The sequence below is a fragment of the Streptomyces sp. WMMB 714 genome, assembly GCF_900090125.1.
Taxonomy (GTDB): domain Bacteria; phylum Actinomycetota; class Actinomycetes; order Streptomycetales; family Streptomycetaceae; genus Streptomyces; species Streptomyces daqingensis.
Genome location: NZ_FMHJ01000021.1, coordinates 1 through 56,968 on the forward strand (window position 1 = coordinate 1; position 56,968 = coordinate 56,968).

45 protein-coding genes and 2 pseudogenes (1 of these 47 cut by a window edge) are annotated in these 56,968 nt (G+C 69.7%); 23 read left to right on the plus strand and 24 right to left on the minus strand.

Annotated elements, in window-relative coordinates:
• A partial coding sequence (locus tag H181DRAFT_RS27420; protein WP_045867151.1) for an integrase core domain-containing protein occupies nucleotides 1–322 on the plus strand: 322 nt, incomplete at its 5' end.
• Nucleotides 323–410: 88 nt separating this feature from the next.
• Here H181DRAFT_RS27420 and H181DRAFT_RS27425 read toward each other — a convergent pair.
• Nucleotides 411–2,087, minus strand: coding sequence for an NsdA family TPR-like regulatory protein (locus H181DRAFT_RS27425; protein ID WP_045867152.1), 1,677 nt, complete (start codon nucleotides 2,085–2,087; stop codon nucleotides 411–413).
• 282 nt (nucleotides 2,088–2,369) lie between these two features.
• Here H181DRAFT_RS27425 and lipB point away from each other — a divergent pair, with 282 nt between their 5' ends.
• From lipB to H181DRAFT_RS27445, 4 genes are all read left to right on the plus strand, one after another.
• Entirely contained in the window at nucleotides 2,370–3,152 is a 783-nt protein-coding gene (lipB, locus tag H181DRAFT_RS27430; RefSeq protein WP_045867153.1) for a lipoyl(octanoyl) transferase LipB, read from the plus strand.
• Between the two features lie 125 nt (nucleotides 3,153–3,277).
• On the plus strand, nucleotides 3,278–4,216 hold the full coding sequence (lipA, locus tag H181DRAFT_RS27435; RefSeq protein ID WP_045867154.1) for a lipoyl synthase: 939 nt from the start codon (nucleotides 3,278–3,280) through the stop codon (nucleotides 4,214–4,216).
• A gap of 195 nt (nucleotides 4,217–4,411) precedes the next feature.
• Complete coding sequence (locus H181DRAFT_RS27440; protein ID WP_229712066.1) at nucleotides 4,412–4,642, plus strand: SCO2195 family GlnR-regulated protein; 231 nt, start codon at nucleotides 4,412–4,414, stop codon at nucleotides 4,640–4,642.
• A gap of 10 nt (nucleotides 4,643–4,652) precedes the next feature.
• Nucleotides 4,653–5,339 carry a DUF4191 domain-containing protein gene (locus H181DRAFT_RS27445; protein ID WP_045867156.1) on the plus strand — a complete coding sequence of 229 codons (687 nt, stop codon included), beginning with the start codon at nucleotides 4,653–4,655 and terminating at the stop codon, nucleotides 5,337–5,339.
• Nucleotides 5,340–5,630: 291 nt separating this feature from the next.
• Here H181DRAFT_RS27445 and H181DRAFT_RS27450 read toward each other — a convergent pair whose 3' ends face one another.
• On the minus strand, nucleotides 5,631–6,101 hold the full coding sequence (locus tag H181DRAFT_RS27450) for an RDD family protein (RefSeq protein ID WP_074468076.1): 471 nt from the start codon (nucleotides 6,099–6,101) through the stop codon (nucleotides 5,631–5,633).
• A gap of 200 nt (nucleotides 6,102–6,301) precedes the next feature.
• Between H181DRAFT_RS27450 and glnA the strand changes: the two genes are divergently transcribed.
• On the plus strand, nucleotides 6,302–7,717 hold the full coding sequence (gene glnA, locus H181DRAFT_RS27455; RefSeq protein ID WP_045867158.1) for a type I glutamate--ammonia ligase: 1,416 nt from the start codon (nucleotides 6,302–6,304) through the stop codon (nucleotides 7,715–7,717).
• 1,142 nt (nucleotides 7,718–8,859) lie between these two features.
• Here glnA and H181DRAFT_RS27465 read toward each other — a convergent pair.
• Nucleotides 8,860–9,756 carry a 5'-methylthioadenosine/S-adenosylhomocysteine nucleosidase family protein gene (locus H181DRAFT_RS27465; protein WP_045867159.1) on the minus strand — a complete coding sequence of 299 codons (897 nt, stop codon included), beginning with the start codon at nucleotides 9,754–9,756 and terminating at the stop codon, nucleotides 8,860–8,862.
• 2 nt (nucleotides 9,757–9,758) lie between these two features.
• Complete coding sequence (locus H181DRAFT_RS27470; RefSeq protein WP_052708783.1) at nucleotides 9,759–11,516, minus strand: hypothetical protein; 1,758 nt, start codon at nucleotides 11,514–11,516, stop codon at nucleotides 9,759–9,761.
• A gap of 85 nt (nucleotides 11,517–11,601) precedes the next feature.
• Here H181DRAFT_RS27470 and H181DRAFT_RS27475 point away from each other — a divergent pair, with 85 nt between their 5' ends.
• Nucleotides 11,602–12,324 (plus strand): NUDIX hydrolase, encoded by a 723-nt coding sequence (locus tag H181DRAFT_RS27475; protein ID WP_045867160.1) that lies wholly within the window; start codon nucleotides 11,602–11,604, stop codon nucleotides 12,322–12,324.
• 152 nt (nucleotides 12,325–12,476) lie between these two features.
• Here the strand turns inward: H181DRAFT_RS27475 and H181DRAFT_RS29075 are convergent.
• Both H181DRAFT_RS29075 and H181DRAFT_RS27485 read right to left on the minus strand, forming a co-directional pair.
• Nucleotides 12,477–12,572: pseudogene (locus H181DRAFT_RS29075) on the minus strand (IS5/IS1182 family transposase); the annotation flags it as partial.
• 516 nt (nucleotides 12,573–13,088) lie between these two features.
• Nucleotides 13,089–13,946 carry a hypothetical protein gene (locus H181DRAFT_RS27485; protein WP_254666989.1) on the minus strand — a complete coding sequence of 286 codons (858 nt, stop codon included), beginning with the start codon at nucleotides 13,944–13,946 and terminating at the stop codon, nucleotides 13,089–13,091.
• A 469-nt stretch (nucleotides 13,947–14,415) separates the two neighbouring features.
• Here H181DRAFT_RS27485 and H181DRAFT_RS27490 point away from each other — a divergent pair, with 469 nt between their 5' ends.
• The 3 genes from H181DRAFT_RS27490 (at nucleotide 14,416) to H181DRAFT_RS27505 (ending at nucleotide 17,905) form a co-directional block, all read left to right on the plus strand.
• Nucleotides 14,416–15,657, plus strand: coding sequence for a hypothetical protein (locus H181DRAFT_RS27490; protein WP_254666990.1), 1,242 nt, complete (start codon nucleotides 14,416–14,418; stop codon nucleotides 15,655–15,657).
• A 737-nt stretch (nucleotides 15,658–16,394) separates the two neighbouring features.
• Entirely contained in the window at nucleotides 16,395–17,006 is a 612-nt protein-coding gene (locus H181DRAFT_RS27500) for a type IV toxin-antitoxin system AbiEi family antitoxin domain-containing protein (protein WP_052708785.1), read from the plus strand.
• The gene (locus tag H181DRAFT_RS27505) at nucleotides 17,006–17,905 is read left to right on the plus strand and encodes a nucleotidyl transferase AbiEii/AbiGii toxin family protein (RefSeq protein WP_045867163.1); all 900 of its coding nucleotides are present in this window, start codon (nucleotides 17,006–17,008) and stop codon (nucleotides 17,903–17,905) included. Before H181DRAFT_RS27500 ends, H181DRAFT_RS27505 begins: the two co-directional genes overlap by 1 nt.
• 225 nt (nucleotides 17,906–18,130) lie before the next feature.
• Here H181DRAFT_RS27505 and H181DRAFT_RS27510 read toward each other — a convergent pair whose 3' ends face one another.
• Complete coding sequence (locus H181DRAFT_RS27510) at nucleotides 18,131–18,385, minus strand: hypothetical protein (protein ID WP_139131767.1); 255 nt, start codon at nucleotides 18,383–18,385, stop codon at nucleotides 18,131–18,133.
• A 119-nt stretch (nucleotides 18,386–18,504) separates the two neighbouring features.
• A complete protein-coding gene (locus H181DRAFT_RS27515; protein WP_045867165.1) occupies nucleotides 18,505–19,473 on the minus strand; it encodes a zinc-binding dehydrogenase in 969 nt (322 codons plus the stop codon).
• Between the two features lie 527 nt (nucleotides 19,474–20,000).
• On the opposite strand from H181DRAFT_RS27515, the gene H181DRAFT_RS27520 reads away from it, so the two are divergent.
• From H181DRAFT_RS27520 to H181DRAFT_RS27540, 5 genes are read left to right on the plus strand one after another with little or no spacing between them, the layout of a single operon-like run.
• Nucleotides 20,001–21,263 carry a phenylacetate--CoA ligase family protein gene (locus H181DRAFT_RS27520; protein WP_045867166.1) on the plus strand — a complete coding sequence of 421 codons (1,263 nt, stop codon included), beginning with the start codon at nucleotides 20,001–20,003 and terminating at the stop codon, nucleotides 21,261–21,263.
• Complete coding sequence (locus tag H181DRAFT_RS27525; RefSeq protein WP_254666991.1) at nucleotides 21,260–22,714, plus strand: MFS transporter; 1,455 nt, start codon at nucleotides 21,260–21,262, stop codon at nucleotides 22,712–22,714. The genes H181DRAFT_RS27520 and H181DRAFT_RS27525 overlap by 4 nt, the downstream gene beginning before the upstream one ends.
• Entirely contained in the window at nucleotides 22,711–23,862 is a 1,152-nt protein-coding gene (locus H181DRAFT_RS27530) for a GNAT family N-acetyltransferase (RefSeq protein ID WP_045867167.1), read from the plus strand. Before H181DRAFT_RS27525 ends, H181DRAFT_RS27530 begins: the two co-directional genes overlap by 4 nt.
• A complete protein-coding gene (locus tag H181DRAFT_RS27535; RefSeq protein WP_045867168.1) occupies nucleotides 23,859–25,025 on the plus strand; it encodes a LuxE/PaaK family acyltransferase in 1,167 nt (388 codons plus the stop codon). The genes H181DRAFT_RS27530 and H181DRAFT_RS27535 overlap by 4 nt, the downstream gene beginning before the upstream one ends.
• Nucleotides 25,022–27,571: an acyl-CoA reductase gene (locus H181DRAFT_RS27540; RefSeq protein WP_045867169.1), complete on the plus strand. Its 2,550-nt coding sequence runs from the start codon at nucleotides 25,022–25,024 to the stop codon at nucleotides 27,569–27,571. The genes H181DRAFT_RS27535 and H181DRAFT_RS27540 overlap by 4 nt, the downstream gene beginning before the upstream one ends.
• 250 nt (nucleotides 27,572–27,821) lie before the next feature.
• On the opposite strand, the gene H181DRAFT_RS27545 is transcribed toward H181DRAFT_RS27540, so the two are convergent.
• Both H181DRAFT_RS27545 and H181DRAFT_RS28615 read right to left on the minus strand, forming a co-directional pair.
• A complete protein-coding gene (locus H181DRAFT_RS27545; RefSeq protein ID WP_045867170.1) occupies nucleotides 27,822–29,057 on the minus strand; it encodes a right-handed parallel beta-helix repeat-containing protein in 1,236 nt (411 codons plus the stop codon).
• Nucleotides 29,058–29,312: 255 nt separating this feature from the next.
• Nucleotides 29,313–30,491, minus strand: a complete 1,179-nt coding sequence (locus H181DRAFT_RS28615; RefSeq protein WP_175439840.1) for a hypothetical protein — start codon at nucleotides 30,489–30,491, stop codon at nucleotides 29,313–29,315.
• A gap of 135 nt (nucleotides 30,492–30,626) precedes the next feature.
• Between H181DRAFT_RS28615 and H181DRAFT_RS27560 the strand changes: the two genes are divergently transcribed.
• Nucleotides 30,627–31,316: a TetR/AcrR family transcriptional regulator gene (locus tag H181DRAFT_RS27560; protein ID WP_045867171.1), complete on the plus strand. Its 690-nt coding sequence runs from the start codon at nucleotides 30,627–30,629 to the stop codon at nucleotides 31,314–31,316.
• A gap of 45 nt (nucleotides 31,317–31,361) precedes the next feature.
• Here H181DRAFT_RS27560 and H181DRAFT_RS27565 read toward each other — a convergent pair whose 3' ends face one another.
• Nucleotides 31,362–32,639 (minus strand): MFS transporter, encoded by a 1,278-nt coding sequence (locus H181DRAFT_RS27565; RefSeq protein ID WP_045867194.1) that lies wholly within the window; start codon nucleotides 32,637–32,639, stop codon nucleotides 31,362–31,364.
• A gap of 56 nt (nucleotides 32,640–32,695) precedes the next feature.
• On the opposite strand from H181DRAFT_RS27565, the gene H181DRAFT_RS27570 reads away from it, so the two are divergent.
• Nucleotides 32,696–33,682, plus strand: a complete 987-nt coding sequence (locus tag H181DRAFT_RS27570; protein WP_045867172.1) for an ArsR/SmtB family transcription factor — start codon at nucleotides 32,696–32,698, stop codon at nucleotides 33,680–33,682.
• A 183-nt stretch (nucleotides 33,683–33,865) separates the two neighbouring features.
• Here the strand turns inward: H181DRAFT_RS27570 and H181DRAFT_RS27575 are convergent, their stop codons facing one another.
• The 3 genes from H181DRAFT_RS27575 to H181DRAFT_RS27585 all read right to left on the minus strand — a co-directional run bounded on the left by H181DRAFT_RS27575 (nucleotide 33,866) and on the right by H181DRAFT_RS27585 (nucleotide 36,351).
• Nucleotides 33,866–34,666: an amino acid ABC transporter ATP-binding protein gene (locus tag H181DRAFT_RS27575; RefSeq protein ID WP_045867195.1), complete on the minus strand. Its 801-nt coding sequence runs from the start codon at nucleotides 34,664–34,666 to the stop codon at nucleotides 33,866–33,868.
• Nucleotides 34,667–34,708: 42 nt separating this feature from the next.
• Nucleotides 34,709–35,494, minus strand: a complete 786-nt coding sequence (locus tag H181DRAFT_RS27580; protein WP_045867173.1) for an amino acid ABC transporter permease — start codon at nucleotides 35,492–35,494, stop codon at nucleotides 34,709–34,711.
• A gap of 65 nt (nucleotides 35,495–35,559) precedes the next feature.
• Nucleotides 35,560–36,351 (minus strand): basic amino acid ABC transporter substrate-binding protein, encoded by a 792-nt coding sequence (locus H181DRAFT_RS27585; RefSeq protein WP_254666992.1) that lies wholly within the window; start codon nucleotides 36,349–36,351, stop codon nucleotides 35,560–35,562.
• Nucleotides 36,352–37,138: 787 nt separating this feature from the next.
• Between H181DRAFT_RS27585 and H181DRAFT_RS27590 the strand changes: the two genes are divergently transcribed.
• Both H181DRAFT_RS27590 and H181DRAFT_RS27595 read left to right on the plus strand, forming a co-directional pair.
• A complete protein-coding gene (locus H181DRAFT_RS27590; protein ID WP_139131768.1) occupies nucleotides 37,139–38,011 on the plus strand; it encodes a hypothetical protein in 873 nt (290 codons plus the stop codon).
• A gap of 165 nt (nucleotides 38,012–38,176) precedes the next feature.
• Entirely contained in the window at nucleotides 38,177–39,394 is a 1,218-nt protein-coding gene (locus H181DRAFT_RS27595; protein ID WP_045867176.1) for an FAD-dependent monooxygenase, read from the plus strand.
• A 243-nt stretch (nucleotides 39,395–39,637) separates the two neighbouring features.
• Here H181DRAFT_RS27595 and H181DRAFT_RS27600 read toward each other — a convergent pair.
• The 6 genes and pseudogenes from H181DRAFT_RS27600 to H181DRAFT_RS27625 form a co-directional block, all read right to left on the minus strand.
• Nucleotides 39,638–40,369: pseudogene (locus tag H181DRAFT_RS27600) on the minus strand (ABC transporter ATP-binding protein); the annotation flags it as partial.
• Between the two features lie 5 nt (nucleotides 40,370–40,374).
• Nucleotides 40,375–41,229, minus strand: a complete 855-nt coding sequence (locus H181DRAFT_RS27605; protein ID WP_045867177.1) for an ABC transporter ATP-binding protein — start codon at nucleotides 41,227–41,229, stop codon at nucleotides 40,375–40,377.
• A gap of 73 nt (nucleotides 41,230–41,302) precedes the next feature.
• Complete coding sequence (locus H181DRAFT_RS27610; protein ID WP_045867178.1) at nucleotides 41,303–43,360, minus strand: ABC transporter permease subunit; 2,058 nt, start codon at nucleotides 43,358–43,360, stop codon at nucleotides 41,303–41,305.
• Nucleotide 43,361: 1 nt separating this feature from the next.
• Nucleotides 43,362–44,567 carry an ABC transporter substrate-binding protein gene (locus H181DRAFT_RS27615; RefSeq protein WP_045867179.1) on the minus strand — a complete coding sequence of 402 codons (1,206 nt, stop codon included), beginning with the start codon at nucleotides 44,565–44,567 and terminating at the stop codon, nucleotides 43,362–43,364.
• A 58-nt stretch (nucleotides 44,568–44,625) separates the two neighbouring features.
• Entirely contained in the window at nucleotides 44,626–45,033 is a 408-nt protein-coding gene (locus H181DRAFT_RS27620; RefSeq protein WP_045867180.1) for a roadblock/LC7 domain-containing protein, read from the minus strand.
• Entirely contained in the window at nucleotides 45,033–47,651 is a 2,619-nt protein-coding gene (locus H181DRAFT_RS27625) for a sensor histidine kinase (RefSeq protein WP_045867181.1), read from the minus strand. The genes H181DRAFT_RS27620 and H181DRAFT_RS27625 overlap by 1 nt, the downstream gene beginning before the upstream one ends.
• Before the next feature lie 581 nt (nucleotides 47,652–48,232).
• Between H181DRAFT_RS27625 and H181DRAFT_RS27630 the strand changes: the two genes are divergently transcribed.
• The 3 genes from H181DRAFT_RS27630 to H181DRAFT_RS27640 all read left to right on the plus strand — a co-directional run bounded on the left by H181DRAFT_RS27630 (nucleotide 48,233) and on the right by H181DRAFT_RS27640 (nucleotide 51,435).
• Nucleotides 48,233–49,150: a phage baseplate protein gene (locus tag H181DRAFT_RS27630; protein ID WP_199810849.1), complete on the plus strand. Its 918-nt coding sequence runs from the start codon at nucleotides 48,233–48,235 to the stop codon at nucleotides 49,148–49,150.
• Nucleotides 49,151–49,375: 225 nt separating this feature from the next.
• Complete coding sequence (locus tag H181DRAFT_RS27635; protein ID WP_139131769.1) at nucleotides 49,376–50,158, plus strand: exonuclease/endonuclease/phosphatase family protein; 783 nt, start codon at nucleotides 49,376–49,378, stop codon at nucleotides 50,156–50,158.
• A gap of 722 nt (nucleotides 50,159–50,880) precedes the next feature.
• Complete coding sequence (locus H181DRAFT_RS27640; RefSeq protein WP_045867183.1) at nucleotides 50,881–51,435, plus strand: hypothetical protein; 555 nt, start codon at nucleotides 50,881–50,883, stop codon at nucleotides 51,433–51,435.
• A gap of 441 nt (nucleotides 51,436–51,876) precedes the next feature.
• On the opposite strand, the gene dacB is transcribed toward H181DRAFT_RS27640, so the two are convergent.
• The 4 genes from dacB to H181DRAFT_RS27660 all read right to left on the minus strand — a co-directional run bounded on the left by dacB (nucleotide 51,877) and on the right by H181DRAFT_RS27660 (nucleotide 55,857).
• On the minus strand, nucleotides 51,877–53,565 hold the full coding sequence (dacB, locus tag H181DRAFT_RS27645) for a D-alanyl-D-alanine carboxypeptidase/D-alanyl-D-alanine endopeptidase (RefSeq protein WP_078896022.1): 1,689 nt from the start codon (nucleotides 53,563–53,565) through the stop codon (nucleotides 51,877–51,879).
• Nucleotides 53,566–53,716: 151 nt separating this feature from the next.
• Nucleotides 53,717–54,673 carry a sulfite exporter TauE/SafE family protein gene (locus tag H181DRAFT_RS27650; RefSeq protein ID WP_045867199.1) on the minus strand — a complete coding sequence of 319 codons (957 nt, stop codon included), beginning with the start codon at nucleotides 54,671–54,673 and terminating at the stop codon, nucleotides 53,717–53,719.
• Nucleotides 54,674–54,894: 221 nt separating this feature from the next.
• Nucleotides 54,895–55,353, minus strand: coding sequence for an RrF2 family transcriptional regulator (locus tag H181DRAFT_RS27655; protein WP_045867200.1), 459 nt, complete (start codon nucleotides 55,351–55,353; stop codon nucleotides 54,895–54,897).
• Between the two features lie 75 nt (nucleotides 55,354–55,428).
• Entirely contained in the window at nucleotides 55,429–55,857 is a 429-nt protein-coding gene (locus tag H181DRAFT_RS27660; RefSeq protein ID WP_052708789.1) for an ATP-binding protein, read from the minus strand.
• Nucleotides 55,858–56,095: 238 nt separating this feature from the next.
• Between H181DRAFT_RS27660 and H181DRAFT_RS27665 the strand changes: the two genes are divergently transcribed.
• Nucleotides 56,096–56,968 carry the 5' portion of a helix-turn-helix domain-containing protein gene (locus tag H181DRAFT_RS27665; protein ID WP_045867201.1) on the plus strand. The gene runs 42 nt beyond the window's last position, so only the first 873 of its 915 coding nucleotides appear in the window; it begins with the start codon at nucleotides 56,096–56,098; its stop codon lies off the right edge, out of view.

Consider the following 56,968-nt stretch of genomic DNA (forward strand, 5'->3'; position numbering starts at 1 on the left):
GTGCGGGATCACTGTCGAGCGCGTCCTCACCGACAACGGCGCTTGCTACAAGTCCTACGCCTGGCGCAACACGCTGGCCGCGGCCGGCATCTCGCACAAACGCACCCGCGCCTACCGGCCGCAAACCAACGGGAAGGTCGAACGCCTCAACCGCACCCTGCTGGAAGAGTGGGCATACGCCCGCCCTTACCACTCAGAAAGCCAACGACGCGAAGCGTTCCCCAACTGGCTGCACACCTACAATCACCACCGCGCGCACACCGCGCTCGGCGGCCTACCACCCGCCAGCCGCGTTCCTAACCTCACGGGTCAGTACACCTAGGGCATGTCGGTGCGGCACGATCGGCGGCCTGCGGCGACACGGCCCCCGTCCGCGAGCTGCACGGGACGCGCAGGAACGGGCCCCGCCTTCAGCCCAGCGCCGCGACCCGCTCGCGGTAGCCCCGCACCGGTGCGGCATCCCGGTACGGCTCCAGCCGCCGCTCGAAGTCCCGTACGTACTCGTGCGCGCGCACCGAACGCATCTCGGCCGCCTGCTGCGCCGCCTCCGCCGCCAGGGCGCACGCCTGCTCCACCTCGCCCAGCCCGAGCCGCGCCGTCGCCAGCACCACCCGGCACAGCAGACGGCTGCGGGCGAAGCCCGCGCCCCGCAGCTGCAGCGAGCGCTCCGCGTGCAGCGCCGCGGCCCGGTACTGCTGCAGATCGCGGTGGCAGTGCCCCGTCTCGTCGGCGAGCTGCGCCTCGTCGAAGAGACGCGCCCACGGCGGCACGTCCTCGCCCGACTTCGCCGCCTCCAGCGCCCGTTCGGCACGGGACAGGGACGAGGTGCACGCCCGCACCTCCCCGAGCACGCCGTGCCCGCGCGCCTCCGCCGCGTGCAGCAGCGCCTGCACGACGGGCGGCGCCGCCGCCCCCGCGCCCTGCTGCGCGACGCGCGCCAGCTGCACCGCCTCCCGGCCGTGCCCGAGGTAGACGGCCTGCCTGCTCATCGTCACCAGCACGTAGCTGCCGTAGGCCCGGTCGCCCGCCGCCTGCGACAGCCGCAGTGCCTGCACGAAGTAGCGCTGCGCCAGCCCGTGTGCCGCGATGTCGTAGGACGTCCACCCCGCGAGCCGCGTCAGGTCCGCTGCCGCACCGAACAGCCGCCGCCCCAGCTGCTCCCCGTAGACGCCCCGCAGCATGGGCTCGACCTCGTGCTCCAGGTACCGCACCAGCGCCTGCCGTGCGTGGCCCCCGCCGTACGCGTGGTCCAGGGCGCGGAAGAGCTCGCCCACGGAGCGCAGCGCGTTGACGTCCCCGACGGTGACGCGCTGGCCCGGGCCCCTCTCCGTGCGGTCGGGCCGCTCCGTACGCACCGCCTGCGCGGAGACCCGTGCCGCGCCTGCCGAATGGGGACCCTGGCCCCCCGGCGCCGGAGCCGTACCCCGCATCTGCGGGGGCACCCGCGCGGGCACCCCGGGGACGCCCCTGCTTCCCGGACCGCCCGCGCGTACCGCCCCGGGGCGCAGGCCGAGGCCCCCGCCGGGGGGACCTCCGCGGCCTGCCGCCCCTTGCGCGCCCGGGCCGCCCTCGCCCGCGGGCCCGTGGCCGGGCTCCGGGTCGCCGCCGCGGGCCACGCGCTCGTCCGCGCGGCCGATCAGCCAGTCCCTGCTGGGGACGACCAGCCCGGCCGGGGTGAACGCGATCTTCCGCAGCTCGGCGTGGCTGCCGGAGTCCTTGCGCCACAGGCCGCTGACGATGTCGACGGCCTCCAGCGGCGTCGAGGCGAACTCCAGCCCCGCGTACACCGGGGCGCAGGCGTCCAGGCCGAGGTCCTGCGCGGTCAGCCGCCGGCCGAGGCGCCGGGTGAAGACCTCCGCGATCAGGGCGGGCGTCGTACCCCGTGGCTGCTGACCGCGCAGCCAACGCGTCACCGAAGTCTTGTCGTAGCGCAGGTCCAGACCGTGTTCGAGGCCCAGCTGGTCCACACGGCGGGCCAGTCCGGCGTTCGAGAAGCCGGCCTCGGCGATGAGCGCGGCGAGCTGGCGATTGGGAATGCGCTGCGGGGATGACTGGGTGGCGGAGTCCCCAGATCGTTCCATCGTCATCAGCTTTACGGTCTCCTGCCCAGCGGCTTGCAGCAGGGCGCCGGGGCGCCCTCGGAACGGCGCGAACTTAACCGCCCACCTGTGACGACTCGCCCGCTTTGCCGCGCTTTCATCCGTACGTGTGAGAAGGTGACCGGCTGCCGGAGCCGCGGCCTCCGGCCGTACAGTTGCCTCTGGGCGGCTCCGGCGGACACGTCCGTGCGAGCCGGCCCGCGCCCGGCCCGGCGACGCCGCCCTTGGACCGCCCCGGGCGCGTCCGTACGGCGCGACTTTGGAGGAGCCGTGAGCGAGCTGCGCTTTGTCCGTCTGGGATTCGGCGCCGACGCCGTCGAGTACCAGGAGGCGTGGCAGGAGCAGCGCCGGGTGCACGCCGACCGGGTCGCCGGCGCGATCCCCGACACCTGCCTGCTGCTCGAGCACCAGCCCGTCTTCACGGCGGGGCGCCGCACCGAGCCCTCGGAGCGGCCGATCGACGGGACGCCCGTCATCGACGTCGACCGCGGCGGGAAGATCACGTGGCACGGTCCGGGCCAGCTCATCGGCTATCCGATCGTGGAGCTGCCGCAGCCCGTCGACGTGATCGAGCACGTCCGCCGTCTCGAAGAGGCCATGATCCGCACCTGCGCGGACTTCGGGCTGGAGAGCACGCGCATCGAGGGCCGCAGCGGGGCCTGGGTGCTGGGCGATCCCGTGGAGAAGCGGGCGGCCCTGGGCGGGCTCTCGCTCGACTTCGACCCGAGGATCGAGGACGACGAGTTCGACGCCCGGCTCAGCGGCCCCGAGTACGCCCCCTCCAACGCCGGGCAGCGCGGGGAGGACCGCAAACTCGGTGCCATCGGGGTGCGCGTGGCCAGGGGCGTCACCATGCACGGCTTCGCTCTCAACTGCGACCCCGACAACACCTGGTTCGACCGGATCGTGCCGTGCGGCATCCGCGACGCGGGCGTCACCTCCCTCTCGAACGAGCTGGGCCGCCCCGTGACCGTCGCCGAGGTACTGCCCGTCGCCGAGAAGCATCTGCGCGAGGTGCTGGAGACGCAGAAGCCGCTGCCCCGCGCGGTCTGAAAGCCGCACGCCCCCCTTCCCGTCGCCGCCCTGTCTCTGTGAGGCCACCGGGGGGTGATGGCATCGGGAGGGGTGGGCGTACCCTGATATTCGCCGAGGAATCGAAAGTACGTAGGGAGCCGGACGTGTCCGCTGTCGCACCCGACGGTCGCAAAATGCTCCGCCTTGAAGTCCGCAACAGCCAGACCCCCATCGAGCGCAAGCCCGAATGGATCAAGACCCGGGCCAAGATGGGCCCCGAGTACAACGCGCTGCAGGACCTGGTGAAGCGTGAAGGGCTGCACACGGTCTGCCAGGAGGCCGGCTGCCCGAACATCTTCGAATGCTGGGAGGACCGCGAGGCCACCTTCCTCATCGGCGGTGAACAGTGCACGCGGCGCTGCGACTTCTGCCAGATCGACACCGGGAAGCCCGCGGAGCTCGACCGCGACGAACCCCGCCGCGTCGCCGAGTCCGTCCAGCAGATGGAGCTGCGGTACGCGACGATCACCGGCGTCGCCCGTGACGACCTGGACGACGGCGGCGCGTGGCTCTACGCCGAAACCGTCCGCCAGATCCACGAAGCGATGCCCGACACCGGCGTCGAGCTGCTGATCCCGGACTTCAACGCGGTGCCCGAGCAGCTCGCCGAGGTCTTCTCCTCCCGGCCGGAGGTCCTGGCGCACAACGTCGAGACAGTGCCGCGCATCTTCAAGCGCATCCGTCCCGCGTTCCGCTACGACCGCTCGCTGGAGGTGATCACCCGTGCCCGCGAGGACGGCCTGGTCACCAAGTCCAACCTCATCCTCGGCATGGGCGAGACGCGCGAGGAGGTCAGCGAGGCCCTGCGCGACCTGCACGGGGCCGGCTGCGAGCTGATCACCATCACGCAGTACCTGCGTCCGTCCGCACGGCACCACCCCGTGGAGCGCTGGGTGAAGCCGCAGGAGTTCGTCGAGCTGCAGCAGGAGGCCGAGGAGATCGGCTTCGCCGGCGTCATGTCCGGTCCGCTGGTCCGCTCCTCGTACCGGGCCGGCCGTCTCTACAAGCAGGCAGTGGAGGCCCGCGACGCCAAGGCGGCGTGAGCCGCCGGGCCGCCGGGAGGCGGCGGCGCCCCGCGGGCGGGTGCGGGGCCTCCTCCCCGCCGCCGGCCGCTGCCGCCCCCGCTGCCGGACGCCCGCCGGCCGGTCCCTGCCCCGCTCCTCGACGTGACGTTGGCCGCACCGGCTTTCGAAGCCTTTGACCCCCTGGTCATCCGCTGGTAACACCTAACGGTGACGATGGCTGCACACACCGTTCACGCGAGCCACGCGACCACGGAGGGGACCGTCTTGCAGACCACGCTGCGTGCGCTGGAGAGCTTCGAGAGCCTGCTGCTGGGCAGGGGCCGGGAGACCGCCCTGCGCAACGCCTGGACAGCGGTGCTCGAGGACCGCCGCCGAGCTGCGGAACGCACCGAGGCCCAGCGGGTACTGGAGGCCGCGGCCACCAGCAGGCCGGCCGCCACGTAAACTTCCCCGCATGGCGAAGGAAGACTCCGAGAACCCAGGGCGGCTCAAACAGATCGCCCTGACGTACAAGATGACCCGGCGTGCAGACCGGAAGATCGGCTGGATCCTGGCCGGCGTGGGGCTTGTCACCTTGGGTGTCCTCCTCGCCGTCGGTTTCCTGATCGGGCACCCCGTCTACGCGGGCATCCTGGGCGCCGTCCTGGCGCTGCTCGCGATGGCGATCGTCTTCGGGCGCCGTGCCGAGCGGGCCGCCTTCGGCCAGATGGAGGGCCAGCCCGGCGCCGCGGCGGCCGTGCTGGAGAACATCGGCCGCGGCTGGACCGTCACGCCGGCCGTGGCGATGAACCGCAGTCAGGACGTCGTGCACCGGGCCGTTGGCCGTGCGGGCATCGTCCTGGTGGGCGAGGGCAATCCGAACCGGCTGCGGTCGCTGCTGTCGTCGGAGAAGAAGAAGATGGCCCGCGTCGTCGCGGACGTACCGGTGCACGACTTCATCGTCGGCGACGACGAAGGCCAGGTTCCGCTGAAGAAGCTGCGCACCACGCTGCTGAAGCTGCCGCGCGTGCTGCAGGGCGGCCAGGTCACGCAGGTCAACGACCGGCTGCGGGCGATGGGCGACCTGATGAGCAACATGCCGATCCCGAAGGGCCCGATGCCCAAGGGGATGCGGATGCCGCGGGGCCAGGGCGGGCGCTGAGCCGCCGGGCACGCCGCAGAACGCGACGAGGGCCGGTGCGGGAGCAGAGCCTCCCGCACCGGCCCTCGTCGCGTGTGCCCGGGGAGCCGCCGCGTGCTGTGAGCGGTGTGCCGGTGTGCCGGTGTGAGCGGTGTGAGCGGTGTTCTTCGCTTCGGAGTCGCGTCTGCCGGGCGCCCCGCTGACGGGTCACGGCGGCGCCGCGGTCACGCCGCCGCGGTCACGTCCACGTCCGGAGCATCCGAGGGGGTCGCGTCCGGCGGGGTCGCGTCCGGCGGGGTCGCGTCCGTCAGGTCACATCCTGACCTGCACGGCTCCCGACAGCCGGTCGTGCAGGCCCCGCCCGTCGCGGTCCCACACCAGCGCGGGAACGGCGAGGCCGAGCAGCACCGTACGCACGGCCACCTGCCACAGGGGCAGCCTGGTCAGGCCGTCCAGCGCGACGACGCGCAGCCCGAGGAGGCGCTTACCGGGAGTGCAGCCCACCGTTCCCACGGTCAGCAGGCTCATCAGGAGGAACACCGCCAGAGCCCAGTTGTTCGCGGTGCGCAGCTCGCCGTTCGAGAGCAGCCCGTAGCCGATCAGTGCGGCGATCGCCCAGTCGATGAAGAGCGCGCCCAGACGCCGTCCGAAAGAGGCGATGGACCCCGGGCCGTCCTGCGGAAGGCCCAGGCGCTCGCCCCGGTGACCGAAGTCCGCACCCATGCTCTCCGCTGCGGCGCGCGGGCCCGAGAGCCACGAGCCGAAAGCTTCCCTGTTGTCCACCCGACCACGGTAGCGCGCAGGGGGAGCGGCCTGGTTTGCAGGTCGGCGGAGGACGGGCGTTCACTGGTTAACATCGGCGAAACAGTCGGGTCACGCTTGAGAAATCGCCCCTGCCTAGGCTCGCCGTCAGCGCGCGCCACCGCACTGGCCTGCGTCCCGAGCAATTCCCGTCCCTCCACGGCGGGACTAGGAGGAGTTGGATGTTCCAGAACGCCGCCGAGGCCAAGCAGTACATCGAGAAGAACGACGTCAAGTTCGTCGACGTCCGCTTCTGCGACCTGCCCGGCATCATGCAGCACTTCACGGTCCCGGCCGCCACCTTCGACCCGGCCGAGAACCTGATGTTCGACGGCTCGTCGATCCGCGGCTTCCAGGCCATCCACGAGTCGGACATGGCGCTGGTCCCCGACCTCTCCACCGCCCGCCTGGACCCGTTCCGGGACGAGAAGCACCTCAACATCAACTTCTTCATCCACGACCCGATCACCGGCGAGCAGTACAGCCGCGACCCGCGGAACGTGGCGAAGAAGGCCGAGGCGTACCTCGCCTCCTCCGGCATCGCCGACACCGCCTTCTTCGGTCCCGAAGCGGAGTTCTACGTCTTCGACGACGTGCGCTTCGAGACCAAGGCCAACGCCGGCTACTACCACATCGACTCCGAAGCGGGCGCCTGGAACACCGGCGCCGTCGAGATCGGCGGAAACCGCGGCTACAAGGTGCGCTACAAGGGCGGCTACTTCCCCGCACCGCCCGTCGACCACTTCGCCGACCTGCGCGCCGAGATCTCCCTGGAGCTGGGCAAGGCCGGACTCGAGGTCGAGCGCCAGCACCACGAGGTGGGCACCGCTGGACAGGCCGAGATCAACTACAAGTTCAACACGCTGCTCGCCGCCGCCGACGACCTGATGCTCTTCAAGTACATCGTGAAGAACACCGCGTGGCGCAACGGCAAGACCGCGACGTTCATGCCCAAGCCGATCTTCGGCGACAACGGCTCCGGCATGCACGTCCACCAGTCCCTGTGGAGCGGCGGCAACCCGCTCTTCTACGACGAGCAGGGCTACGCGGGCCTGTCGGACACCGCCCGCTACTACATCGGCGGCATCCTGAAGCACGCCCCGTCGCTGCTGGCCTTCACCAACCCGACGGTGAACTCCTACCACCGCCTGGTCCCGGGCTTCGAGGCGCCGGTCAACCTCGTCTACTCGCAGCGCAACCGCTCGGCCGCCATGCGCATCCCGATCACGGGGTCCAACCCGAAGGCCAAGCGCGTCGAGTTCCGGGCGCCGGACCCGTCCTCGAACCCGTACCTGGCCTTCTCGGCGCTGCTGATGGCGGGCCTCGACGGCGTCAAGAACAAGATCGAGCCGGCCGAGCCGATCGACAAGGACCTCTACGAACTCGCCCCGGAGGAGCACGCGGACGTCGCGCAGGTCCCCACCTCCCTCCCGGCGGTGCTCGACGCCCTGGAGGCGGACAACGAGTACCTGCAGGCGGGCGGCGTCTTCACGTCCGACCTGATCGAGACGTGGATCGAGTACAAGCGCGAGAACGAGATCGCCCCGATGCAGCTGCGGCCCCACCCGCACGAGTTCGAGCTGTACTTCGACATTTAGAATCATTGCAGGTCAGAGCGTTCGTTCGCTCTCCTGGACCGGACACGGGCCGTGGGCCGTGTCATCCACACTCGGAGGACACGGCCCACGGCCTGTTCCAGGGAAATGGCGACGAAGTCCTCTGATGGGCCGAGTGTCCGCTGTGCCCGTCAGGGAATCCTCGGGAGTCCTCAACTGGCTGCTGACGCAAGCCCGGAGGTACACGCTTTTCTGATAGAGGCTGGTGCTGGTGGGGCTACCCAAGTCGGCGAACAGCACCATGGCGGTTGCTCATATTGGAAGAGCGCGAGAATCCCTCTGCATCCTTGGCCCGCTGGGTGCGCGCTCGGCGTCGTCATGACCTCTTCAATGGCCATGACTCGATGTTGCCCACGAGCCGGCTGCGGAGCTGCGGATTATGGTTCACGATCGATCCGTTCGGAAGCGCATTGCTATGGCGCCGAATGCACTGGTGAACTATCGACCCAAGCTGAGTCGAACTGCTGTAGTGCGATGCTGTAGAGAAGCCCTGGGGATCGTGCATATAGGCAGGGCGAGTTCCTGCCGTGAGCGGAGCTGCTGTAGAAGGTGATGTAAGCGGCTCGGTCCGTTGCGATCACTCGGCAACTGTTGGGCAGGTTGAAACTGTGGAGTTCGAAGTGCCGTTGTGATCTTGATATTCGGGCGAGATAGTCGATGTTCGTCCGCACTTGGTTTCTGAGCAGGTTCGGGGTGAAGCCTGGGTCGAATCGGCAGACGTCTTGGGATCGTCGGTCCAGCCAAGAGTCGGCGCGAGGGCTGGGGTCGGGCAGGAGGATCTGCAGTGACTCCAGGGGGCGTTCACCGGACCAGAGAGGGGAGAACACCTCGCGGGTGAGTACGTTTCCACGCCCTGCCAGGACCTTGACCCAGCGGGCTCGGTCCAAGTCCCTTGCGATGTCCGGTTCGGCCGAAGACTGGTTGCGGTAGACCCGGCCGAGTCCGGTGCCTGTGCACCAGGAGAACGCGGAGACCAACCACCATAGCGCGCGCGATCCGCGTAACAGACCGAGGAGGAGGAGGATTCCGCTGGCCACCAGAGAGCTGAGAACCCCGAACAGAAATGCAGTCATGAGCCACTTCTCCCTGTGCCTGAGCGATCACGAGGTCGTTGGCGCTTCCGGTCAGCAGAGGTAGGGCAGAAGTCGTCGCAGGACGTGTGCGGCATTGCGTGCCGCGAGGTCGTGGTATCCGTGACTCTTCTTCTTGTCGGCGTTGTCCGATACGCCACGGACGACGACCCAACCTGGGTTGTGTCCGCCGTGGATGGAGTTCTCCTGCCAGTACTGACTAAGCCCGCCAGCTTCCATATCCACTGCCAGTACCTTCTCGTTGTAGTCCGTGAGGTAGCTCCGGATCTCGCTGTCTCGGTCCGCGATCACTGCTTCGCCTGATCCGATCACCCCCGGATGGACGGCGAACTCTTCTGAAGCGTGCGATGAGAGCTGACCGTGGATGTGTGCCGGGTTGCCGTTGTCCGTGAAGTAGGCGTTCACCGCGTGGACGACGGGCGCCGGTGCTTGTCGATGCTCCCCGCGATGCCGGACATCGCCATGGGGATTAATCTTGCGGTTCTCGTAGTAGACGACGTCAGTGGAGATGATGACGTTTCCGATATCGGCATGCTCGTCATGGATCCCACCTCCGACGCCAACCAGCGCCCACAGGCGCGGGTTGTAGTGACGGCGCAGGTTCTCGAGGGCGCTCATGGCCGACCGCTGGCCCTGACTCTGGCTCTGGGTGGCCACGACACGAACAGTCGCTTCCGGCGTCGCGTAATGTCCCCGGTAGAAGTAGAGACCGCTGGGCTCCCTGAGGCGTTCCAGCTTCAATTCGCTGACCACTGCGCGGAGTTCCTCGCTGAGGATCGTCACCACGCCGACGTCCCAGGTGTCGGTCTCATCCCCGAAGGGAACGTCAGGATCGGGCGAAGGGTTGCCGACCGAGACGTGGGCGTGCTCCCCGATAGCGTTGTTGCTGAAACTGTTGTTGCTGCCGTGGCTGATGATGCCGCGATTCATGGTCACTGAGTTCCTCCGCTGCCTTGGGCGTTCGGGCCTACCGGCTGGTTCCCGGAGCCCCCAACCTGTGATCCGTCGCCTACTGCGTTGTTATTGAAATTGTTGTTGTCCCCGAAGGCGATGATGCCGCTGTTGATGATTTTGAGTGCGCGGTCGTCGAACTCGGAGACGTCTATGTCTTTATCTCGTAGGAAATCGCTTGCCGCCCCTAGTATCCGCTGTTCGATTATCTTCATCCGGCCCAGGAGTTCAGTCTTCTCCAATTGGATTTTGGACCATGCTTGCGATGTCTTCTCCCGTGCGCTGACGCGAGTGCCGATGAGGACACTGCGGATCGGTGCTGACGTGAGGTCACGGGGGAGGAACGCAGCCTTGCTCAACGCGAAGAGGTATCGAGTGATCCGCCACGAGCGTTGGATCTCTTCCGGCAGTGTGGACAGTTGACGGAACGCTTCCCAGGTGACCGCTACGGCGCCGTTCTGGCCGAACTCTGCGGTGCGCTGGAACGATCGGGGAGTGTTGGTAAGAACGCAGGCCGCTGTGGAGATGCTCAAGGTCCGTCCTCGGAGGCTCACATGCAGCAACACGATCGCGACGAACTCCGCCCCTTCGATGGCGGTGGTGATTTCGAGAAAGTGGTGCTGTTTGCATCCCGGAGTGTTGATGATGCGGCGAATATCAACCTCCTCGATCCGGGATGGTAGGAGGTTTCTATCTGCGGCGACGTCGGTTTCCGCGATATAGATGCGGTGTCCGGCCCGCGTGGGGAGTCGAACGTCCCCGGTGTCGGTGTCCAACTGCTCGACGGCTTCTCGTAGATGGTCGACGAGTTCGTATGCCTCAAAGGGGGGTTCGAGGTATTCACGCTCATGAAGCGGTGTCTTCTCATCACCGGGACGCAGCAACTGGAGGCACATTGGCGGGTTCCACTGGTAGACGAGTTCTCCCGCTCCGATGAACGGCGACTCTTCCCCGAAGAGCGTGAACCGGGTGAGGTCATCATCGTCTTCGCTGTGCTGCGGGCGCCGGTATACCGCATGGACGTCATGCTGCTGTGCGTCCACCACTCGTTGTCGGCGAGACAGCCGTTTCGGTCTGAGGGCCGGTGCTCGCATGAGGCGGTTCAGCATCAGTTGGCGTGCGGCCCCGACAATGAGGCATGTGACGGTGATCGCCCCTGCCAAGTACAGCGCCTCGGCGGCTCGGTCTGGATGCAGAGCCGCGGTCACGAGGCTGGTTAGAAACAGAGCGAACGCGGCGGCACCGATGAGTCTGTAGGCGCGCGCCTTCTCTGCGTACTTGAGCCTCCCCGAGTACTTCCAAGTGACGATCAACTTAAGCAGGCTCCGTTGTCCTCGTGCGGCCCCCAGACCGTGGCGTTCGGAACGTCGTCTGGCTCTCGGGGCGTCGTCGGAGCTGCGGAGCGACATCGCGAACTGGAGAACCCATAAGAGCGCAAGGCCGCAAGTGACCAGGATGGTCGTGGGTAAGGCGCCCACGAAGGCGGGAACCACCGCAGCCCCCACCACCGTTGCGCGGGCCAGTGCACTCAGCGCCGCAGCTCGCCATGCGTGGCGCATGACCGGAACGATGTCGAATCCGTAAGACGGAGCGACTCTTCGGTGCGGCGCGGTGCACACCTCATTGATCACGAGGTCGCGGAATCGTTCGTCCACATAGACGCCGGCACATAAGTGCCGTGTGGCATCGGTGGGCGCCTTGGTCGCTTCCTTGGCTGATGGCGCATGGGAAGTGATCACGCTCGGCCTCTGCCTTGTAGGGTTAAGGTTGATCTGACCATAAGTGTTGAACTCGTTTAAGTCAACATGACCTTTAGGGGCCCTGATGGATGACTGGCTGAGGTACTCCGAGGAGGTGGAGGCGTCGTGGGTGACGGTGGACCTGGCGATCTTCACGATCAGGGACAACCAGTTGATGGTTCTGCTGATCAAGCGCGGGGTGGAGCCCTTCCTCGGTCGTCCCGCGCTACCCGGTGGCTATGTCCAGAAGGAAGAGACCCTGCGAGAGGGAGCGCTGCGTGAACTCTGGGAAGAGGCGGGGATCGACGCCAGTCGATTGCACCTGGAGCAGCTGGGCGCCTACGGGGCACCTCGACGGGACCCGAGGGGACGTGTGGTCACGATCGCTTACCTCGCGCTGGGACCGGATCTTCCCGCTCCTGTGGGCGGTACGGACGCCGAGCGTGCCTATTGGTTCCCGGTCTCACAACTGGACGGGGGGCACCACGAGTTGGCGTTCGACCACGCAGACATCCTTTCCGATGCTTTGGAAGAGGTTCGCAGTAAGCTCGAGTACACGGCTGTCGCCACGGCGTTCTGCGGAAAGTCCTTCACGTTGACCGAACTTCGCACTGTCTATGAGGTCGTCTGGGGGCAGCATCTGGACCCGAGTAACTTCCGTCGCAAGGTCCTCAAGACGGCTGGCTTCGTGCAGCCGACTGGAGGCCAACGGCTTCCCCCAACCGGGCGCCCTGCCGCCCTCTATCGCCGCGGGGACGCCTGGTTGCTCAGCCCGCCGTTGTTGCGAGGTGGCGGGCAGTCGGCATAGTGCGCACCCAGACATCCTTCGCTTGGGAGTGCCGACTGGCAGTGGTACCTCGCGGAGGGCCTGGAGGAGCTGAACTCCACCATGGTGACCCGCAGTTCGCGCGGTGCCGTGCCCGGGCCGGCGACAGTAGCCCCTAAGGACTGTCTCTTTGTTCATCTACGGAGCCAGATGAGGATGGCTGCGAGGTGGAATGCGGCCTGGTAGGCGAAAGCGAGCTTGTCGGTGCGCATGGCCAGGCCCCGGCCCTGGCAGGCTGCTCGGTCTGTAGCCCCATCTCAGGGACTGATGCAGGGTCTGGTGACCTCTGATCTGGCTTGCTCATGGGGCGGCCTGGAAGGATGTTGCTGTGTCTGTTCCTGTCCCTAAGAGCCCCGTGACGACGTGGTGCGCGTGGCCCGCAGCTGCGAGGACGGCGTCCCCCTCGCGCAGATCGCCAAGGACTTCGGCATCCTGCGAGGAGCTCTCCTCCGTCCCGCCCTCGGGTCTCGCAGCGGGGAGGGCTGAGATCACTAACGATCAGAGGCCAGCGGTAGAGGGGCACGTGAAGAGTGCGTCGGCTAGCGCTGGTCTTACACGACCACCCATGGTTCGAGTCAGTCGAGAACCGGTGTACCGCCGGCACGTGCCTTTGTGGCTATACGGGTCAGGGTCTGGTCGAATAGGGGAGTGCGCGAGGCCAGAGAGACCTACGGCGACCGGAGCCATCAGGATCGGTACGGTGCCAACGTGGTCGCAGTCAGGTCGCAGTTCAAGAAGCGCGCAGCTTATAACTCAGGCGGTTCGGGAATGCGCCACGTGATCCGGAACCGCTCGTCGTTGGGAAGCCCGAGCGGGCCTACTGGGCTGATCTGCTTGATTAGGTAACCGAAGACCATGTGATGTGCCTCCTCCGACACCTCGCCCCAGGTGTCCGGGGTCACGACCATCACCTCACGCATCAGGCTCAGGTCCGACTCCTTCTCCAGCATCTCCGCCCGGTCGTCCCGGTCCATCATCTCGTCGGTGCGCATGGCACGGATCGACTCCGCGAGGAGATTCGGCTCGTGGCTCAGCCGCCGGAGTATCTCCTGGCAGCCGTATTGGAAGGCCGCATACGCCTCCATAGCCTCCCTGTCGGGGTTGTGATAGCCGTACGGCGCCCCCTCCTCCGCCCCGACATAGTCTCCCTTCAGCATGTGCAGCAGTACCCGCAGTGCATGCTCGGCTCCCTGCTCCTCTATTTGCCTCACCATCAACTTGACCCAATCGTCCTCCGACACCATCAGCTCGTGTGGAACGGCCAGTGAAGGGTGGATCTCTATGGCGTTGAAGGGGTTGAGCATCGCGCCCATGACCAGTTCCGGCGTCCACTTGCCGTCCTCACCTCCCCAGCCACCGTGCACGAGCTCCTGGAACGACTTCAGTGCGCCAGATTCCCCTTCACTGATCGCGCGCCACAGTGGCAGGAATCTGGCGGTCTCAGACTCCACGTCCCGTGGCGGACTGCAAAGCCCAGCAAGCACCAGGACGATGTCGTGAACGGTCTCCCAGCGCGGCACCCGTATCCCGTTCACAGCTGAACGCACGGTCTCATGGCTCGCGTCCGACAATTGGTCCTCACGGCTGCGGATGAGCGTGCTCACCTTCCGCGAACTCAACCGGCCCGCTGCACGGTGCAATTCCTGTAGCGCATCCACCAACTCCTGGTGCCGATCTGCTGCTTGGGGTGAAGAGCTGGAAGCAGCCATGATTTCTCCCCACTTTGGCTGTCAAGTTCTGCCAACACAGTAGGAGCCGTAGCCCAGGGCTGAGTCAGTATTCGTCAAGTATGCCGGTTTGCCCGCCAAAACGTGACTTGCAGCCGACGGGCGAGGTGAGCATGGAGAAGGCGCCGTCGGAGCGCCTTCGATCAAGGAGTTGCTGCGCATGCACATCCCTGCCTACGCCCGTGCCACGATCCGCGCCGCACTGCCCAGGGTGCCCACGTCTGGGCACGTGGGGGGCCTGGATTGCTGCTTGTGCGACAAGTCATTCGGAGAGGACCTCGCAGCCATACCGCTCGGGCCGACACAGACCTCCGGGTTGTTCGGGTGCCGCCTCTGTCTGACTCGATTGATCACCCTGGCACGACGGGCCCGCGACGCCGCACTGACCCACGACGCCAAGCGGGCCCGAGCTGAGTCCTCGGCCTGGACTCTGGTACGTGAACGCCACCTCACTCGGCTCGGCAGTGTTCGGCAGGCCGCCGAGGCCGTGGCCGAACTCGCCGAGGGCGGGGACACCGAGCCCCTCAGGGTCGCCTGGCTACTGGTCGCGCTGGAATCCGCGTACGCCTGGGTCCCGGACGCGCCGGAGCCACCCGCTTCTGTCGATCGTGAGGAACCGGAGTTGAGGGACGAGGCCTTCCGGCTCGACCTAGCCATGATCACGGCACGGGAGGCGGTGGCGGAGCGACTGACCTATCACCTTCTCAACGAGGCGCAGCCCGAGGAGCCGGAAATGTGCGATGAGTTCGAATGCCCGGACGGCTGCTCAGGACGCCACGACTCCACACACATCGACTGCGGCCCAGCCGCCGTCTTCGACGATCTGGCGGAGCACGGTATCAACGTGGAGCAGCCGGAGCCCGAACCTCTGGCACCTCGGGGCGCAACTCTCTTGGGGAGGCCCGAGGCCGAAGTGAAGCACTCGCCGCTTCCGGACATCGAGGAGCAGGCCACCGTTGTTCTAACGCAATTCGGGATCGACACTGACGACACGGGCGTCCTGGTGAGTGCGGCCGCGGTCGGCTTGGTAGCCGATGCCTGGCGCGAGGGGCCGCTGGACGCGATCCACGCCGCAGACGACGGGCCAAACGACGGGGAGATCTTCGCGCAGAGCGTCGATCTGTACCGTAGGGCCCGCGCGGCGCTGGTGGCCGCGCAGGATGGCGGACCAGAGGTGCTGCTCGCGTTCGTGGCCGTCGCCTCGGACCTGGACCTTCCCTGGGCCGGCGGCTCCCGCTTCGCGTTGCGGACGGTGTCCGAATCTGCGGCGGAGTTCGTTCAGCACGTTGACGACCGGGTTTGGTTCACCGCGGAACTGATGCGTGAGCAGGGTTGGCGCGTTGGACTGCTGCACAGGGCCGCTTCGGCCGTGGTCAAGGCTCCCACTCACTTCGGGATGCCGGGCTGGCCCGGCGCCGTCGCCTCAACGATGGAACGTCTCGCTCTGCTCGACCGGTCGGGCGCGCCCGAGGTGCTAGCCGACCTCGCGGCCGTGGAGGCATCGTTGCTCAATGCGCCCGACCAGCTGGGGGCGGATGCCCTCGACTGGATTTCTCACCGGGCGCTGCTCGGCTTGGGTGCCCCGTGAGTTGGGACAACCTCAGCCTGATCATCCTTGCCGCCTTCGGTTGCCTCACACTCCTACTGACGCAGGTAGGCGAGGTGTTGTCGAAGCTTCCGCAGATCATCCGTGCTTGGCGACGAGTACGAAACGAGCTGTGCAACGGGGCGAATCACGACTGCGAAGACACCCCGCCGGAGCACAACGACCGAAGCGTCGGATACCGCCCCGCAGCAGTGCGTTCCGCCGACATGCTCTGTCGGCGTGAAGCACACGGAGAGCCGTCCGCGCGGAGTATCGATGAGTGACCGCTCGATACACCTCAATCCGTTATCCAGGGAGAAGCGTCCGGCTAGGAATGATCGCCATGTCGCCAGGTGCACCGGATGTGCACCGAGCATCTCTGGGGGAGAGCGTTGATGCAGGTCAGAAGCAATTCCATGCTGTACTTCGACATCTAAAAGGCCTCTGACCTGCGAAATCGCAGTTCGAGCTCTTGTCGTCGGTGCAGGTCAGCGACTCGCTGGCCTGCACCGACGGTTTCGTATCAGCGCCGCGACCCGCCTCGGATCCGCCCTCGTGTGCACCGGACAGTGCACCGAGATCCGAACTTGGGGCGAAAGAGGGCAGCCCGCTGCCGACCGTGGGGAGCACCGACAGGTAGTTGCGGAGAGTAATTGCAGCGGGAGGCGACTGCCGCCTCGCGTCCTGGCACGTGTACCGAATCCTGCCCATCCCCGGCGAACCTGGGTAGGATTTGATACATGCCCAAGCCCACCGACCGCCTCATGCAACGCCTGGCGGGCTTGCCTCCGACCTTCACCTCGCGCCAGGCCCGCACCGCTGGGCTCCCCTCACGAGATCTGGCCACCTTGGCCTCCGCCGATGAAATCGAGGAGATTTCCCGAGGTGTCTACCGTCGGGCCGACGCGGCGCCGACAGCCCACGTCGACGTCCTCGCAGTCTGCACCCGGGCGCCGCACGCGGTCGTATGTGGGGAGTCCGCACTGGCGCTGCACGAACTGATCGACGACATCCCGTACGAGGTGCACATCGCGGTGCCACGGGGCACACACCGCCCGGTGATCGCCTATCCCGCGACCCGGACGTCCCAATATGCTGCGGATACCTTCGGCTACGCGATCGACCGGTTGGAAGCCGCTCCCGGCGAGACCATCCCCGTTTACAGCCCCGCCCGTTCCGTCGTGGATGCCATGCGCCTCGGCGGGACCGCAGGCAGGCCCCTCGCGCTTAGCGCCCTCAACCGCTACCTGCGCCGGCATGGACAGGGCGGCGTCGCCGACCTTCAGGAAGCGGCTCAGACACTCGGTGCCCTGTCCACCATCCGCCCAGCTATCGAAGCGGTGCTCGCCTGATGGCCAACCCCACCCGCGACACAACCGCCGGGCGCATCTACAACGACCTGCGCAACCTTGCCCGCCGCACCGGACGCCCAAGCGACCAGCTGATGCTCGAATACGTCCTGGAACGCTTTCTGTTCCGGTTGAGCTATCACCCCGAGGGCGGTCGGCACTTCGTACTGAAGGGCGGCCTACTGCTCGCCCAGTTCGGCGCCCGTCGCATGACGCGCGACATTGACATCCTCGGCCGTTCGTTCTCCGGTGACGAAGGCGAGATCACCCGCCGCATCGCCGCTATCGCCGCCACCGAGGCCGACGACGGGGTCGTCTTCGATTCCACAAGCCTGTCCGTCGTGCCCATCCGTCAGGACGACGAATACCACGGACTCCGCCTGACCATGGCCGCGAGTCTCAGCCGGGCGCGACTCAAGCTCCAACTCGACGTCAGCTTCGGCGATCCGGTGACTCCCGAGCCAGAGCTGATCGATTACCCGCAGACCCTGGAAGGAACGCCCTTCCCGCTCTACGGCTACCCGATCGCGACCGTCATCGCGGAGAAGCTGTCCACCGCCGTCGCTCTCGGAGATCTCAACACTCGGGACCGCGACTACGCAGACCTCCACCAGCTGATCACCCGGCACCGTCTCGACGGCAGCGAACTCATCGATGCCCTCACCGCGACCGCCGAACATCGAGCCATCCGGCTACGCCCACTCAGCAGCGCCATCACCGACCTGCCGACGCGTCGTCAAGCTCCGTACACCGCCTGGCTGCGTCGCCAGGGCCCCTCAGCCGAAGACCATCCCGGAAACCTCACGGAGTTGGTCGCCCTCGTCGCGGACTTCGCCGACCCGCTCCTCACCGGCACCGCCACGCAACGAATCTGGGAACCGCAAGCGAGGGCTTGGACCTGAAGCCCCTGTCCTGGGGGGCCAGTGCGCTGCCGCTCAGGAACTCCGGGCACTCGCGCGGACTCAACGATCGCGAAGGAAGTGGGAATGCCGTGCACCAAGGCATTCCGGAGACACCGTCCCGGCACCAGCAACGTTTCTGGGTCGTCCACCTCGTGCTCCGTCGCGTCGATACCGCAGAGCACCAGCAGCACAACAGCTGCGGGGGAAACCGCACGAGGTCGAGAGCTAACCCATACTCTGCTGCGGCGGTATCCAGGCGAGCTTCTGTCGGATGTGCGACGACATCTTCGCGTCCAGCTGCATGTGCAGTTGGGTATTCCCGCAGGCCGCGCAGACGTAGGCGTCGAACACCGGTTGCTTCGCCCCGAGCTTGCCCGTTCCGGGCCCGCGGAGCCCGGCCTGCGCCACGTACTCGCCCCGGTACACCTCGTCTTCGCCGCACGCCCCGCAGTGTCCGTAGCGCATATCCCCATGAGTCATGGGGACGAGCCTAGATCCAGGACGGTCGGTCTCGGCGAATCAGTCTGAGGCGTCAGATGAGCGGATTACCGGGGGCGGTCTTGTCGTAGCGGGTGGCCAGGGCGCGCCACGGGCTCGCGTTATGGGACGAGGACGACCTTGCCTGTCGTCTCCCTGGCCTTCATGGCGGCATGTGCCCTTGCGGCCTCGGAGAGAGGGAAGGTCTGGAAGGCGGGCGCGAGGCTCCCGTCGGCGGCTGCCGCGAGCGCGCGGGCTTCGTCGGTGGGTGTGTCCTGGCCCTCCAGCAGCAGGTCCAGTGCGTCGGTGAACTGCACGCCGCGCTCCTTCAGCTCTGCCTCGCCGGGGCGGAACTCCTCCCGGGAGGCCGCGCCGATGGTGATGTAGCGCCCGTCTGCGGCCAGCAGCCCGAAGGCGGCCCGGCCCTTGTCGCCCTCGACGCCGTCCAGCACGACCGTGACGCCGCGCTCGCCCAGGGCTTTGCGGACGGTGCCGGTCCAGTCCGGCAGGTTGTAGTCGACAGCGACGTCGGCCCCCAGCTCCCGCACGGCCGTCGTCTTGGCCGGGCCGCCCGCTGCGCCGATGATCGTCGCGCCGAGACGGCGCGCGAACTGGACGACCAGGCGGCCCACACCGCCCGCCGCGGAGGTGATCAAGACCACGTCGCCGGGGGTGAGTTCGGCGATGTCGAGCAAGCCGATGGTGGTGGTGCCGGTGACGATCATGGTGACGGCGGCCTCGTACCCCAGTCCGGCCGGAATCCGGTGCAGGGATGCGACGTCGACGACAGCGAACTCGGCGTAGCCCCCGGGGCTGCCGTTCGCGGACACCACCTTGGAGCCGATCCATGCCTCGTCCACGTCCGGCCCGACCTCGTCGACGATGCCGGCCACCTCGCCCCCGAAGATCGCCGGAAGCTCGGGCAGGGGCGGACCGATCTCCAGCCCTTCCCGCATGGCCGTCTCGATCTGGTGGACACCCGCGGCCCTCACTGAGACGCGGACCTGCCCCGATCCCGGTACCGGATCGGGCACCGTCTCATACCGGAGATTCTCAGCGGGCCCGAACTCGTGCAGCACGACGGCGTGCATGACTGCTCCTTCAGTAGATCTGCAGAAGAGCACCCACCGTGCAACCTCAACTGAACTTTAAGTCAAGGTCAGCTCCCAGCCCGGCCCCCAGCCCGTCCTCCTGCGGACCGGTCACCCACGTGCGGGGCTATGTGCGGGGCTATGTGCGGGGCTTCGTGCGGGGATCGCTTCGACAATGCTGGTGAAGCTCATTCGGGAGGTATCGCCGCTGTCCCGACAATTCCCCGGCCATGAGATGTAACTCACCGTCGCGGCGCGGTGCAGGGTGTAATCGGGGTGTGTGAAGAGTGTTAACGTCATGTGTCGGCGCAAGCCTCAAGCAGCAAGTAGCAAACCAGAGTTGGCCGGTAGGGAAGCGAGGCTTCCGTACAGGGCCTTCTGGATGGAACTCCGTCCGCCCGTGAAACCTCCGGGACCGGCCGTAGAACGCTGTACTGCCTGACCAGCAGCTGAACCACACCAAACCTCAACGGTGTTCGCACTTCCGGGACGCCGTCCTCCTTCGCATGCCGCAAAGCAGAGGAACTATGCCCGTTCAGTCACTCGCGGAACTCGTACGCTTCGTCCGCCGTAATTCATCCTTCTACGCAGAGCTCTACTCCGGTGTGCCCGACGGTGTGAATGAGCTCACCGAACTCCCGGTCATACCTCAGACCGAGTTCTGGCAGGCCAACACCCCTCGCGGAAACACGCTGCTGACCGGCCCGCTCGACGAGGCAGTGGTCTTCAAGAGCGGTGGGACCACCGGTGCGCCGAAGTTCTCCTTCTACACCCGGGAGGAATGGCACGAGTTCACCACGGCTTTCGGCGCCGGGCTGGTCGAGGCCGGTCTGCGGCCCGGTCAGCGGGTCGCCGACCTCTTCTACACGGGTGATCTCTACGCCAGCTTCACCTTCATCCTGGACGCACTGCACCGGGCCCCCGTCGCCAACGTCCGCCTTCCGATCGGAGGCGCCGCGCCCCTGCCCTCGATCGTCGGCACGCTGGAGCAGTTCGACGTCGAGGTGCTCGCCGGGACCCCGACGACGTTCTGCTCCCTCGCCGAGCATCTGCGGGCCGACGGTCGCGAACTGCCCCAGGTGACCACGCTGTTCTTCGGCGGTGAGAGCATCTTCAGCGACCAGCAGCGCCTGTTGGCGACGGCCTTTCCCAACGCCCGTGTCGCCTCCATTGGTTACGCCGCCGTGGACGCCGGACTCGTGGGCGCTGCCGTGCCGGGGAGTGACCCGCGGCTGCACCGCGCCTTCACTCCGCAGACCGTGGTGGAGATCCTGGACGAGCACAGCGGAGAGCCCATCACCCGCGCCGGCGTCCCCGGCCGCGTCGTCGTCACGGACCTGCGCCGGCGCCTGATGCCGGTCCTGCGCTACCCCGTCGGTGACCGCGCCGAGTGGACCTGCACCACATCCGGGCACTTCCGCATTCTCGGGCGCGCCGAAGAGGGGCTCCGCGTAGGCCCGGTGGCGCTGCACACCCAGGACGTGCACGACCTGGTGCGGTCGGTCGACCCCGCGGGCAGCATCACCGGCGTTCAACTGGTGGTGCGCCGCTGGGAGGACCGCGACGGGCTGGTGCTGCGCCTCGGCTCCGACCTCCGGGACGACGAGCGGCCCGAACTCACCGCGGCCCTGGACAAGGCGTTCCGGGCGGCCCGCCCGATGTACGAAGCGGCGGTCGCCGCCCGGCACATCCACCCGATGGCCGTGGAGTGGGTGCGGCATGCCGACCTCTCCGTCAACACCCGCTCCGGGAAGCTGATCCGGGCCATCGACGAACGCCCGCACGCGTGAGCGCGGTGAAGGGACGTCGCCGGCGGCTGCCCGTCGTCCTGCGCAACCCCGCCTTCGGCGCCGTGTGGATCGCCCAGGTCCTCACTCAGGCCTCAGCCCGGATGTTCCAGGTCGGCATCGTCTGGTGGCTCGTCCAGTACGCCGCCCACTCCGAACCGGGCCTCGCCTCCGGTGCGTTCCTCGCCGTGAGCACGCTCCCCGCGGTCGCCCTGGCCCCCGTGGTCGCCGCCGTCATCGCCCGCAACCCGTACCGGTCCGTCATGGCCGCGGCGGCCGCCGGGGCCGGACTGGTCGCCGCGTGCACCGCGGCGTGGGCGTTCACGACTCCGTTGCCGATGGGCGTCGCCTACGGCGCGGCTCTGCTCCTGTCGGGCTGCCAGGCCCTGTTCGACCCCTGTCTGACCACGTCCGTGCCCGAACTCGTCGACGACGCCGACATCGAGGCGGCGACCGGCTTCGAGCTGTCCACGCAATCCCTCGCGGGGCTGGCCGGCGGCCTCCTCGGCCCGCTCGTGGTCGACGCCTGGGGGCTGCCGGGCATCGTCGCCGGATGCGCCGGCGCGTACCTGCTGGCCGCCGGGCTGATCGGAGTCACACGCTTCCCCCGAACGGCGCCCCGCGGGACGGGAGTCGAGGGGACGCGGGACGCGGGAGCGGCGGCAGGGCCCGCCGGGGAGCCGGAACGGGGCAGCGCCCAGCCCGCCGCTCCGCGGCGTACGCTGCGCCGGATCCTCGCCGAACTGCCGTTCATCCGGCGGGTGCTGCTCAGTTTCGCCGCGGCGAACGTCTTCACCACGGCCGTCTTCGTCGTCATGCCGCTCTACACCGCCTCCGTGCTGCGTGCCGACGGTTCGACCGTGGCGCTGCTGGAAGCGTCGCTCGGCGTCGGCACCCTCGCCGGGTCGTTCACCGGCGGCCGGCTGCCGGGGCGCCCGACCACGGTCGGCGCCGTCTGCCTGGGACTCATGGCGGCCTCGTTCGCCCTTCCGGGCGTGTTCGCGGACCGGACCGCCTACGCGGCGGCCATGGTCGTCGCGGGATGGTGCGTGGGCGCTGTCGGCGTCCGGTTCGTGGCCCTCTTCCAGCGGCTCGTACCGCCCGCGGACAAGCCGGGGTTCTTCGCGGTCATGCAGTCGCTGCTCGGGGCGACCTTCCCGCTCGCCTCCCTGCTGTTCGGCGTCCTGGGCGACCAGATCTCGCCGCGCACCCTCTGCCTGGTCCAGGCGATGGGACTGGTGCCTGTGGCACTTCTCCTGTGGTGGACGGGCGCCCGCGGGAGAGCCGCCGACGGGCGGACGGATCCGCCCGGCCGCAGGGCGGCGGCAACAGCCGCCGAGCAGACGACCGCGCCGGTCACCACGGTTGCCGCCGCCACTCCGACGGCAACCGCCACCTCGACGGCAACCGCCACCGTGACTGCCACTGCCACTGCTGAAGGAGGAGCACGATGACCGCCACGATCGCCCCCGCTGTCCTCCAGGACGTCGCGGAACTGCGGCAGTTGTACTTCGACGTCTACGGCCACGGATACCCGGTGCCGCTCGGCAGCGACCCCGCCGAAATGCGGCGGCTCATCACCGATCCGCACACGCACTGGCTGGTCGCACGCAAGCCCGGCACCGGGGAACTGGCAGGCTCCGTGGTCGTACAGGCCGATCCCGGGAGCCGGATCGGCAAGATCGTCGGACTCGTCGTCCATCCCGTCCACCGCGAGGGCGGGCTGGCCGGCCGGCTGACCGGCGCGGTCTGCGCCGACGCCCTGGCCACCGGTTCCCTCGACTCGATCTACGCAACGGTGCGGGTGGTGACCGAAGGCCCGCAGCACGTCGTGGTGCGCAACGGTTTTCGCCCCCTGGGGTTGATGCCCAACGCCGTCGAAGTGGCGGGCTGTGAAACCCTCGCCCTCTTCGTCCTGTTCGCCGACGACGTGCTGAACCGCCGCGAGCACGTGCCCTGCGTGCCGGCCCAGCTGGCTCCGCTCCTCAGCGCCGCGGAGGAGACCTCGGGCCTCGACTACGCGAGCGTCCGCCCCGTCGAGGCGCCCGGCACCGGCCTGCTCTCCGGGCCGGTCGTCCCCTCCACCACGGCCATGGAGATCGTCACCGCCCGCCACTTCGTCAACCGCCGCTTCCTCGAACACTTCCCCGACCCGGCCGGACGCTTCTTCCCGCTGCACTCCCCGAACGCGATCCTCACCCCGGAGAACGGCGAGTTCGAGGCATACGCGGATCTGGACCCGGTCACCGGAAGCTGCTCACTCATCGCGGTGCACCCCTACCCCGTCGCCATGGCGCACGCCCTGGAACCACTGATGACGGCGGTCACCCGTACCGGCGTGGACTACGTCGAGACGCTGCTTCCCCTCTCCGACACCGCGGGGCTCAGCGCCTTCCTGGCCGCGGGATTCGTGCCCAGCGCGCTCTATCCGGCCATGCGCCGTCTCGGCGACCGCTTCCACGACTACGTCGTGCTCTCGCGGACCAACCGCCAGATCGACTTCCGCACCACCGCCGTCAGTTCGCTGGTCCAGCCGTACCTGAGCGCGTATCTGAGGGCCTGGACCGCGACGTACCTTCCCCTTCACGAGGTTGTCTCATGAACCGCCATCTGCTTCCCGTCGAGGTCCCCGACCCGTCGTCGCTGCGGCACGTCCAGCAACTGTGCGACCTCGCGGCACCCTACGAACAGGGCCCGGGGACCGACGCCCTCTTCGCCGCCGCGATGGACGAGAGCAACGCATGGCATGCCGAACGCTCCCCGTTCTTCCGGTCGTTGCTGACCGACGTGCCCGAGGCGCCGTCCGCCGACGTGGGCACGGACGTCCGCGCCCCGCTGGTGCACGCCAACTTCTTCAAGCGCCACGAGGTGCTCTCCGTCCCCCGGGATGAGGTCTCCCTCCACCTCACCTCGTCCGGCACCACCGGTCAGAAGTCGCAGATGTTCTTCGACGAGTGGACCATCCGCTCCGCCCAGCGCATGGTGGCCCGCGTCTTCGACCACTACGGGTGGATCACCCCGGACCGGCCCGTCAACTACCTGCTCTACAGCTATGAGCCCGCACCCACGCTGAAGCTCGGCACGTCCTTCACCGACAACTACCTGTGCGACTTCGCACCGGCCGAGGACACCACTCACGCCCTGCGCCACACCGGCACGGGACACGAGTTCGACGTGCGCGGCTGCATCGAGGCGCTCCAGCGGTACGCCGACGAGGGGCTACCGGTACGGATCTTCGGTTTCCCGGCCTTCCTCCACTTCACCCTGGAACGCATGCGTGCGCTGGGGATCCCCCCGGTGCAGCTGCCGCCGGACTCGCTCGTCGTGCTCGGCGGCGGCTGGAAGGGCCACGCCGACCGCCAGATCGGCAAGGACGCCTTCTACGCGGAGGTCACCGAGCACCTCGGCATCCCCTCCGAGCGGATCCGCGACACCTTCGGGTCCGTCGAGCACTGCGTGCCCTACGTCGAGTGCGAACGGCACCGGCTGCACGTACCGGTGTGGTCCCGTGCCGCCGTACGCGACACCGCCACCCTCGAACCGCTGCCCCACGGCGAGCGCGGCTACCTCCACCTCGTCTCCCCGTACATCACCTCGGTACCGGCGCAGAGCGTGCTCATGGGCGACCTCGCCTCTCTGCACCCCGGCGAGGAATGCGGCTGCGCCCAGCCGACCCCGTGGTTCACCGTCCACGGCCGGGCCGGAGTGAGCCGCAACCGCAGCTGTGCGGTGGCCGCCGCCGAACTTCTGAAGGGAATGTCATGACCAGCGCACCGACCCCTGGGGCGACCGGCGAACTCCACCTGTGGCAGGGCGCGTTCATCGACGACGCGAAGGCCGCCGAGCTCCTCGCCGACCTGCCCGCCCTCACCGAGCGCACGATGGCGGAACAGCTGCCCACCGACATCGTGCTGAGCGCCTGCGAGCGGCTCTCCGAGGCACTGCGCACCCCCGACGACCCGGTCCACGCCCGTCTGACGGACTGCCTCACCGAGGGCGGCACGGAACCGGAGGAGGCGGCTTCCCTGCTCGCCGAGTTGGCGGAGGCCATCAGCCGCCCGGCGCTGGAGCGCAAGCTACGCCGCGAACTCGGCGGGCTCCGCCCGGAGCGGCTCACCCGGCCCGACGCGCGGGAGACCGTCTACGAGGCGTGGGCGCCGCTCGGCCTCGTCGTGCACGTCGCGCCGGGCAATGCGGCGGGTGTGGCGCCGCTGAGCGTCGTCGAGGGACTGCTGACCGGCAACCTCAACGTGCTGAAGACCAGCAGCTCCGACACAGCGCTCGCTCCGCGTCTGCTCGCCGAGCTGGCCGCCGCCGACGAGACCGGCATCCTCGGGCGCCGGGTCATCGCCCTGAACTTCCCCTCCAGCCGCCGCGAGTGGCTGGAGCCCCTGTGCGCCGCGGCGGACGCGGTCGCCGTCTGGGGCGGCGAGGACGCGGTGGCCGGCATCGCCGCGCTCACGCCGCCCGGCTGCCGACTGGTCGAGTGGGGCCACAAGATCTCCTTCGCGTACCTGACCCGCGACGCCTGGAGCGACCCCTCCGTCCAGTCCGCGCTCGCCGCGGACGTCTGCCGCCTCGACCAGCAGGCATGCTCCAGCCCTCAGGTCGTCTACCTCGACACCGACGCCCCGGAGGAGGTCTTCGCCTTCGCGGACAGCTTCGCGGCCCAACTGGCCGAAGTCTCCGACAAGTTGCCTCGCACCCCGCTCGACGTCGCCGAGCACGCCGAGGTCACCGGCACCGAACTGGTCGCAAGGCTCGAACAGCACATGGGGCTGACCCGGGTCGTCGCCGCCGACGACGGCTCCTGGCGCGTCCTCGCCGACACCCGTCCCGCGATGACCGCCTCACCGCTCCACCGCAGCGTCTGGGTGAAGCCGCTGCCACGCCACGACATCGCCGCCACCCTGCGACCCATGCGGCGCTACCTCCAGACCGCGGCGATCGCGGGCAGTCGCGCGGACGTGGCGGAGCTCGCCCGCTCCGTCGTCACCGCGGGTGTCACGCGAGTGACCCCCGTAGGCGCCATGCTCGACGCCTACGACGGCGAACCCCACGACGGCGTCTACGCGTTGCAGCGCTACAGCAGGCGCGTCGCCGTACAGGCCGACCAGCGCTTCACCGCCACCTCCTGCCTGGACGACCTCGTGGCTCCGGCCGTGCAGCCGGCCCCGCCCACGGGACCGCTGCTCGACAAGGAAGGCGTCCAGGAGCAGTTGAGGAGCCTGGCCCCGGAACACGCCCACCTGTACTTCCGCAGCGGCGGCAGCACAGGTGCGCCCGCACTCTCGGTCTTCACCAACGCCGACTACGACACCCAGATGCGCGCCGCTGCGAACGGCCTGATCGACTCCGGGTTCGACCCTGCCCGCGACCGCGCCGCCAACCTCTTCTACTGCGGCGGCCTGTACGGCGGCTTCATCAGCTTCTTCTCCGTACTGGAGCGGCTGAACGCCACTCAGATCCCGCTGTCCGCGAGCACCGACCTCGCCGCCGTCGCGGAAGCCCTGGTGGCCTACCGGGCCGACACCCTCTTCGGCATGCCCTCCTACCTCTGGCAGCTCTTCCACACCCAGGGCGAGACACTGCGCGCCTACGGCGGAGTCCGGAAGGTGTACTACGGGGGCGAGCACTTCACCGCCGAGCAACGCCGCGTCCTCACCGACGACTTCGGCGTCGAGGTGATCCGGTCGGCGGCGTACGGCAGCACCGATCTCGGGCCGCTGGCGTTCCAGTGCGAGCATGCCGGCGGTTCCGTCCACCACGTGCTGACCGACCTGCACACCCTGGAGATCCTCGACCTCGAGGAGGACCGGCCGGTACGAGCCGGTGCACCGGGGCGGCTGGTCTTCACCAGCCGAGCCCGATCCGGGCAGCGGCTGGAGCGCTACCAGATCGGCGACATCGGCCGGGCGCTCGACGGTGCGTGCCCTTGCGGCAACCGCGCCCCGCGGATCGAACTCCTCGGCCGTCACGGCGATGTGGCCCGCATCGGCACGAACTCCTACCACTACCGGCGCTTCGTCGACGCCGCCGAGAGGCATCTCGGCTACCGCGGAGAGCTCCAGATCGTGCTCACCTCCGAGGCGGCGCGGGAGCGGCTCACCGTCCGGCTCGACGAGCGCTACGCCCCACCGGCCGACGCCGCGCGAGCCGCCTTCCTGGCGGAGGTTCCGGGCCTGCGCTCCGCGGTCGAAGAGGAGGACCTCCTCACGTGCTCGATCGAGATCATCGACGGTGCGGCGTTCGAACGGACCTCGGCGAGCGGCAAGTTGCGGACTTTCGTGGACCGGCGCAGGACGGGATGACGACGTTCGGCACAGGACGCCGGATGCCCCGTACCGCGCACCGGTTGTGCACCGACCCTTTGAAAGTCCTGTGTCTGTGCAGGTCAGGGCTCCTTCGGTAGCTCTGCTCCGACATCTGAGTACGGGGGCCGGTTGATCCGGCCTGCGGCGGCGCAGGCGACGGTGGCCCGCGGAAGACGCCTCTCGGCTTCTTCCGCGGGCCACTGTCAGCTTCCGGGCTCATGTGCCCTGGGACGGCGCGGAGTCGTCCTCAGCGGCAGATCCCGTCAGGGGAGTCCTTGGGGCACACGTTCCCTCTCCACGTGTTGGCGGTGCCGGCTGTGCCTCCGCCGCTCGTCTGGTCCCTGGCGTCCCACACCGCGTTGAACCTGGAGATGTTGCTGCTGAACAGCAGGGGCGTGACCGGGGCGACCGCCGGGTCCACCTGGATGCCGTTGGCGGTGCTGTTCTCGACGATGTTGGAGGAGAAGGTGCCGGAGTCCAGCGCCTCGACGAGCACGCCGTCGGTGCGGGACCTGATGGTGTTCCGCGTGACCCTCATGTTGGTGCTGGGGTCGGGGCCGAACAGTGCCGCTACCCGGATGCCCGTGCCTTGGCCGCCGGTGATCTGGTTGCCGAGGATCTGAGCGCCATCGGTGTTCGCGTCGACGAGCATGGCGCTTCCGGAAGGCTCCGCGGGGCCCTTCGAGATCCGATTGCTCTGGACCCTCGGATTGTTGGCGTTGATCAGTACGAGGAAAGTGGCGCTGTCCACGCTCGTGTTGCTGGCGATGGTCAGAGCTTCCGCAGGGTCTCCGCCGCCCAGGACTCCCTGCGTATTGACGTCCGCGTTGACGTGGCCGCCGAAGCGGTTCTGGGTGATCGAAAGGTTGTCGGTTCCCTGGCCGCCACCCAGGAAGACGCCCGATCCACCCGCGGGCAGGCTGTTGTTGTTGTCCACGATCCGGTTGCGCCGGATCCGCGAGTCGGTCGAAGTGGTCCCCGGAGAACGGAAGTTGATGCCGATCCGGTTCCCCGTGACGATGTTGTTGCTGATGGTGAAGCCGCTGCCGGCCGAGAGGGTGTTGATCCCGTCGGCTTCGGAGTCCTGAATGGTGAACCCGTCGATGGTGACGTTGCTGACCCCGGACGCCACCGTGAAGCCGGTGGACGCACCGGGCGGTTGGACGACGGATTCCCGGGCGGGGTTCGTGCGGCCGCTGCGTGCGTCCACGCCTGCCTGTGCTCCGCGGAAGACCAACGACTTGGTGACGTTCACTGCTTCGTTGTACGTGCCGGGACAGACGCGGATGGTGTCCCCGGCATCCGCCGCGTCGACCCCGTCCTGAATGGTCGGGTGCTGCGGGTTCGCACATGTCGCGCTCGGTGTTCCGACGACGATCACCGCTTGGACGGCCGATGCCGGCGAGGCGAGACCGGTCGCCCAGAGGAGGGCGGCCATGCCGGTACTGAGGACGCACGCGGCGACGGATCTGGTGGAGGTCATCTCTTCTCCCCGATAGGAGTGTTGAGCCTGATCGGGTGCCGCGTTTCCGGGTTTCCGGCCTTGAGGCTCGTCCGGGCGGGTGGGGAAGGGGATCTCCGTGGTCAGCGCCCGCCTCCGGGGCTGGAAGGGTGCGTCCGAACGGGGAAGCGCTTCTGCCAATAGGGGCAGAACGCCGGCATCCAGGAGCGGGTGCCGGTCGGCCTGGTCCTGGACGGTGCGTCCGGGGGCCGGGCCGCTGGGCCGTCACGCGGACCGCTACGACCGCTCCGGCCGCTCCGACCCCTCCGGCCCTTCCGACCTCTCCGGCCGCTCCGGCCGCTCCGGCCGGTCCGGGCAGACGGTGGGCGCGTCCGGCGGTCGGCCCACGGCTGTGCTTCGCCGGACCCGGCGGCCGAGGCGTGCCAGCAGGAACGCCATGGCGGCGATCATCGCGGTGCCGACGGCGATCGCCACGCTCGCCCTCTGCCAGTCGTACTCGTAGGCAGCTGGGGCGGTGACCACCGCGAAGAGCGTCCGTCCGACGAGCGCGCCGCCGACGAGCCAAATCCGATGCATGTCGGACCAGTCGGCGGTGCGCGACCAGCGGTGCACGAGCCGTCCGGCGAGGACCGCGGTCGTGGCCGCCAGGGCCATCGGCAGCAGGACCCACATCCCGCTGCCGACGGCCGGGCCGTCGGGTCCGTCCGGCGGCAGACCGGCCGGCATCAGCAGCCCGAGGAAGCAGCCGGCGGCGAGGCCCGCGACGACGGCGGCGGAGACCGGACGTGGTGCGTGTCCGGCCGTCCGCGGCGCGGGGCTCCGGCGGGGGAGCACGCGCAGCCCGACGTGGAGAAGGACGGCGGCAGCGACAGTGATGCCGAGAACGACCGTCAACGGGGCCTGGTACCCGGGGTCTTGACCTCCTGCGACGACTACCCGCAGCAGCGCGACGCCGGTCACCGCGGCGAACCCGGTGATGTGGAGGCCGCCTCGGCGGAGGTAGGGACGGCCTCGGTGGCGGGGGAAGAGCAGGTCGGCGAGGGTCACCGGAATGAGCACGCTGAAGACCGCGTGGTACCCGATCTGGGACTCCCAGTAGGTGGTGTTGAACCCGAGCACCCGCGGTCCCCATTCCGCGGCGTTGTACAGGTGCGGACTGGTCAGTGCCTGGAGGCCGATGCCGTCTTCGACGAGTTCGTAGACCAGGCCGGCGACCAGCAAGCTGGGCAGCCCGCCCCCGGAGCGGACGACCAGTTCCCGCAGGAACAGCACGCCCGCGCCGTACATGACGACCAGCCCCGGGAACAGCAGCCACATGGCCGGCATGGTCACGCCGCTGAAGGTCGCCTCGGCGCTGACCGGCGCGAGGGCGACGAGCGTCCAGGCCGCTCTGCGTCTCCCAGCCGTCGACGTGTCCTGGGCCGGCCGGTCCACCGCATCCGCTGACTGCGTCATGCGGCAGAATTTACTTGACTGAGTAAGAACGTGGCAACAGGCGGACGCCGAACGCCTCTTGACTCTCGGCCATTGGCGCGTCCCCGGCCGGACCGGGACTTGCGGGAGTGCGTACGCCTCGGATAGGAGCTGTCCATGCCCGTCACACCGCCGGAACGGACCGCCGCGGCGTCGGCGCGCCGCGCGCAGATCATCGCCGCGACGATCGAGACCCTCGCCGACGTCGGCTACCGCCGTACGACCTTCGCGCGGATCGCCGAGCGTGGCGGGCTGAGCAGCACGCGCCTCATCTCGTACCACTTCGCCGGGAAGGACGAGCTGGTCGAAGCGGTGGTGGCCGACGTCTACGCCTCGATCGACGAGTTCCTGGCCGAACGGGCGGCCACGGAGCCGGCGAGCCGCCCGATCCGGCAGCCGCCCGGCGTCCCGCCCCGGCCGTACACCGGCTCCGCCTGGGACGAGCTGCGCGCCTACCTCACCGGCGTCGTCGCTTTCGTCGACGGCCACCGCGTCCGGATGCGCGCCCTGCAGTCGGTCTTCGCGGCTCTCCACGACGAGGAGGGGCGCGAGGAGGCGAAGGGTGCGGCGTACGACGCGGCCACCGACCGCGGCGTGCTCGGGCACATCCAGGGCATTCTGCGGCGCGGTCAGGAGCGGGGGGAGTTCCGGGAGTTCGACACCTTCGTCATGGCTGCGACGGTCCAACGTTCGCTCGGCGGGCTGCCGTTGCTGCTGCGGACCAAGCCGGACCTGGACCTTGCGGCGTACGCGGACGAGCTGGTGACCCTGTTCGACCTCGCCACCCGGTCTCCGCACACACCCTGACGGGCCGGGTCGACTCGCTCGTCCTGCGCCCTCGCCCCGATCTGTTCACGAGACCGGGCTCGGCCCCTGCCGTCCCGGGGATTCCAGCGGTGCGGGCAATTCGCGCAGCCTGGATATGGGGGAGCAGAGGACGGGGAGGAAGGCCAGAGCCAGGCACGCCGCCCCGGCCCAGACCGCGGCGCGTACGGAGATCAACTCGCCCAGCAGGCCGCCCAGTACCGAGCCGATCGCGAGTGCGCCGGTGAGCAGGAAACGGAAAGTGGCGTTCATCCGGCCCAGCAGCCGACTCGGCGTGAGGCGCTGGCGGAGACTCACCGCGAGCACGTTGTCGATGCCGGTCTTCGTCGTGACGGCGAGCCATCCCGCCCCCGCGAGCCAGAGCCAAGGGCCGCGCCCGACAAGGCCCATGAGCAGTCCGGCAGGTGCGAACCACAGCCCGGCCAGACCCAGTGCCCGGCCGAAGCCGGAACGCCGGGCGAGGGGCCTGGCGCAGACGGCGCCGAGCAGGACGCCGAGTCCGCCCAGTGCCCAGAACAGTCCCAAGGCACCTGCGGTGAGGCGGAGTTCACGGATGAACAGCACGGGCAGCATGGCGTTGACCATTTGCGATCCCAGGTTGGTGAGCGTCGCGGTGAATGCGAGTGCGCGCAGCTCGCGGCTGCCGAAGACGTGTCGCAGCGCTTCCACCACTTCGGCGGTCAGCCGGCGGCCTTCCGTTCGCTCAGCGACGGGTGCTCCCGCGGAACGGAGACCGGTGAGGCCGACGGCGGACGCCAGATAGGCCGCTGACGTGCACAGGATCGCCAGGGGCGCGGCGAGCAGCTGCACGAGGAAGCCGCCGGCGCTCCGGCCCGCGATGTTGGCGGTCGCCGTCAGGCTCACGACAGCGGCATTCGCCGGGACCAGGCCGTCGCGCCCGACGAGCTCCGGAAGGACGCTCTGCGAGCCGACGTCGAAGAAGACGGTGGCGCAGCCGTTCAGCAGTACCACGGCATACAGCTGAGTCAGCGTCAGTGCGTCCAGCCACCAGGCGAACGGGATCGAGACCAGCAGCACCGCGCGAGCGAGGTCGGCGGCGATCAGCACACGGCGACGGCGCATCCGGTCCAGCCAGACGCCCGCAGGCAGTCCGATGAGCAGGAACGCCGTGGTGGAGAGCGCGGCCAGTGCGCCGACCTGTCCGGGGCCGGCGTCGAGTGCGGAGACGGCGGTGAGCGGGATCGCCACATAGCCGGTGTTCGTGCCGAGTTGGCTGAAGGCGGTGGCGGTGAAGAGAGCGCGGAAGGCCCCGCTGCGCCAGGGAGAGCCGGAGGATCGCTTCATGCGGGGTACGGTGCCGGGGCACACCGGCCCCGTCCCAACGATTCAGCTCGGGCTAAATGATCCAGATCGAGTTCACGACGGAGGACGTCGCCCGCACCCGCTTCGCGCTCTCCCCGCTGTGGGAGGTGGTGGCGAGCGTACGGGTGCTGAAGGGCGCCGACGAGCAGGGCCTCCATCAGCGGTGGACCCGACATGTCAGGCGCGAACTGGCGGGATCCGAGCTGGATTTCGGGCCGCTGTTCGATCTGGTCCCGGCTCCCGGGCGCCTGCCCCGGGGGAGCGGCCTGCCCTCCTTCCTCTGTCCTCCGCCGGTCACGCCGCTGCCCTCCCTGGCCGTGGAACTGGCAGGTCTGCGCGCCACGTCGCCGGAGCTGATACGTACGACCTCGGACGTGCCGCCGGAGCGCATCGACGCCCTGCGCGCGGATCCTTCTGCCGCGCTCGGCCGGCTCTCGGAACTGATCGAGGGTTACTGGGAGTTGGCGCTCGCCCCGTACTGGTCCCGCATACTGGCGCTCCTCGAGAGTGACATCGCCTACCGGGCCCGCCGCCTCGTGGAAGGCGGCGCCCAGCACCTCTTCGCGGACCTCGACCCCCAGGTCACCTGGGACGCCGGCACGCTCCAGTTGGCGCACCGCTCCGTCCACGGGCCGCGCGGCCTCGACAGCCGCGGTCTGCTCCTGGTGCCCTCCGTCTTCGTCTGGCCACGCATCTTCTCGGTGCTCGGGGAGACTTGGCAGCCCGCCCTTCGCTATCCCCCGCGCGGCGTCGGCACTCTCTGGTCACCCCGCCCGGTGCCGGCCTCCGAGGCGCTGTGCGGCGTCCTCGGCCGTTCCCGTGCTCTCCTGCTGGCCGAGCTGGCCTTCCCCACCGCCACCGTCGACCTCGCCCGCCGCACAGGTCTCACATCCGGCGGCGCGTCCCAGCACCTGACGGCACTTCGCGCCGCCGGTCTGGTGAGCGCACACCGCTCGGGCCGGAAGGTGCTGTACGTACGCACCCGGGCTGCCGAGACGCTCCTGGCCGCGGCGGAGTCGAACTAGTCGAACCAGGTGGTCGGATCTCGCACGCCTTTCGCCGCTCGCTTCCCCCGCCCGGGCGTGGGCGTTGAGCCCACTCGGAATCCCCGCCACGTGCTCGACATCGGGCCGGCTTGCGCCACTTGGCAGGCGACCGGCGCCGCCCCCGGCGCACGCACCGGGGCCCGGCGTCGGCTGCCGCACCTGTCAGGCCAGCGGTGCGCCGTCCTCGGTGACCTCGGCGGCGGCCGGGTCGAGCACCCGGCGGAGGAAGGTGCGGGTGCGCTGGTGCTGCGGGTCGCCGATCACCCGTTCCGGGGGTCCTTCCTCGACGATGACGCCACCGTCCATGAAGACCACGCGGTCCGCGACTTCGCGGGCGAAGCTCATCTCGTGGGTGACGACCATCATCGTCATGCCCTCGTCCGCGAGACGGCGCATGACGGCGAGGACGTCGCCGACGAGTTCGGGGTCGAGTGCGGACGTCGGCTCGTCGAAGAGCATCAGCTCCGGGTCCATGGACAGAGCGCGGGCGATGGCCACACGCTGCTGCTGGCCGCCGGAGAGCTGGGCCGGATAGGCCGACTCCTTCTCGGCGACCCCCACCCGCCGGAGATTGGCCCGTCCGATCCGCTCCGCCTCGTCCTTGCCGCGTCCGAGGACGCGCCGCTGGGCGATGGTCAGGTTCGCCAGGACGGACAGGTGCGGGAAGAGGTTGAAGCTCTGGAAGACGATGCCTATGCGGCGCCGGACCCGGTCGATGTCCACGTCGGGGTCGGTCAGTTCGGTGCCGGACAGGGAGACGCTGCCCGCCGTCGGCTCCTCCAGGAGGTTCACGCACCGGAGCAGTGTCGACTTGCCCGAGCCGGACGGGCCGATGACGCACACGACCTCACCGCGGCGCACCGTGAAGTCGATGCCCTTGAGCACCTCGAGCTTGCCGAAGGACTTGTGCAGCCCCACGACCCGGATCGCGGCCTCGCCGTCCTCGTGGCCGTCCGCCTTCACCTTGCGGACGGCCGCTTCTCCCTTGTGCGCGGTCACCTTCGGTCACCTGGCTTTCGCGGTACGGGCCTCGAGCCGCCGGACCAGGTGGCCGAGCGGGAGGGTGATGATCAGGTAGCACAGCCCGGCGACGAGGATCGGGGTCAGGCTGCGGTTCTCGTTCAGCGCGTCACGGCCGAACTTGGCCAGCTCGTACTGGCCGAGGGACAGGCCGAGCAGATACACCAGCGAGGAGTCCTTCGTCAGCAGGATCAACTCGTTGGTCAGCGGCGGCAGGACGATCCGGAACGCCTGGGGGATGACTATCGAGCGCATGGCCCGGCCCTGCGACATCCCCAGCGAACGGGCCGCCTCCACCTGGCCCTTGGGCACGGCCTGGATGCCGGCCCTGATCGTCTCCGCCATGTAGGCGGCGCCGACGAGGCCGAGGGCGAGCATCACGGTGACGTACTGGTTGATGACGACCTGGAAGGCGATCGGGACGCCGAAGCCGAGCGCGATGAACACCAGCAGCGCCGGAACGCCGCGGAAGAACTCGATGTAGCAGGTCGCCAGCCACCGGTAGGGCGGCACCGAGGACAGCCGCATCAGCGCCAGGATCAGGCCCAGCGCCAGGCCGAAGCCGAACCCGAGGAGGGTGTAGACGACGGTGTTGACCAGGGCGGTGGTGATGATGCCGGGGAACTGGGCCTGCGCGACGTCGAGGTCGAAGAAGGCGCGGCGTATCTCACCCCAGTCGGCGCCGAAGACCATGCCGATCACGACGAGAGCCAGCACGCCGTACTGGACGGCCCTGAAGGCCCGCTTCCGCTGCCGGCGGGACATGGACATGTGGTGTGCGCTCCTCAACTGCTGCCTGCTCGCCGGCGCTTCCGGCCTCCGGACAGGGCCGGGGCCTACTTTCCGGGCGCCTCGCCGAACCACTTCTTGTAGATCTTGTCGTAAGTGCCGTCGGACTTGGCCTTCTTCAGCACCTCGTCGATCTGCTTGCGCAGGGCGGAATTCCCCTTGCGCACGCCGAAGCCGTACTGCTCGCCGGTGTCGAACTCGGCGGTGACGTCCGTGTCCGGGTTCGTCTTGACGTAGTCGTAGAGCACGCCGTTGTCGTTGATGCCCGCGGCCACCTGCCCCGACTTGACGGCGGTGAGCAGCAGGCCGACATCCTCGAACTGGACGAGTTCGACGCCCTTAGGAGCCTTCTCCTTGGCGTACTCCTCACCGGTGGTGGAAGCCTGCACGCCGAGCTTCTTGCCCTTGAGGTCCTTCAGCGACGAGTACGCGGCGCCCTTCTCGGCGATCAGAGCCTGAGTGGCGTCGAAGTACGGCGCGGAGAAGTCCAGGTTCTTCTTGCGCACGTCGTTGATGGTCATGCCGGCGGCGGCCGCGTCGCACTTGTTGGCGTTGAGGTCCTCGCCGGACTGGATGCCCTCCCAGGGGGTGTCCACGATCTTCTGGTCGACATCGAGCTCGTCGGCCACCAGGTCCATCATGTCGACGTCGAAGCCGACGACCTTGCCGGACTTCTTGAACTGGAAGGGCTCGTACGGCAGATGCGTGCACACCGTCAGCTTGCCCTGCGAGACCAGCTGGATCTCCGAGCCTCCCGCACCGGACGACTTCGTGCTGGTGCAGCCGGCCAACAGGCCGCACGCCAGGGCGAAGGGGACAGCAACTGCGACCGGACGAATCGGGCTACGCGCAGACAACTTCGAGCCTCCAGGGGGAACGTTCGGCAGGCCGCACCCGAAAGGGCGAGTTGCGCTGCATCCTTGCATTACGCGCGGACGTTGTCGCTGGTGGAAGAGTTGCGACCGGATAACGAACCCGCGGATCACCATAGAGTGACGTCAGGACCACGCGGCGGCGCTGCCGTATTCCGTCGCGCGGGGAATGGGAACGGGGCCTTCCGCGCACGGAGGAAGGCGTTCTCGGGCCCAATGGCCGCGACCGGTCGTCGAAATCGCGCCGCCCCTCCCCATTTCCGGCCGGGCGTAGTCGGCGCTGAGCCGCGACATGTCCGGCCTTCGGGATATCGACCGCCCTTGAGTCCCTTTGCCGCGGGGGCCGCAGTCTCTTTGCGAGGGGACTGCGAAAGCAGCTCGTCGCGGTACGGGAATGCGGTGACCCGCGGAACACCTCCAGGTGCCGCGGGTCACCGCCTCGTCTGCCTCAGGAGGGACGGTCGGCCTGGGGGATCTCGATGCTGATCGCCCGTCCTCGCGTTGGCCCCGGCCGGGGCCGGTGTGAGCGTGGTGGCGGAGGACGAAGGCTCGTCGCTCCGCCTCAGCGCCGAGTCGGTAGGCGTCGAGGGGCGTTCGGACAGCGCTGGTGTCCCGTACCGCTGTCTGAAAAGGTCCACCAGTCTCCGCGTGTCGCCTCTAACGCACAACTCAACTGCGTGCAAGCGCATCTGACGCTTTGTTACGTAGTGCCGCCGACCTTGCCGGTGGAGCCGCAGGCGGTGAAAGTGACGCCATGTCTGACAGTGACAAGGAAATCGGCCCGTTGTGGCCGATCGTTCACCGGGTGACAGGGAAGAACGAAGAGGCCCGGCGCAGGAAGGTCGAGAGCGGGACGACCCGCTGGTGCGTCCTCGGGGGGCTGCACCAGCTGGAGCGCATGTTCTCCGAGCCGCTGGTACAGGTGGGGGGCGCTCCTGGCTCGAGCGTCTGCAGGGTCGGCAACATGGTCTCCTACGAGAGAGTGGCCGAGGCCGTCAACAGGCGATTCAAGCCCGAGAAGGACGTGACGCCCCGTACGTTCACCGTGAGGTGGAGCAGGCACAGGGACTTCCTCGCCGACCTGCTCAGCTTTGCGCTGTACCGGGCGCACTGGTCCCTGCACATCGCCAGGGACCAGAGAGTCGTCGAACACCTCAAGACCGCGGGGAACTTCGCGGCCGCCATCCGCAGGACGGCGCTCCTGGTGCAGCAGGCGGCGTTCAAGTCGGATCTGCACCGGCTGTACCTCTACGCCGCGGTGTACGCGGACGCGGACCCCGTGATCAAGGAGGCGCTCCAGAGCGCTTACCGCCTCGCGGAGTCGGAGTGGGCGCGCCTGTACAAGGAGGTACTGGAGGCACGGGGGCAGCGGCTCCGGACCGACCTGTCGTTCGCGCAGTTCGCCCGCATGCTCAACTGCGTGGACCTGGGGATCGCCGGACGGGCCTGGGGAGACCCCGACGCGGACTTCGGCGACACCGTGCAGGAGTCGACCCTCGGGGAGATCGTCTCGCGTCTGATCCCCGGCTGCATCGACATGGGCGACGGCTCCGACATCGACAGCCTGATCAACGACGCGATGCCGTCTCGGCGAGGAGCGACCGGCGCGCCTCCGCCGGTGTCCTGACCCCGGCTCAACGCGACTGTCCGACAACGGACTTCACCCTGAGTCATGTCAAGTAGCCGCCGCGGCAGCCCGGGAGGGAGGAGAGGCCGCACCCCGCCTTCGTCGCGCGTCCTGCTGTGTGCGAACCTCCTTCTTCTGTCGGCGAGTCGGTGAGGGGGACATCGCATGGGTGGAGGCAGGGTCGCCATCGTCGGCGGCAGCATCGCCGGATGCGCAATGGCGCTGGCCGCGTACCGGGGCGGTGCGCGGAACGTGACCGTATTCGAGCGCGCGGGCGGCGAGTTGCGCGACCGCGGTGTCGGGATCGGCGTGCACGACGACCGGTTCGCCGAGCTCGAAGCCGCCGGCTACATGACGCGGAGCATGCCCTGGGCGCCCCTGTCCCGGCGGCTGTGGACCGTACGCGACGGCAAGGGGGACCTCGGCCGGACCATGGCCCGGCAGCCCTTCCCCTTCCGCGCCTACAACTGGGGCTCCCTGTGGAGCGAGTTGAGGCAGCGCGTCCCGGACGGCACGGACTTCCGCCCGGAGACCCACGTCGCGGAGGTGTCGACCGAAGCCGGCAGGGCCTCGGTGCGCCTCGCGGACGGCACCGCGGAGCACTTCGACCTCGTGATCGGCGCCGACGGCTACCGCTCCGTCGTCCGGCGGGCGATGTTCCCCCGGCTCGCTCCCGCCTACGCCGGCTACCTGGGCTGGCGCGGCACGTCAGAGGCGCCCGCGGACCTGCCCGAGGGCGGTCACGAAGAGGCGCGCACCGTCGTCTTCCCCGGCGGCCACTGCATGATGTACCTGATCCCGGACCGCGAAGAGGGGCACCGCATGAACTGGGTGCTCTACACGCGTCCGCCCGCCGGTTCGGGCCTCGACGCGGAGCTGCGGACCCCCACCTCGCTGCCGCCCGGCAAGGTGGCCGCCGAACTGACCGCCCACCTGCGCGGCCTCGTGGCCGAGCACTTCCCGCCGTACTGGGCGGACTGCGTGCTGCGCAGCCCGGAGGCGCGCACGTTCATCCAGCCCATCTACGACCTGGAGGTGCCGAGTTACGTCCGCGGGCGGCTGATGCTCGCGGGGGACGCGGCGACGGTCGCCCGGCCGCACATCGGCGCGGGCAGCGTGAAGGCGCTGCAGGACGCCGCCGCGCTGGAGAGCGCGTGGCGCGCCGGGGGGAGCTGGCAGGAGATCCTGACGGCCTACGACGACGGACGCAGCACTGTCGGTACGCAGATGGTCGGCCTCGCGCGGCGGATGGGCGAGGAGCAGGTCGTACGCACGCCGGACTGGCGGGCCATGCGGGAGGCGGACTTCCACGCCTGGTGGGACGGGCAGAACCGGGGCCCGGCGTCCGGCGGCTTCGGAGGGCAGGCGCTGCGCCGCGACTGACCGGCGGCCGAGCCGACTCGTGCAGGGCGGAAGGGTGTTGTAGCGGGACGCGGTGTCTGCTCGTTCACCCTGACCGGCCGGCTGCTACGGGGCGCCCGGTCCGGCGTCGGGCACCCTCGCCCCCAGCGGTCCGCCCGCCGCCGCACCGTCCGCGCCCGTACCCGTACCGCCCGTACCCGTACCGTCGGCGCCCGTGCTCGCCGCTGATGCGGACGGCGAGTCGTCGGCCGCCGGTGAGAGCGGCGACAGCTCCAGCGCGGCGTGCAGCGCGCCGGGGTCGGAACGCAGCGGACCTCCGTCGAACCGTGCGGTGACGCGTCCGGACGTCAGGACGGTGACCGCGTCGGCGCACTGGACGGCCAGCGCGGGGCTCGGTGACACCAGCAGCACGGAGATCCCCTCCTGCGCCAGGGTGCCGATCAGTTCGCGTATCCGGCGTGCCACCACGGGCGCCAGGCCCTCCGTCGGCTCGTCCAGCAGCAGCACCCTGGGGGTGCCGAGCAGGGCGCGGGCGAGCGCGAGCATCTGCTGCTCGCCGCCGGACAGTTCGGTGCCCCGGTGCCCGCGCCGCTCGCCCAGCCGGGGCAGCAGCTCCAGCACCCTCTCCGGCGTCCACGTCCTCTCCCGGCGTGCCGCGCGGCCGCCGTCGCCCTTCTCCGGGCGCGGCGGACGGTACGAGAGCCGCAGGTGCTCGCCCACGGTGAGACTGGCGAACACCCGCCGCCCCTGCGGCACCAGCCCGATGCCCGCGCGCGCCACCTGATGGGCCGGCCGGCCGCCGACGTCCCGCCCGTTGACCCGCACCGTGCCGGCGTCGGGACGCAGCAGGCCGGCCACGGTGTTCACGAGGGTCGTCTTGCCGGCGCCGTTGTGGCCCACGACGGCGTGCACGCTTCCGGCCGGCACGCTCAGATCCAGCTCGTGCAGGACCGTCCCGCCGTCGTAGCCGGCTGTGAGACCGGTGAGTTCGAGCATGGCGGTCATCCTCTCGGACCGGTCGGGGGCGCGGAGCCGCCCGGCGGCGCTTCCGCGGAGGCGGGGACGGCGTCCAGGTAGATCTCGCGGACCTCGGGCCGGCCGAGCGCGTCCTGGGTGCTGCCGCTCACCAGTACGCGGCCCGCGGCGAGGACGGTCACGGTCTCCGCCAGCGCGGTCACCACCTCGATGTGGTGCTCGACCAGCAGCAGCGCGACGTCCGCGGGGATGTCCCGCAGCAGGGCGACGAGGCGGCCGATGTCGCGGTCGGTGAGCCCGGCCGCCGGCTCGTCCAGCAGGAGCAGGCGCGGCCGTCCGGCGAGCGCGGCGGCCAGATCGAGCATGCGGCGCTGACCGTGCGAGAGTTCGCCGGCCAGCTGGTCCGCGAACCCGGCCAGGCCGACGGTCTCCAGGCCGGCCAGCGCGGTCTCCCGCAGGCGCCGTCCGACGGAGGGCCGCCGCCACGCCGCTCCGCCCTCGCGGTGATGCCGCCAGGCGGCCAGCACCACGTTGTCCAGCACGCTCAACCCGGCGACGACGGACGGCTGTTGGTAGCTGCGGGCGATCCCCAGCCGGCTGCGGCGGGCGGCCGCCGTACGCGTGATGTCGGTAGCCGGCGCGGCTTCCGCACCGCAGGCGCCCTCCACCGGGGCCCCTCCGCCGGAGCGGGCCGGGGGCGCCAGCAGGATCTGCCCGCTGTCGGGGCGCGCCGTGCCGGCGACGAGGTTCAGCAGGGTGGTCTTTCCGGCGCCGTTGGGCCCGATGACGGCGTGGCGTGCTCCCGCGGGCAGCCGCAGGCTCACGTCGTCGACGGCGGTGAGGTTGCCGTACCGGCGGGTGAGGTGGGAGAGCGTCAGCACGGGACCACCGCCGGGCGCGGGGCGGGGCGGGTCGCCGTGCCGGCCGTGCTGCGGGGCCGGGGGTGATCGCGTGTCATGGGGTGCCCTCGGGTGCGGGGATCCGGCGGTTCGGGATCGGTGGGCGAGGCGGGCGGAGCCCTGCGAGGCCGTGCGGCAGCAGGTAGACGGTGAGGACGAAGAGCACGCCCAGCAGGAGCGGCCCGTGGCCGGGCCACGACGCGGAGAGCCAGTCCCGGATGAAGACGATGAGCCCCGCGCCGAACATGGCGCCCAGCACCGAGCGGGTGCCGCCGATGACCGCCGCCAGCAGCGCGAACGCCGCGATCTCGAAGCCGACGTCCGCGGGGGAGACGTACGCCTGCACGGTGGTCAGCAGCGAACCGCCGACGCCGGCCAGAGCACCGGCCCCGACGTAGGCGAGCAGGAGGTACCGGGTCACGGGATGGCCGGAGGCACGCATGCGGGCCTCGGCCTCGCGTGTGCCGATCAGCAGCTTCCCGGCGGGTGAGCGCAGGAAGTACAGCGTGAGCGCGACGGCGCAGGCGGCCACGGCGAGGCTGTAGTTGTAGGCGAGGCTCTCGTCGACCAGAGGCTCTCCTCCCCACAGCGCCTGGGTCGGCGGGAAGTCGATGAGCCCTTCGGTTCCGCCGGTGACGGACTTGAGTTCACCGGCAGCGACGACGGTCAGCTCCCCGATGGCGAGCGTGATCATCAGCACGGTCGTGCCGCGGGCGCGTACCACCGCGGGAGAGGTGACCAGCGCGAACAGCGCCGCGAGCGCCGCGGAGGCGAGCACCTGGACCGGCCCCACCGTCCAGCCCGCGCCGGCGAGCAGGGCCGTGGTGTACGCGCCGACGGCGAACGGGGCGGCCTGCCCCAGAGTGGGGAGACCCGCGTAACCGGTCAGGACGGTGACGCTGACCGCGAGCAGTCCCAGCGCCAGCGCGTAGCCGACCAGCGAGAGGGCGTAGGGGGACACCAGCACCGGCAGCGGGACGAGAGCCGCGAGGAGCGCGAGTGCCGGCCCCGCCCGGCGGACCGGGCGGGGGAGCAGCCGGCCGGCGGCCCCCGCGGCACTCGCCGTACGCCCTGCGCCGGCGCCGCCGCCCGGCACCTCCGGGCCCCCCGGTCCTTCCGTGACGCCCGGCCGCCGCGGGGATCCGGGCCGCCGCGGGGAGCCGGGCCGCGGGCGGCGGGCGCGGGCGAGACGGCGCAGCAGCTGGGAGACCGGGTCGGCCGCCGGGGAGCCGTCTTCCTGGCCGGCGGGCTCGGGAATCCCGCCGCGGTGCGCCCGTACGGACAGCACCAGGGCCATGGCGGCGAACAGTAGATACGGTGCCCAGTCCGCTGCCAGGGAGACGCCGAGCGTCTGCACCTCGCCCACGGCGACCGAAGCGAGCAGGATCGACCACAGGGACCTCAGCCCGCCCAGCACCACGACCACCAGGGAGAGCATCAGCACCGTGTCACCTGTGTCCGGCCCGGGCCCGATGATCGGCGCCCCCAGCACGCCGGCGGCCCCGGCCAGCGCCCCGGCGGCGGCGAGCACCCCGGTGTGCACGGCCCGGGGGCTGCGGCCGGTGGTCGCGAGCATCTGCGGGTCGGCGGCCGCGGCACGCACGGCGGCCCCCGCGCGGGTGCGGGTCAGCACCCACGTGCCGGAGCCCGCGAGCAGCAGCGCCATGGCGATGAAGCCGAGCCGGTAGGCCGGGTAGCGGTGCCCGAGCAGGTCCACCGACCGGTCCAGGGCCTCGGGTATCCGTACGGGGATCGCGTCGGAGCCGAAGTACTCGACGAGCAGGTCGCCGCCGATCAAGGCGAGACCGAACGTCAGCAGCGCCTGCGCGAGATGGCCGCGCCGCACCAGCGGGACGGTGCACGCCGCCAGCAGCACTCCGGCCGCCCCCGCGAGGGCCGTACCGGCGGCGAGGCCGAGGAGCATGCCCTCCCAGGTGCCGTCGCTCAACTCGGCGCCCGTGTAGGCCCCGACGGCGTACAGCGCACCGTGGCAGAGGTTCAGCACCCCGGCCGTGCCGAAGGCCAGGCTCAGACCGGCGGCCACGACGAACAGCAGCAGCCCGTAGGCCACGCCGTCGACCGCCGGAACGAGCTGCGCGTCCAGTACGTTCACGTCAACTGCCGAGCGTCGACAAGTCCTTGACCACGACGTTCGCCAACTGCTTGCCGTCGGGGCGCACCTGGCGCAGGTACCACTGCTGCACGGGAGTGTGCGTCTTCTCGCTGTACTCCCAGGTGCCGCGCGGGCTGTCGATCTTCCCGAGCCCGGCGATGGCCTTGTTGATCGTCTCGGAGTTCACCTCGCCCTTCTTGGCCGCTTCCCCGATCGCCTTGTCCAGCGTCGCCGCGGCGTCGTACGAGGCCTCCGCGTAGCTCGTGGGCGGCTCGTCGTGCTTGGCCGTCCAGTCGGAGACGAACTTCCGGTTGGCCTCGTTGTCCAGGTCCGCGGAGTAGTTGAGCACCGAGTAGATGCCCTTGGCCGTCTTGCCCTGGGCGGGCAGCACGGAGCCCTCGGTGATGAACCCGGCGGAGTACAGCGGCAGATCCGCGACGTCGGACTCGGCGTACTGCTTCACGAAGTCGATCGCGGCCTTGCCGGCGTAGAAGCAGTAGACCGCCTTGGCGCCCGTCCTCGCGATCTTGGCGAAGTACGGTGCGAAGTTGGTGGTCTTCGGGAAGGGCGTCCACGTCGTCTTGCCGTCCGGGTTGGCGAGTTCGCCGCCGACCTTGTCGAAGGCGGTGGTGAAGCCGCGCATCTCGTCGTGGCCGCCCTGGTAGTCCGGGCCGATCGCGTAGACCGGGCCGTCCACCTCGTCCTTGACGTGCTGCGCGATGGCCGCGCCCGGCTCGTCCGACATGAAGCTGGTGTGCCAGACGTACTCGCCGTCCTTGACGGGGGGACGGGCGTTCGACCCCACCAGCGGGATCTTGTTCCGCGTCACGAGCGGCAGCATGGCCTTGACGGAGCCGCCGCCGGTGACGCCGGTGAGGACGTCCACCCGGTCCTTCTTGATCAGCTTCTTGGCGGCGGGGAGCGCCGTGGGCGGGCCGTCGCCCTCGTCGGCGATCTTCAGGTCGATCTTGCGGCCGCCCAGCTTGCCGTCGTGCGTGTCGAGATACAGCTTGAACCCGTCGCGTGTCTCCGTGCCTACGGGCTTGTAGACGCCGGAGAGGGAGGAGATGAGGCCGATCGTCACGGTGTCGTCGTCGGCGCTGCTCTCTCCGCTGCACCCCGCGGTCGCGGTCACCGCGAGGGTGAGGGCCACCGCGCAGGCCGTCCGTATTCTCTTGCCGCGCGCCGAGCGTGCGTCTTTCAACATTGAGGGCTCCGATGGATGGATACGGGTGGAGGGGAAGGGCGGCGCACCGGCCGGCGGTTCAGCCGGGCGTGGTCTGGCGTTCGTCGTCGCGGGCCTCCGGGGACAGCGCTTCACCGACCTGGTTGATCAGCTCCGACATCATGAAGCTGACCTCCCCGATGTCCGCCTCACGCGTGGTGAACACCAGCAGCGACGCGCCGCCTGAGACCGCCATGGAGAACATGTAGCCGCCCTCCATCGCGGTCAGGCTGTGCTCCACGGGGTCCGTCTGCGTCAGCTCTGCGGCCCCGGAGAGCAGGCTGACGATGCCGGACGCGATCGCGGCCAGCCGGTCGGCGTCGTCACGGGAGATCCCGGTGAAGGCGAGGGTCAGCCCGTCGACGGATACGGCGACGGCGTGGGTGACTTCCGGAAGCCGCCGGGCGAAGTCGCCCAGCAGCCAGTTCAGATCGATGGATCGGCTCATCACGTATTCCGTTGGGTGTCGTCGGCATTCCGGTTTCCCGGACCGCGGGGGTCCGAGGGGGCAGAGCGCTCTCGGCGGCTCACGCTCCTGTTGATGCCTTGCGAATAGGCGGTCAGGACGTCGGAGATCTGGCGCGAGTCCCGGCGGCGGGGCGGCGAGGTCCGCGGCTTGGACGCGGTCCCGGCCGTCGAGGCGCTCGCGCCGTCGCCTTCCTCGCCCCGGGCACGGACCGGCTGCTGCCCGTCTGCCTGCTTGCGCCGCCGTACGGGCAGTCCCGCGGCGGAGATGCCGGCGGTCTGAGCCGGTTGCGGCTCGCGACGCCCGCCGTGCTCCTCCGTGCCCTGCGGGCTCGGTGCCGGGTCGCCCGGCGTGGACCGGGACGCGGTGGACGGCACGCCGAACTCCCCGCGGCCGCCCAGCCGTTGCATCCGTCCCAGCCGCGTGGACCCGTTGGGCCCGCCGTGCTGGCGAGCCGTCTCCCGGCTCTCGTCGCCGCCGGCGGCACTGTGTTCGTGGTCGCTCCGCCACGCGTCGCTCGTCGCGGCGCCGGACGTCCCGGGCTCCTGCCTGCCGCGGCCCGGTGCGGGCAGCAGTTCGTCGGCCCGGGGGGCCGGGGACTCCCGCGCGGGCGTCCCGCCGTCCCCGTCGGCAGCCCCGGACGCGGACCCCGGAGCCTCCCCGCCCTCGCGGCCGGCCGCCGCGCCCTGCGGCAGCTGCGGCGCCTCGGGGCGGGGAGCGGAACCCAGCACGCCGGCGGGGAGCATGATCTCCACGATGGTGCCGGGGCTCTCCGAAGCACGCAGCTCGACCCCGATGCCGTGCCGCGCGGCCAGTTGCGCCACCACGTGCAGACCCATGGACCGCACGCCGCCGATCCTCTTCCGGGGTTCCGAGAGGGTGGAGTTGAGCTCGGCACGCCGCTCGGGCTTGATGCCCACGCCGTCGTCGACGACCTGCACCACGGCGCGGTCCCACAGCCGCCAGGCGGCGACTCCGACGCTCTTCTCCGGCGGCGAGTAGCGGGTGGCGTTGTCGAGCAGCTCGGCCAGGATGTGCGCCACGTCGTGCACGGCGCGGGCGGCGATGTCGATGCCGGGCTGGACGACGCCGGTCTCCACCCTGCCGAACTGCTCGATCTGCTGCGCCGCCACCATGATCACGGTGGAGAGCGGCACATCCGTGCTGCGCGCACGGCCGTGCCCTGAACCACCCAGCACCAGCAGGTTGTTGGTGTTGCGCTCCATGCGGTTCGCCAGGTGGTCGAGCGCGAAGAGGAGCTTCATCCGCTCCGGGGTGGCCTCGTCGCGCTGCATCACGTCCAGCTCGGAGACCATGACGCTGGTCAGCTGCGCGCCGCGGCGCGCCACCGTCACCAGCGTCTCGGCGAACTGGTCCTGCGCGTCGGACTGTTCGGCGGCCAGCCGTACGGCCTCGTGGTGCACGGAGTTGAATGCCTCGCCGACCTCCCCGATCTCGTCCTCGCCGGTGGTGGTCACCGCCTTCCCCGCCCGCTCGGCGACCTGGGCGGGAGTGGCGCCGCTCAGCGCGCCCGGCTGGGACAGCTCCGCGGTGACCTGGGGCAGCCGCCTGTAGGCCATGTCGTTCGCGGCGTCCCGCAGGTGCCGCAGGCGGCGGATCATCACGCGGCCCAGCCGGGAGGCGACGAAGACGGTGCCGACCAGCGTCAGCAGCACCAGCACCGCCTGGGCGACGGCCCACCAGACCAGCTCGGTGCGCCGGTCCTTCACCGTCCTGATGACGGAGTCGTCGATCCGCCGCTCCACCTTGCGCAGCAGCGACAAACGGTCCGCGGTCGCTTCCTGCCAACTGGCAGGGGAGATCGGGAGATCGGCGTTCACCTGGCTGCGTCCCACCCGGTCCTCGAGCCGCTGCGCGGTCAGAGCCTTGGGCCCGTAGACGCCCTTCTCCAGCCAGGTGCGCCACTCCTGCGGGCCGATGTCGAACATCGTGCCCGTCGACTCGGTGTATCCGAGACGGGTGGCCTCGAACGTACGCTGCGAGGCGGGAGTGAAGCCCCCTCCGGCCAGCGCCTGCAGCACCGTCACCTGCTGCTGCCCCATGTGCTCGGTCGCCTCGGAGAGGGCGGCGCTCGCCCGGATCTGGTCGGCGACGTCGGCGTCCACGCCCTCGGCCTGGGCTATGCCTTCGCGGTACGCCACGAGGTCGGCGATGACGATCCGGTAGCTGAAGGTCAGAGCGGAGAGCGAACTGCTGCCGGCGCGGACCTGCGCGTGCACGGTGGGCAGTTGCTGCAGGGAGCGGTCGATGCGGTCGAGGGCCTCCTGGGCGTTGCCGGGCACGTTCGACAGCCGTTCGCGCTCGGCGCGGAAGGCGTCGACGCTCTCGCCGGTGGCGTTCGCGGTCTTACGGAAGGAGGCCTCGTCGCCCTGGCCCGAGACGAGGGCCGTGGCGCTCGTACGCTCCCCCTGCAGCCTGTAGGCCAGTTCGTTCGCGGCGGCGGCGGCTTCGACCATGTTCGCCAGTCGGTGGGCTTGCAGCGCCTGCTGCCCCGAGGGGGCGAGAGCGAGTACGGAGAAGGTGACGGCCACCGCAAGCGGTACCGCGACCAGCAGAACGAGGCGGCGGTAGATTCTCACAGCGTCGCTCCGTCACGTGGTCCGAGGAGCAACTGCGGGTGACACTCGGGTTTCCAGCGGCCCGGTCGGTTCACTGGTGGCGGATATACCGTCACAGCGGGTGAGCCTGAAAGGCATCGCGCGGCACTCTGGCATGAAAACGGACAACTTTCGGAAAGTGCAGGGCGATTCGAATCCCCCACGTTCGATCAGCAGCGGGCGGGACAGTACCATCGCCGCCGTAGCGCTCGGGTCACGGCCTGTTACCGGCTGCCGGAGGGTCAGTTCGGCAGGGCGCGGCGCCGGGGAAGCGGCTTCCGCGCCGTGGGCCAGGCGGCACACTATCCCGACCGCGAGATGAGCGGCCATCCGCGGTCGTACTGTGCGGCCCCCGGGCGGCATTTCGGTGAAACGAAGGCAGGGAAAACGGGACAGGGCAGCCGTGGGTGAGACATTCCCGCCGGATTCCGGCTCTCCCTTACGCGCTTGGTTGCCTTGGGTGATGATCGGGCGGGACAGCGTAACGACGAATGACGACACGGGGGTTGTCGATGTCCGGACACATCTCACGGCGCGGGCTGCTCGGAGCAGGAGGTGCGGCCTTGCTGTCCGCCGGGGCCATCGGGGCACTGGCGGCGGGAGAGGCCGCCGCCGCCGTACCCGCGTCGAAACGCTTCGACCTGTCGAAGCCCTCCTACGACGTCTTCCGCGGCACGCTGCTGCACGAGAAGCACCACGCGATGCAGGGCATGGCGTACGACACCACGAATCAACGACTGTTCATCTCCCAGGTCCGCGACGGCAGTTCGGGTGACGATCTGTGCATCAACAGGCTCGACGGGTCGGGGCGGGTCACCGGGCACATGCACATCGACAACGCCGGCCACGGCGTCTCCATCGGCGTGGAGCCGCGAGGCTCGGACTCCTACATCTGGGTCGAGTGCGACTCCTCCAGCAGCGACGACAGCGGCCGTGGCACGGCCCTGGCCCGCTTCAAGTTCGTCGACGGCGAGAAGCCGTCCGGGGTGAAGAAGTTCTTCAAGGGCAGCAAGACGATCACCTGCGCGACGGACCCCGTGAACGAGCGGATCCTGATACGCCGCAAGGAGGCGGGCAAGTTCACGCTGCGGCTGTACGACTTCTCCGGCATGGACGAAGAGAACGGCACGTTCGGCGACCCGCTGGCGAAGATCACGCAGCCCGAGCTCGGCGACGGCTCCGTGACGTTCCAGGGCTACACCGTCCTGGGCAGCTACCTGTACACGCTCGACGGTGACGGCCACGCCGACCCCGCCGACATCAACTCCTACGTCTCGTGCGTCGACTTGAACACCGGGAAGGTCGTCGACCGTTTCCTGACGAAGGCGGGGAAGTCGCTCGTCTACCGGGAGCCGGAGGGAATGGCGATCACCAGGACGTCCGGCGGTGAAATCCGCCTGAACATGGGGTTCGCGTCCCGCAGGAGCGTGGGTCACATCGACCGCTACGCGAACGTCTTCCACAAGAACGTGCTCATCTGACCTGGTGGCGGGGGCCCCGCCGGCCGGTGGGACCGCTCGCTGCCCGCGCCCTCACCGGGAATGTATCCGCTTTGTATGGCGGCCCTCTTGAATCGGTCCGACGTCGACGGCCTGCCGGTCACCCGCCCGCTGGGGCGCGTTGACCCGGGCCGCGACTGGAGGCCGCCGGTTCCGGCCACACGGTCCACCGTTCCGCCGCAACTTCAGACCTCGAGGAGCTTCTGCATGAGACCGCGTACGAGGGTGCTGCTCGGCGCCGTGGCCACCCTGACGGCATCGGGGATCACCTTCTCCACCATGTCCGCCGGGGCCGCGACGACGACCGGTTCGGAGGCCGCAGCGGCTCCGGCCGCCGGGACGGCCGCCGTCAAGATGGAGGTCGCCACCCACAACGTCTGGCGCGGCAGGGCCCAGTTCAAGGCGCTCGGCCACGTGATCGGCTGGCAGGAGATGGAGTCGGCGGCCGCCCGGAAGCGGCTGCGCGAGCAACTCCCCAAGTACAGCCACTTCCTGCCCAAGTCGGGACCGGCGAAGGCGGTGCCGATCTCCTGGCGGAAGGACGTGTTCAAGCCCCTCGACTCCGGCTCCGTCCTGACCCACAAGGGCGAGGCGAAGGTGACGCCGAACCGGTACGTCAACTGGGTGCTGCTGGAGCACCGGTCGAGCAAGCAGCAGTTCTTCATGGTCAACACGCACTTCATCTCCGGCGCCTGGAGCAAGCACCCGGAACGGCAGGGACGCTGGAAGAAGCACGCGGGCAAGCTCCGCGACGTCGTCAAGAACCTGCACGGCAGGAACACGGCGCTGCCGATATTCGTGGTCGGCGACTTCAACCGGCACCGCAAGGTGAGCCTGCCCGGCAACGTCGACTACATCCGGGTGAAGGGCGCCAAGGGCGTGCCGATCGACCAGTCGTACGCCAGCGGTTCGGTGACGAGCTCCAAGGTCGACCGCCTGAAGCGCTTCGGCTCCGACCACTCCGCGTACCGTTTCACCGCTTCGTTCTGAGGTTTTGTTTGCTGTCATCTGTCAGTCGTCAGCCGGTCTCTGATATCTGATCGCTGCCATCTGCTCTCTGACATCTGTTCTCTGCCATCGGGCCTACGGCCTTTGGTCTCCGACATCTGACATGTGGCATTCGGCCTCTTGCGGCGGGCCCGCGCTTCCCTTACGGGGTTGGCGCGGGCCCGCTGCCATGTGCTCGACGGCCGTCGTGCCGCGTACTCGGCCTACGCGGGAAGAGCTGACGGCGCACGCCCTCCACGCCGTGCTCGCGCGGACGCGAGTTGCTGCCGCCGCACCGTGCCCGCCCCGGTCCGAATCGCCGACCCACCCGCGTCCCCGTCCCCTTCCCTCGCCCCGTCCCTCGCGTCCCGTTCCCGTGGACAATGCCGCACAACTCGCCGAAGTACGCGGCGACTTCCCGCTCCCGGGACCGATTCGTCCTCTGGCGCATCGCCCCTGATGGTTCAATCCTGTGGAGGAGGCCATGGGCGGTACGACGCGGCATCTACGAGGCGGGAATGATGGAACTTCTACTGGCGATAGCCGTAGCGGGAGTTATCGCTGGTGTGGGTCTTCTGTACCGTCAGATGCGTGCCGATGAGCGCGAGTCGGCCGTGCGTCGCCTCAGCCCCAGGCGGAGCCGGGACCGCCGGCCCGCAGCCGCCCCGCCTCCCGGCGGCGAGGACGACTCCGCGTTACCCCCGCCACCCCGCAGACGCTCCCGCATGCTGTACAAGGGCCTCGCTGCGCCGGTCGCCGCCGTCGTCGTCTCCGTCGGGCGCTGGCTGAAGACGACGTGGCGCGAGCATCATCCCGCCCTGGTGGCGGGCGGGGCCGTCACGGCCGCCGCAGCAGTGGTCGCGCTCGCGTTGTTCGGCTTCGGCGGTAGCGACGGCGACGCGGCGCGACGGCCCTCGGGCAACGGTCGGACAGAGCTCCCCACGCCGCCGCTGACGCCCGGTTCCGGGCCCGAGAAGACGTCACCGTCCGATGGATCCTCCGAACCCTCCGGCCTGCCCGAAGGCGGCCCCGGCAGTTCACCGCCGCGCACCTCGGCGTCTCCGGGCGGAATGGACCCCGACGGCGGCTCCGGCCCCTCCGCGTCGAGCCCCGGCACTCCTCCGCCGACCACGCCGTCCAGCACTCCGACACCGAGTGGTTCGCCGACGGGGGAGCCGACCGCCACGCCTCCGCCCGGCCGTCACGGGTTGTGCCTGGGCCTCCACCTGCCGCCGATCCTCAAGATCGACCTCTGCCTCCTCGACGGCGTTGGCGTGTGATCCGGTGACCGGGGGACGCACGCAGATTGCATAGGCAAGGCCCCCTGCTGCCTCGGCATTCCGGCCCTCGCCGCGGTGGTCGACGGAAGACCGCGGGCGAGCGTCGAGCAGGCGATCGACGGCCGGGAGCCGGCATGGCACGATCACTGATGACACACGGGTCGTGAACAAGCCGCATCAGCTGAACCGGCAACGCTCAACGGGGACTTGTGGCGCGGGGCCACGACAGTCAGCTGCTGGAATCGGTGGCCGTGCGGCGGCATATGCGGGACGCGCTGCTGTTCGGGCCTCAGCGTGCGCGGCGTACGGCTGACGAGCGGCTGATGCGGCACCCGAAGGGCGCCTGACCTCCGCTCCGCCCCCGCAGGAGCGGGCTAGGCGGACAGCCGCCGGAGTGCGGGCGGTACGGCCCGCACCCCGGCGTGTCCGGCATGCCTCCGCTCAGCAGCGGACCGGCTTGCGCCAGGAGCACTCCAGGCCGCCCGAGCCGTCCGGGTCGGCGGCGTCCCGGCCGGACGGCTGCGTGGCCGCGCTCTTGGGCTTCTGGGACGTGCCGTCGCGCTTCCCGTCCGCCGCCTTCCCGCTCGCCCCGTCACCGGATTCGGCCAGCGCGACGACGATCTCGTCCTCGATGTCCTTCACGGACTCGGCGAGGTAGTTGTTGAGCACGATGCTGAACACGAGCCGGCGCCCGCCCGCGTCGTCGACGTAGCCGGAGAGTCCCGAAGCGCCCGTCAGCGAACCGGTCTTGGCGTGGGCGTTGAGCTCGGCAGGGGTGCCGCACATGCGCGTACGGAGGGTGCCGCCCTTCATCCTGCCGGGCGCGCAGGCGACGGGGAGGGCGTCGTGGAACTTCCCGAACCACGGCTTGTCGCGGACCGCTCGGAGCAGCGCACCGAACTCCGCCGCGGGCACGTTGTTCATGCGCGAGAGCCCTGAGCCGTCGACTTGGCGCAGAGTACCGGTGTCGACGCCTTCCTTCTTCAGGAAGCCCTGGACGGCCTTCAGCCCCTCCTCCCACGTGCCCTCGCCGCCCGCCTCGTAGCCCATGGTCTTGGTGAGGACTTCGGCGTGGTTGTTGTTGGACAGTTTCAGGAAGGGGACGTTCAGCTCGGACACCGGCATCGACTTGTGGCGGGCGACCCGCCGCGCCCCGTCCGGGGTGGCCTTGCCCGTCTCGGTCTTGCCCGCGACCCGGACGCCGTGGTCCTTCAGCGCACCTGCGAAGACGGACGCGGCGTAGCCGGTGGGCTCCCACACGCTCGTCCACGACTCCTCCGGGTCCGCCCCGGCGGGGATGCCGCCGCTGACGGTGAGGGTGTTGCCGCCGTGCTCGCGGTCCACGGACAGCGTGCTGTCGCCGTCTTCCGCGACCGTCTCCGCGGTGACCTCGACGTCGACGTAGTCGTTGCCGGGGACCATCTTGACCTTGGGCTTCTTCCCCGGTGCGGAGCCGGGGGCGACCTCCAGCCGGACCGAGCCGGTGTCGTAGTCGGTGTCCGGGGCGACGCTCAGCGCGGAGATCTGCGACGAGTAGTAGGCGGACTCGTCGTCCGCGGCCCAGGAGCGTCCCAGCCGCTGCGAGTCGAACCGCGTGTCGTCGGCGACGAGACGGCCGGTGACCTCCTTGATCCCGGACGCCGCCACGTCGGCCGCGAGCGCGTCGTAGTCCTCGGCGAGCAGCGTGGGGTCGCCGGTGCCGCGCAGGTACAGGTCCCCGTCGAGCCGGCCGCCGCTGCGGTCGCCGTGGGCGAGCACGTCCGTGCGGTAGCGGTAGCCGGGACCGAGGACGCCCAGCGCGGCGGCGGCGGTCAGCAGCTTCGTGTTCGACGCGGGCATCATCCTCTTGCCGGAGTGGCGCTCGTACAGGACGTCTCCGTCCGCCGCGTCGCTGACCACCACACTCGTACCGGCACCGGCCAGCCGCTCGTCGCTGAGGATCTTGTCGATCTTCTTGCTCAACTCGTTGCCGGCCGTGGGTGATTCGGCTCCGGCGGCTCCGCCGGTGCCGAGCACCAGGACGAAGCCGACGGCGGCGGCAGCGGCCTTCTTGCCCAGCCGTTGCCGGGGAGCGGGCGCCGTCCGGGAGCGGGAGGCGAGCGGGCCGCCGGGAAGTGTGAGTCTCTTCATGGCCCGGCAGCCTGCCAGCCCCGGACCGACTTCGCGACGGGTCGGGCGCATTCGCGCCGTCCGGAACCGCGCGTGGGCTCCGCCCCGCAGGCCGTGGCACCGACGGCCTGCGGGGCGGAGCCCACGTCTGTGAAGTCCCGGAAGCTGCGCGTCAGTTGGACGCCGCGGGCTCCTCTTCCCTCTCCGCGGCAGCGGACCTGGCCTCCGCTGCCTCCGCCTGCCGCACCAGTGCGCGTTCCTCGGCGGCGTTGCGGCGGTACTCTCGCACCGAGTACGCCAGGGCCCCGGCCCAGGCCAGGTAGAGCAGCACGTACACGACGGTGCTGACGGCGCCGCTCGCGCCGAGCCAGTCGCTGTTCAGCAGCGTGCGGGCGTTGGTGACGACGATGATGCCGCCGACGGCGGAGCCCAGCACGCGGGGCGGGATGTGCCGTACGAGCCAGGCGGCCAGCGGTGCGGCGATCACGCCGCCGATGAGCAGTCCCGCCACCCACGTCAGCTCGATCCCCTCGTGGCCGAGGCCGGCCAGGAAGCCGACGCTGGCGGCGACGCTGACGAGGAACTCGCTGGTGTCGATGGAGCCGATGACCTTGCGGGGCTCCATCCGGCCGCTGGCGAGGATCGCGGGGGTGCCCACCGGCCCCCAGCCGCCTCCGCCCGTGGCATCGACGAATCCGGCGACGAGGCCGAGCGGCGAGAGGAACCGTTTGCGCAGGGGCTTGCCCAGGTTGCTGGACGAGAGGCCGACGAAGGTGAAGCGGGTCAGGACGTAGACGCCCAGCGCCAGCAGGATCAGGGACATCGCCGGCTCGGCGATCTCGGTCGAGAGGCTGGAGAGGAAGGTGGCGCCTGCGAAGGCCCCGACGGCGCCCGGGACGCCGATCTTCAGCACGACCCTCCAGTCGACGTTGCCGAAGCGCCAGTGGGAGGCGCCGGAGGCGAGGGTCGTGCCGATCTCGGCGAGGTGGACGGTCGCGGAGGCCGCTGCCGGATTGGTGCCGGCGGCCAGCAGGAGCGTGGTCGAGGTGACCCCGTAGGCCATGCCCAGGCTGCCGTCGACGAGTTGGGCCCCCAGGCCCACCAACGCCAGCACGATGAGAGTGCGCATGCTGCCCCGATCCATTCCCTAGTTTTCCTACCGTATTGGTAGAGAAACCATGCGGGGCACCGGAGCGGGCATGCAATGCCGTCTCGTTGAGTGGACATGATCAGGTGCGCCTTCGCCCGCTTATGTCAGACATCCACCGACATAAGCGGGCGGTTTCGTCTCAGAATGCGGTCAGAGGCAGGCGGCGGTACGGCGGAGGTCGCGGGAAGGTGGACGGTGTCTCACGGATTGGTCCACGCTTCGGGCGCTTCCGCCAGTTCCCGGACGCGTGCCGGAAGGGAGCCGGCGGCGACGTCGGCCAGCGACACCTCCCCGAGGATCGCCCGCACGTTCGCCCGTACGGCGATCCACAGCGGCAGCAGCGACTCCGCCGGCCCGGTGTACGACAGGGCGGGCGGCCGTTCGCCGCGCACCGAGACCAGCGGCCCCTCCACGACGCGGATGACGTCGGCGATGGTGATCTCCTCGGCCGGAGCGGCGAGCCGGTAGCCGCCCTGCCCGCCGCGCTGGCTGACGACGAGCCCGCCGCGCCGCATGTCGGCCAGGATGCTCTCCAGGAACTTCTGCGGGATCTCCTGCGCCGTGGCCAGGGCCTCCGCCTTCACGGGGCACCTCTCCGCCGCAGCCGCCAGCTCCAGTGCGGCTCGCACCGCGTAGTCCGCTCTCGCCGAAATCCGCATGGCGGCATTGTCCAGCATCGTTGCGGGCGGCCGCCCGTCGCCGGATCCCCGGCCGGGCCTCGTCCGTGACCGGCGTCACCCGAGGCCGGGCGGAGCCTCTTGCCCGCGCGGGCGCGGGACTTCCCGGACGACCTCCGCCCACACCGTCTTGCCCACCGGATGGCGGGCCCGCGTTCCCCAGCGCGTCGCCAGCGTCTCGACCAGCAGCAGCCCGCGCCCCGACTCGTCGTCGCACGACGGCGCGGCGGGCCGGACGGGCAGCCGCAGGGCGTCGGCGTCCGAGACCTCGACGCGGACCGTCCCCTCCGCGAGATGGGCCAGGCGCAGCAGGAAGTCCCGGCCGGGCACGCGGCCGTGACTCACCGCGTTGGCGGCGAGCTCGCCCACCAGGAGCGCCACCGAGCAGGACAGTTCCGAATCACCCTCGTGACCCCACTCCGCCAGGCGTTTCACGGCGAGTTGCCGGGCCAGGCGGGCGCCACGCGGCGAGGAGGGGAACTGCATGGAGAACGTGGCCAGTCGGGGGCAGGACGACGATTCGCCGCCCTGCGCGGTGGTGGGTTCGAGCACTCTGCCGCCATTCCGGTCGTTCCGTTTTTCCGCCCGACCCGTGCCGGGTCGTGACATTCCGTGCCCAAGCTTTGCCGGGCAGCCCTATGCTCGAAAGCCCCCGAAGGCTTACAACTCTGGCCGTAAGGACGGAAGTCAGGCTGTGGCCAACGAAATCGACCCCGCCTCGTCGGTGGCGGCGCTCTTCGGCTCACGGGTGCGCAGGCTGCGCACCGCCGCGGGCATGACGCAGGCGGACCTCGGCCGCCGGACACACGTGGTGAGCACCCGCATCACCCAGATCGAGCGGGCCTCAGGCGCGAAACCCACCCTGGAGCTCGCCCGCGCACTGGACCACGCCCTCAGCGCGGACGGGCTGCTGGTCGACCTGTGGCCGTACGTCTACCGCGAGACGTTCCCCGACTGGTCGCGCGCGTTCATGGCGTACTCGGCCCGGGCGGTGGAGATCCGGCAGTACGCCGCCCACGTGGTGCCGGGTCTGTTGCAGACGGAGGGTTACGCACGTGCTTTGCTGAGCGTCGGGCGGTCGCTGCGCGACAGCGTGCACCTCGAAGAGCGCCTGCACGCCAGAATGGCGCGGCAGGAGCGGTTGAAGTCGCCGCAACGTCCTGCCCTTTGGGTTGTTCTCGACGAGGCCGTGCTGCTGCGCCCCATCGGCGGGCGCATGGTCATGCGTGAGCAGTTGGGCTTCCTGGTGGCCGCGGCGGAGAGTGCCTCGGTGACGGTCCAGGTCCTTCCGTTCGACCAAGGAGCTCACGACTCCTTGGGAGGGTCGATGACGGTTCTGACCCTTCCCGGCGGTGAGGAAGTGGCGTATCTGGAAGGGGCCGACTACGGCCGGCTCATCGAGGAGCCGGCGGACGTCGAACGCCATTCAGCCGTCTATTCGAGGCTCCGGGCAGTAGCCTTGCCGCCGAACATGTCGCTCGACATGGTCCGCAGCGCGATGGAGGGCAGCCACCGTGGAGTCAGTGTTCCGTCCCGAGCCGAGCGGCGTCGTCTGGCGCAGCAGCAGCTACAGCAACCAGGAGGGCGGCGACTGCGT

Excerpts from the sequence above, each read along its gene's own strand:
- H181DRAFT_RS27425 (WP_045867152.1), bottom strand. The coding sequence starts at position 2,087 with ATGACGATGGAACGATCTGGGGACTCCGCCACCCAGTCATCCCCGCAG.
- H181DRAFT_RS27440 (WP_229712066.1), top strand. The coding sequence starts at position 4,412 with ATGGCTGCACACACCGTTCACGCGAGCCACGCGACCACGGAGGGGACC.
- H181DRAFT_RS27445 (WP_045867156.1), top strand. The coding sequence starts at position 4,653 with ATGGCGAAGGAAGACTCCGAGAACCCAGGGCGGCTCAAACAGATCGCC.
- glnA (WP_045867158.1), top strand. The coding sequence starts at position 6,302 with ATGTTCCAGAACGCCGCCGAGGCCAAGCAGTACATCGAGAAGAACGAC.
- H181DRAFT_RS27465 (WP_045867159.1), bottom strand. The coding sequence starts at position 9,756 with ATGAATCGCGGCATCATCAGCCACGGCAGCAACAACAGTTTCAGCAAC.
- H181DRAFT_RS27475 (WP_045867160.1), top strand. The coding sequence starts at position 11,602 with ATGGATGACTGGCTGAGGTACTCCGAGGAGGTGGAGGCGTCGTGGGTG.
- H181DRAFT_RS27500 (WP_052708785.1), top strand. The coding sequence starts at position 16,395 with ATGCCCAAGCCCACCGACCGCCTCATGCAACGCCTGGCGGGCTTGCCT.
- H181DRAFT_RS27505 (WP_045867163.1), top strand. The coding sequence starts at position 17,006 with ATGGCCAACCCCACCCGCGACACAACCGCCGGGCGCATCTACAACGAC.
- H181DRAFT_RS27510 (WP_139131767.1), bottom strand. The coding sequence starts at position 18,385 with ATGACTCATGGGGATATGCGCTACGGACACTGCGGGGCGTGCGGCGAA.
- H181DRAFT_RS27515 (WP_045867165.1), bottom strand. The coding sequence starts at position 19,473 with ATGCACGCCGTCGTGCTGCACGAGTTCGGGCCCGCTGAGAATCTCCGG.
- H181DRAFT_RS27520 (WP_045867166.1), top strand. The coding sequence starts at position 20,001 with ATGCCCGTTCAGTCACTCGCGGAACTCGTACGCTTCGTCCGCCGTAAT.
- H181DRAFT_RS27530 (WP_045867167.1), top strand. The coding sequence starts at position 22,711 with ATGACCGCCACGATCGCCCCCGCTGTCCTCCAGGACGTCGCGGAACTG.
- H181DRAFT_RS27535 (WP_045867168.1), top strand. The coding sequence starts at position 23,859 with ATGAACCGCCATCTGCTTCCCGTCGAGGTCCCCGACCCGTCGTCGCTG.
- H181DRAFT_RS27540 (WP_045867169.1), top strand. The coding sequence starts at position 25,022 with ATGACCAGCGCACCGACCCCTGGGGCGACCGGCGAACTCCACCTGTGG.
- H181DRAFT_RS27545 (WP_045867170.1), bottom strand. The coding sequence starts at position 29,057 with ATGACCTCCACCAGATCCGTCGCCGCGTGCGTCCTCAGTACCGGCATG.
- H181DRAFT_RS28615 (WP_175439840.1), bottom strand. The coding sequence starts at position 30,491 with ATGACGCAGTCAGCGGATGCGGTGGACCGGCCGGCCCAGGACACGTCG.
- H181DRAFT_RS27560 (WP_045867171.1), top strand. The coding sequence starts at position 30,627 with ATGCCCGTCACACCGCCGGAACGGACCGCCGCGGCGTCGGCGCGCCGC.
- H181DRAFT_RS27565 (WP_045867194.1), bottom strand. The coding sequence starts at position 32,639 with ATGAAGCGATCCTCCGGCTCTCCCTGGCGCAGCGGGGCCTTCCGCGCT.
- H181DRAFT_RS27570 (WP_045867172.1), top strand. The coding sequence starts at position 32,696 with ATGATCCAGATCGAGTTCACGACGGAGGACGTCGCCCGCACCCGCTTC.
- H181DRAFT_RS27580 (WP_045867173.1), bottom strand. The coding sequence starts at position 35,494 with ATGTCCATGTCCCGCCGGCAGCGGAAGCGGGCCTTCAGGGCCGTCCAG.
- H181DRAFT_RS27590 (WP_139131768.1), top strand. The coding sequence starts at position 37,139 with ATGTCTGACAGTGACAAGGAAATCGGCCCGTTGTGGCCGATCGTTCAC.
- H181DRAFT_RS27595 (WP_045867176.1), top strand. The coding sequence starts at position 38,177 with ATGGGTGGAGGCAGGGTCGCCATCGTCGGCGGCAGCATCGCCGGATGC.
- H181DRAFT_RS27615 (WP_045867179.1), bottom strand. The coding sequence starts at position 44,567 with ATGTTGAAAGACGCACGCTCGGCGCGCGGCAAGAGAATACGGACGGCC.
- H181DRAFT_RS27620 (WP_045867180.1), bottom strand. The coding sequence starts at position 45,033 with ATGAGCCGATCCATCGATCTGAACTGGCTGCTGGGCGACTTCGCCCGG.
- H181DRAFT_RS27635 (WP_139131769.1), top strand. The coding sequence starts at position 49,376 with ATGAGACCGCGTACGAGGGTGCTGCTCGGCGCCGTGGCCACCCTGACG.
- H181DRAFT_RS27640 (WP_045867183.1), top strand. The coding sequence starts at position 50,881 with ATGCTGTACAAGGGCCTCGCTGCGCCGGTCGCCGCCGTCGTCGTCTCC.
- dacB (WP_078896022.1), bottom strand. The coding sequence starts at position 53,565 with ATGAAGAGACTCACACTTCCCGGCGGCCCGCTCGCCTCCCGCTCCCGG.
- H181DRAFT_RS27650 (WP_045867199.1), bottom strand. The coding sequence starts at position 54,673 with ATGCGCACTCTCATCGTGCTGGCGTTGGTGGGCCTGGGGGCCCAACTC.
- H181DRAFT_RS27655 (WP_045867200.1), bottom strand. The coding sequence starts at position 55,353 with ATGCGGATTTCGGCGAGAGCGGACTACGCGGTGCGAGCCGCACTGGAG.
- H181DRAFT_RS27660 (WP_052708789.1), bottom strand. The coding sequence starts at position 55,857 with ATGCAGTTCCCCTCCTCGCCGCGTGGCGCCCGCCTGGCCCGGCAACTC.